At 73.3% G+C, this 56646-nt stretch carries 54 protein-coding genes and 1 pseudogene (2 of these 55 running past the window's edge); 30 read left to right on the plus strand and 25 right to left on the minus strand.

Annotation, left to right across the window (positions count from 1 at the left end):
• Together L1857_RS26355 and L1857_RS26360 are read right to left on the minus strand one after the other, a co-directional pair.
• A protein-coding gene (locus tag L1857_RS26355) for an LLM class F420-dependent oxidoreductase (protein ID WP_116111088.1) crosses the window boundary here: on the minus strand, positions 1 to 846 show its 5' portion. 105 nt of this gene lie to the left of the window's left edge; the window shows 846 of its 951 coding nt (coding positions 1-846); it begins with the start codon at positions 844 to 846; its stop codon lies beyond the left edge, outside the window.
• A complete protein-coding gene (locus tag L1857_RS26360) occupies positions 843 to 2927 on the minus strand; it encodes a S9 family peptidase (protein ID WP_249466580.1) in 2085 nt (694 codons plus the stop codon). Before L1857_RS26360 ends, L1857_RS26355 begins: the two co-directional genes overlap by 4 nt.
• A 153-nt stretch (positions 2928 to 3080) precedes the next feature.
• On the opposite strand from L1857_RS26360, the gene rocD reads away from it, so the two are divergent.
• From rocD to L1857_RS26375, 3 genes are all read left to right on the plus strand, one after another.
• The gene (rocD, locus tag L1857_RS26365; protein ID WP_116111086.1) at positions 3081 to 4286 is read left to right on the plus strand and encodes an ornithine--oxo-acid transaminase; all 1206 of its coding nucleotides are present in this window, start codon (positions 3081 to 3083) and stop codon (positions 4284 to 4286) included.
• A 380-nt stretch (positions 4287 to 4666) separates the two neighbouring features.
• A complete protein-coding gene (locus L1857_RS26370; RefSeq protein ID WP_249466583.1) occupies positions 4667 to 6040 on the plus strand; it encodes a DUF2252 domain-containing protein in 1374 nt (457 codons plus the stop codon).
• Between the two features lie 3 nt (positions 6041 to 6043).
• Entirely contained in the window at positions 6044 to 6679 is a 636-nt protein-coding gene (locus L1857_RS26375) for a phosphatase PAP2 family protein (RefSeq protein ID WP_116111084.1), read from the plus strand.
• Here the strand turns inward: L1857_RS26375 and zapE are convergent.
• Positions 6582 to 7610: a cell division protein ZapE gene (gene zapE, locus L1857_RS26380; RefSeq protein WP_116111083.1), complete on the minus strand. Its 1029-nt coding sequence runs from the start codon at positions 7608 to 7610 to the stop codon at positions 6582 to 6584. The genes L1857_RS26375 and zapE overlap by 98 nt on opposite strands.
• Positions 7611 to 7665: 55 nt before the next feature.
• Here zapE and L1857_RS26385 point away from each other — a divergent pair, with 55 nt between their 5' ends.
• The 5 genes from L1857_RS26385 (at position 7666) to L1857_RS26405 (ending at position 13020) form a co-directional block, all read left to right on the plus strand.
• Positions 7666 to 8421 (plus strand): pyrimidine reductase family protein, encoded by a 756-nt coding sequence (locus L1857_RS26385; protein WP_205413279.1) that lies wholly within the window; start codon positions 7666 to 7668, stop codon positions 8419 to 8421.
• 9 nt (positions 8422 to 8430) lie between these two features.
• A complete protein-coding gene (locus L1857_RS26390; protein ID WP_094007233.1) occupies positions 8431 to 9504 on the plus strand; it encodes an ATP-dependent DNA ligase in 1074 nt (357 codons plus the stop codon).
• Positions 9504 to 10064, plus strand: a complete 561-nt coding sequence (locus tag L1857_RS26395) for a hypothetical protein (RefSeq protein ID WP_094007232.1) — start codon at positions 9504 to 9506, stop codon at positions 10062 to 10064. Before L1857_RS26390 ends, L1857_RS26395 begins: the two co-directional genes overlap by 1 nt.
• A gap of 83 nt (positions 10065 to 10147) precedes the next feature.
• The gene (locus L1857_RS26400; RefSeq protein WP_249466589.1) at positions 10148 to 11665 is read left to right on the plus strand and encodes an alpha/beta hydrolase; all 1518 of its coding nucleotides are present in this window, start codon (positions 10148 to 10150) and stop codon (positions 11663 to 11665) included.
• Between the two features lie 149 nt (positions 11666 to 11814).
• The gene (locus tag L1857_RS26405; RefSeq protein ID WP_233157394.1) at positions 11815 to 13020 is read left to right on the plus strand and encodes a glycosyltransferase 87 family protein; all 1206 of its coding nucleotides are present in this window, start codon (positions 11815 to 11817) and stop codon (positions 13018 to 13020) included.
• Here L1857_RS26405 and L1857_RS26410 read toward each other — a convergent pair.
• Together L1857_RS26410 and ligD are read right to left on the minus strand one after the other, a co-directional pair.
• Positions 12957 to 13970 (minus strand): LLM class flavin-dependent oxidoreductase, encoded by a 1014-nt coding sequence (locus L1857_RS26410; protein ID WP_116111081.1) that lies wholly within the window; start codon positions 13968 to 13970, stop codon positions 12957 to 12959. The two genes, L1857_RS26405 and L1857_RS26410, sit on opposite strands and share 64 nt — an antisense overlap.
• Before the next feature lie 143 nt (positions 13971 to 14113).
• On the minus strand, positions 14114 to 15133 hold the full coding sequence (gene ligD / locus L1857_RS26415) for a non-homologous end-joining DNA ligase (protein ID WP_116111080.1): 1020 nt from the start codon (positions 15131 to 15133) through the stop codon (positions 14114 to 14116).
• 54 nt (positions 15134 to 15187) lie between these two features.
• On the opposite strand from ligD, the gene L1857_RS26420 reads away from it, so the two are divergent.
• From L1857_RS26420 to L1857_RS26455, 9 genes and pseudogenes are all read left to right on the plus strand, one after another.
• Positions 15188 to 15916, plus strand: a complete 729-nt coding sequence (locus L1857_RS26420) for a TVP38/TMEM64 family protein (protein WP_233157393.1) — start codon at positions 15188 to 15190, stop codon at positions 15914 to 15916.
• Positions 15917 to 15983: 67 nt separating this feature from the next.
• A complete protein-coding gene (locus L1857_RS26425) occupies positions 15984 to 16979 on the plus strand; it encodes a serine/threonine-protein kinase (protein WP_346731881.1) in 996 nt (331 codons plus the stop codon).
• Between the two features lie 11 nt (positions 16980 to 16990).
• The gene (locus tag L1857_RS35625; protein WP_346731882.1) at positions 16991 to 17488 is read left to right on the plus strand and encodes a hypothetical protein; all 498 of its coding nucleotides are present in this window, start codon (positions 16991 to 16993) and stop codon (positions 17486 to 17488) included.
• Between the two features lie 15 nt (positions 17489 to 17503).
• The gene (locus L1857_RS26430) at positions 17504 to 17794 is read left to right on the plus strand and encodes a hypothetical protein (protein ID WP_094007224.1); all 291 of its coding nucleotides are present in this window, start codon (positions 17504 to 17506) and stop codon (positions 17792 to 17794) included.
• Between the two features lie 22 nt (positions 17795 to 17816).
• Positions 17817 to 18238, plus strand: a pseudogene (gene msrB / locus L1857_RS26435) (peptide-methionine (R)-S-oxide reductase MsrB).
• A gap of 18 nt (positions 18239 to 18256) precedes the next feature.
• Positions 18257 to 18970 (plus strand): TIGR04222 domain-containing membrane protein, encoded by a 714-nt coding sequence (locus L1857_RS26440; protein WP_116115527.1) that lies wholly within the window; start codon positions 18257 to 18259, stop codon positions 18968 to 18970.
• Entirely contained in the window at positions 18948 to 19850 is a 903-nt protein-coding gene (locus tag L1857_RS26445; RefSeq protein ID WP_249466593.1) for a TIGR04222 domain-containing membrane protein, read from the plus strand. The genes L1857_RS26440 and L1857_RS26445 overlap by 23 nt, the downstream gene beginning before the upstream one ends.
• Before the next feature lie 231 nt (positions 19851 to 20081).
• Positions 20082 to 21026 (plus strand): MbnB/TglH/ChrH family RiPP precursor modification enzyme, encoded by a 945-nt coding sequence (locus L1857_RS26450; protein WP_429727843.1) that lies wholly within the window; start codon positions 20082 to 20084, stop codon positions 21024 to 21026.
• Positions 21023 to 21352, plus strand: coding sequence for an SCO6045 C-terminal-like domain-containing protein (locus L1857_RS26455; RefSeq protein WP_094007219.1), 330 nt, complete (start codon positions 21023 to 21025; stop codon positions 21350 to 21352). Before L1857_RS26450 ends, L1857_RS26455 begins: the two co-directional genes overlap by 4 nt.
• Before the next feature lie 102 nt (positions 21353 to 21454).
• On the opposite strand, the gene L1857_RS26460 is transcribed toward L1857_RS26455, so the two are convergent.
• From L1857_RS26460 to hemE, 4 genes are read right to left on the minus strand one after another with little or no spacing between them, the layout of a single operon-like run.
• On the minus strand, positions 21455 to 21655 hold the full coding sequence (locus tag L1857_RS26460; RefSeq protein ID WP_094007218.1) for a hypothetical protein: 201 nt from the start codon (positions 21653 to 21655) through the stop codon (positions 21455 to 21457).
• The gene (gene hemQ, locus L1857_RS26465; RefSeq protein WP_094007216.1) at positions 21656 to 22348 is read right to left on the minus strand and encodes a hydrogen peroxide-dependent heme synthase; all 693 of its coding nucleotides are present in this window, start codon (positions 22346 to 22348) and stop codon (positions 21656 to 21658) included.
• Between the two features lie 33 nt (positions 22349 to 22381).
• Positions 22382 to 23749 (minus strand): protoporphyrinogen oxidase, encoded by a 1368-nt coding sequence (gene hemG, locus L1857_RS26470; protein WP_116109852.1) that lies wholly within the window; start codon positions 23747 to 23749, stop codon positions 22382 to 22384.
• Positions 23749 to 24828: a uroporphyrinogen decarboxylase gene (gene hemE, locus L1857_RS26475; RefSeq protein WP_249466597.1), complete on the minus strand. Its 1080-nt coding sequence runs from the start codon at positions 24826 to 24828 to the stop codon at positions 23749 to 23751. The genes hemG and hemE overlap by 1 nt, the downstream gene beginning before the upstream one ends.
• A gap of 87 nt (positions 24829 to 24915) precedes the next feature.
• Between hemE and L1857_RS26480 the strand changes: the two genes are divergently transcribed.
• The 5 genes from L1857_RS26480 to L1857_RS26500 all read left to right on the plus strand — a co-directional run bounded on the left by L1857_RS26480 (position 24916) and on the right by L1857_RS26500 (position 32157).
• A complete protein-coding gene (locus tag L1857_RS26480; protein WP_162830694.1) occupies positions 24916 to 25479 on the plus strand; it encodes a DUF3000 domain-containing protein in 564 nt (187 codons plus the stop codon).
• A 513-nt stretch (positions 25480 to 25992) separates the two neighbouring features.
• On the plus strand, positions 25993 to 26709 hold the full coding sequence (locus tag L1857_RS26485; protein WP_038532327.1) for a response regulator: 717 nt from the start codon (positions 25993 to 25995) through the stop codon (positions 26707 to 26709).
• 91 nt (positions 26710 to 26800) lie between these two features.
• Positions 26801 to 28024, plus strand: a complete 1224-nt coding sequence (locus L1857_RS26490) for a ribonuclease D (protein WP_116109854.1) — start codon at positions 26801 to 26803, stop codon at positions 28022 to 28024.
• A gap of 837 nt (positions 28025 to 28861) precedes the next feature.
• On the plus strand, positions 28862 to 30052 hold the full coding sequence (locus L1857_RS26495) for a thiolase family protein (protein WP_094007211.1): 1191 nt from the start codon (positions 28862 to 28864) through the stop codon (positions 30050 to 30052).
• Entirely contained in the window at positions 30049 to 32157 is a 2109-nt protein-coding gene (locus L1857_RS26500) for a 3-hydroxyacyl-CoA dehydrogenase NAD-binding domain-containing protein (RefSeq protein ID WP_249466600.1), read from the plus strand. Before L1857_RS26495 ends, L1857_RS26500 begins: the two co-directional genes overlap by 4 nt.
• 66 nt (positions 32158 to 32223) lie before the next feature.
• Here L1857_RS26500 and L1857_RS26505 read toward each other — a convergent pair whose 3' ends face one another.
• From L1857_RS26505 to L1857_RS26530, 6 genes are all read right to left on the minus strand, one after another.
• Positions 32224 to 33135: an LLM class flavin-dependent oxidoreductase gene (locus L1857_RS26505; protein WP_094007209.1), complete on the minus strand. Its 912-nt coding sequence runs from the start codon at positions 33133 to 33135 to the stop codon at positions 32224 to 32226.
• Between the two features lie 63 nt (positions 33136 to 33198).
• Positions 33199 to 33627, minus strand: coding sequence for a MarR family winged helix-turn-helix transcriptional regulator (locus L1857_RS26510; protein ID WP_249467480.1), 429 nt, complete (start codon positions 33625 to 33627; stop codon positions 33199 to 33201).
• A gap of 58 nt (positions 33628 to 33685) precedes the next feature.
• Positions 33686 to 34498, minus strand: a complete 813-nt coding sequence (locus L1857_RS26515; RefSeq protein WP_198958308.1) for an aldo/keto reductase — start codon at positions 34496 to 34498, stop codon at positions 33686 to 33688.
• Positions 34499 to 34513: 15 nt separating this feature from the next.
• Positions 34514 to 35653, minus strand: a complete 1140-nt coding sequence (locus L1857_RS26520; RefSeq protein WP_249466603.1) for a sensor histidine kinase — start codon at positions 35651 to 35653, stop codon at positions 34514 to 34516.
• Positions 35650 to 36327, minus strand: coding sequence for a response regulator transcription factor (locus L1857_RS26525; RefSeq protein ID WP_162830693.1), 678 nt, complete (start codon positions 36325 to 36327; stop codon positions 35650 to 35652). The genes L1857_RS26520 and L1857_RS26525 overlap by 4 nt, the downstream gene beginning before the upstream one ends.
• Before the next feature lie 73 nt (positions 36328 to 36400).
• Entirely contained in the window at positions 36401 to 37210 is an 810-nt protein-coding gene (locus tag L1857_RS26530) for a LysR family transcriptional regulator (protein WP_116109859.1), read from the minus strand.
• A 69-nt stretch (positions 37211 to 37279) separates the two neighbouring features.
• Here L1857_RS26530 and L1857_RS26535 point away from each other — a divergent pair, with 69 nt between their 5' ends.
• Positions 37280 to 38149, plus strand: a complete 870-nt coding sequence (locus L1857_RS26535; protein WP_094007203.1) for an NmrA family NAD(P)-binding protein — start codon at positions 37280 to 37282, stop codon at positions 38147 to 38149.
• Positions 38150 to 38265: 116 nt separating this feature from the next.
• On the opposite strand, the gene dxs is transcribed toward L1857_RS26535, so the two are convergent.
• Positions 38266 to 40182, minus strand: coding sequence for a 1-deoxy-D-xylulose-5-phosphate synthase (gene dxs, locus L1857_RS26540; protein ID WP_094007201.1), 1917 nt, complete (start codon positions 40180 to 40182; stop codon positions 38266 to 38268).
• Between the two features lie 500 nt (positions 40183 to 40682).
• Positions 40683 to 41603, minus strand: a complete 921-nt coding sequence (locus L1857_RS26545; protein ID WP_249466605.1) for a LysR family transcriptional regulator — start codon at positions 41601 to 41603, stop codon at positions 40683 to 40685.
• Positions 41604 to 41674: 71 nt separating this feature from the next.
• On the opposite strand from L1857_RS26545, the gene L1857_RS26550 reads away from it, so the two are divergent.
• From L1857_RS26550 to L1857_RS26560, 3 genes are read left to right on the plus strand one after another with little or no spacing between them, the layout of a single operon-like run.
• Positions 41675 to 42373 (plus strand): succinate dehydrogenase cytochrome b subunit, encoded by a 699-nt coding sequence (locus L1857_RS26550; protein ID WP_249466608.1) that lies wholly within the window; start codon positions 41675 to 41677, stop codon positions 42371 to 42373.
• Positions 42370 to 44298 (plus strand): fumarate reductase/succinate dehydrogenase flavoprotein subunit, encoded by a 1929-nt coding sequence (locus L1857_RS26555; protein ID WP_116109862.1) that lies wholly within the window; start codon positions 42370 to 42372, stop codon positions 44296 to 44298. Before L1857_RS26550 ends, L1857_RS26555 begins: the two co-directional genes overlap by 4 nt.
• A complete protein-coding gene (locus L1857_RS26560) occupies positions 44295 to 45041 on the plus strand; it encodes a succinate dehydrogenase/fumarate reductase iron-sulfur subunit (protein WP_116109863.1) in 747 nt (248 codons plus the stop codon). The genes L1857_RS26555 and L1857_RS26560 overlap by 4 nt, the downstream gene beginning before the upstream one ends.
• Before the next feature lie 616 nt (positions 45042 to 45657).
• On the opposite strand, the gene L1857_RS26565 is transcribed toward L1857_RS26560, so the two are convergent.
• The 3 genes from L1857_RS26565 to L1857_RS26575 form a co-directional block, all read right to left on the minus strand.
• Entirely contained in the window at positions 45658 to 46737 is a 1080-nt protein-coding gene (locus L1857_RS26565) for a DUF2786 domain-containing protein (protein ID WP_116109864.1), read from the minus strand.
• A gap of 132 nt (positions 46738 to 46869) precedes the next feature.
• Positions 46870 to 48066 carry a class I SAM-dependent RNA methyltransferase gene (locus tag L1857_RS26570; RefSeq protein ID WP_249466610.1) on the minus strand — a complete coding sequence of 399 codons (1197 nt, stop codon included), beginning with the start codon at positions 48064 to 48066 and terminating at the stop codon, positions 46870 to 46872.
• The gene (locus tag L1857_RS26575; RefSeq protein WP_116109866.1) at positions 48063 to 50096 is read right to left on the minus strand and encodes an APC family permease; all 2034 of its coding nucleotides are present in this window, start codon (positions 50094 to 50096) and stop codon (positions 48063 to 48065) included. Before L1857_RS26575 ends, L1857_RS26570 begins: the two co-directional genes overlap by 4 nt.
• A gap of 103 nt (positions 50097 to 50199) precedes the next feature.
• Here L1857_RS26575 and L1857_RS26580 point away from each other — a divergent pair, with 103 nt between their 5' ends.
• Positions 50200 to 50865: a potassium channel family protein gene (locus tag L1857_RS26580; RefSeq protein WP_116109867.1), complete on the plus strand. Its 666-nt coding sequence runs from the start codon at positions 50200 to 50202 to the stop codon at positions 50863 to 50865.
• Positions 50865 to 51521 carry a potassium channel family protein gene (locus L1857_RS26585; protein ID WP_094007187.1) on the plus strand — a complete coding sequence of 219 codons (657 nt, stop codon included), beginning with the start codon at positions 50865 to 50867 and terminating at the stop codon, positions 51519 to 51521. The genes L1857_RS26580 and L1857_RS26585 overlap by 1 nt, the downstream gene beginning before the upstream one ends.
• A 9-nt stretch (positions 51522 to 51530) precedes the next feature.
• Here L1857_RS26585 and L1857_RS26590 read toward each other — a convergent pair whose 3' ends face one another.
• On the minus strand, positions 51531 to 52409 hold the full coding sequence (locus tag L1857_RS26590; protein WP_094007185.1) for an alpha/beta fold hydrolase: 879 nt from the start codon (positions 52407 to 52409) through the stop codon (positions 51531 to 51533).
• Positions 52410 to 52468: 59 nt separating this feature from the next.
• On the opposite strand from L1857_RS26590, the gene L1857_RS26595 reads away from it, so the two are divergent.
• Positions 52469 to 53056 carry a TetR/AcrR family transcriptional regulator gene (locus L1857_RS26595; protein ID WP_162830979.1) on the plus strand — a complete coding sequence of 196 codons (588 nt, stop codon included), beginning with the start codon at positions 52469 to 52471 and terminating at the stop codon, positions 53054 to 53056.
• On the opposite strand, the gene L1857_RS26600 is transcribed toward L1857_RS26595, so the two are convergent.
• Together L1857_RS26600 and L1857_RS26605 are read right to left on the minus strand one after the other, a co-directional pair.
• Positions 53053 to 53817, minus strand: a complete 765-nt coding sequence (locus tag L1857_RS26600) for a DUF3159 domain-containing protein (RefSeq protein ID WP_240323098.1) — start codon at positions 53815 to 53817, stop codon at positions 53053 to 53055. The genes L1857_RS26595 and L1857_RS26600 overlap by 4 nt on opposite strands.
• 12 nt (positions 53818 to 53829) lie before the next feature.
• Positions 53830 to 54207: an OB-fold nucleic acid binding domain-containing protein gene (locus L1857_RS26605; RefSeq protein ID WP_026153310.1), complete on the minus strand. Its 378-nt coding sequence runs from the start codon at positions 54205 to 54207 to the stop codon at positions 53830 to 53832.
• 115 nt (positions 54208 to 54322) lie between these two features.
• Between L1857_RS26605 and L1857_RS26610 the strand changes: the two genes are divergently transcribed.
• Positions 54323 to 55018: an alpha/beta fold hydrolase gene (locus L1857_RS26610; protein WP_249467483.1), complete on the plus strand. Its 696-nt coding sequence runs from the start codon at positions 54323 to 54325 to the stop codon at positions 55016 to 55018.
• On the opposite strand, the gene L1857_RS35460 is transcribed toward L1857_RS26610, so the two are convergent.
• Both L1857_RS35460 and L1857_RS26620 read right to left on the minus strand, forming a co-directional pair.
• Positions 54971 to 55945 carry a hypothetical protein gene (locus L1857_RS35460; RefSeq protein ID WP_116109869.1) on the minus strand — a complete coding sequence of 325 codons (975 nt, stop codon included), beginning with the start codon at positions 55943 to 55945 and terminating at the stop codon, positions 54971 to 54973. The two genes, L1857_RS26610 and L1857_RS35460, sit on opposite strands and share 48 nt — an antisense overlap.
• Before the next feature lie 73 nt (positions 55946 to 56018).
• Positions 56019 to 56646, minus strand: the 3' portion of a protein-coding gene (locus L1857_RS26620; protein ID WP_094007179.1) for a DUF3710 domain-containing protein. The gene runs 23 nt beyond the window's last position; the window shows 628 of its 651 coding nt (coding positions 24-651); the start codon falls outside the window, past its right edge — the gene reads right to left on this strand; the stop codon is at positions 56019 to 56021.

Raw genomic sequence — 56646 nt, forward strand, 5'->3', positions numbered from 1 at the left:
CGCACGGCACTCCTCCGGGCTGCCGTGCACGATCAGGTCGTCGACCACCTCGTCCGGAATCACCTCGTTCGCCCGTTTGCGATCGCCGGCCCGCCATGCCTCGTGCATCGGCGCGAGCGCCTCGCCGCGGCCGAGCCAGTCGTGGAACGCCGCGTACACCGGCACCGTGAGGTAGCTGCTGATCATCATCCGGCCCAGGCCCCGCGCGGCGTCGCGGTCGGTGGTCGGGCAGACGAAGATCCGGGCCGCCAGCTCGGTGTCCGGCCCGACCTCGGCGCGCACCTGCCGGACGTCGGCGGGCGAGAGCCAGTTCGTGATCGCGCCGTCGGCTTCCTTGGCGGCCAGTTTGAGCATGCCGGGCCGCAGGGCGGCGAGCATGATCGGCGGAGCCGGTTCCGGCGCGCGTTCCAGCCGGAACTTGCTGACCGAGAACGTCTCGTACTCCGCCGTCACCTTCTCCCCCGCCAGGGCCGCACGCAGGAACCGCAGGGTGTCGCGGGTGCGGGCGAACGGCTTGTCGAACGCGGCGGCGTTCCAGCCCTGCACGATCACCGGTGAGGACGCGCCGATGCCGAGCACGAACCGGCCGGGCGCGGCCTCGGCCAGGGTCGCCGCGGACATCGCCAGCAGGCCGGGACCGCGCGTGTAGACCGGCACGATCGCGGTGCCCAGCCGCAGCTCCGGCGCCCACTGCGAAGCCAGCAGCAGCGGCGAGAACGCGTCCGTCCCGGCGGTCTCGGCCGACCACGCGTCGGTGTAGCCGAGCGCGGGCAGCCGCTCGATCAGCTCACGGTGCGCGATCAGCGGCACCCCGGTCAGCGGAATCGTGATTCCCCAGCGCTTCATCGCGCAGCAGCCTCCAGCTCTCGGTTGATCCAGTCCACCTGGACCTTCATCAGGTTCTCCGCGACCTCTTCGGCCTGCGGCGTCATGTGGGTCGCGCCGACCAGCGGCAGGAACACGTGCGGGCGGCCCGCGGCCAGCAGCGCCGAGGACAGCCGCAGCGCGTGCGCGACGAACACGTTGTCGTCGGCCAGGCCGTGCACGATCAGCAGCGCGCGCCGCAGCTCCGGCGCACTGGCGATCAGCGAGTTGCGCTCGTAGGACTCCGGCTCCTCGTCCGGCACGCCGAGGTAGCGCTCGGTGTAGTGGGTGTCGTAGAGGGACCAGTCGGTGACCGGGGCCCCCGCGACCGCCGCGTGGAAGACGTCCGGGCGGCGCAGCACGGCCAGCGCGGACAGGTAGCCGCCGTAGGACCAGCCGCGGATCGCCACCCGGGACAGGTCCAGCTCGGGGTGATCGGCGGCGACCGCGTGCAGCGCGTCCACCTGGTCGGTGAGCGTCACCTCGGCCAGCTCGCGCACGATCTCCTTCTCCCACGCCGGACCGCGGCCCGGGGTGCCGCGGCCGTCCGCGACCAGGACCGCGAAGCCCTGGTCGGCCAGCCACTGCGAGGTGAGGAAGGCGTTGCGGCTCTGCAGGACGCGCTGCGCGTGCGGGCCGCCGTAGGGGTCGAGCAGGACGGGCAGCTTCCCGTCCTCGGGCCGGTAGCCGGTGGGCAGGAGCAGCGCGGCACGCAGGCCGCGCTCGCCGACGGTGAGCCACTCCGGGTCGGGTTCGAGGCCCGGGTCGACCGGGTAGGACTCGACGTTGGCCAGCGGGCGGCCGTCGCGCAGCACGCTGACCTCGGGGCCGCTGCGGCGCAGGCTCCACGACGACAAGACGGTGATCTCCGCGGTGCCGGCGCCGACGTGCACGCCGTCGGTGCCGGACAGCCGGGTCACGCCGTCCGGGCCGGTGCGGTAGACGTGGATCTGCGTGGGGTCCTCGGCCGAAGCGCTGAACAGGACCTCCGCGCCGACGTGCAGCACGGAGCGGACCTGCAGGCCGGGCCCGGTGACCGGGTCGCCGTCGATCACCAGCCGGTAGCTGCCGTCGGCGGCGCTGACGTGCACCAGCCGCCCGTCGGCGGTCCAGGCCGGCACGCCCGGCACGATCTCGACCCAGTGCGGATCGGTCTCGGTGTGCAGCAGCTTGGTGGAGCCGTCGGCCGGGTCCACCGCGTAGATCGCGAGTTCCCGCTGGTCGCGGGGCTGCACGGCGAGCAGCGGCGGGCCAGCGGCCGTCCAGTGCACCGCGACGAGGTACTCCCAGTCGCCGCGCTCGACGTCGACCCGGGTGCCGTCGAGACCGAAGAAGGACAGCGAGACGTCGACGTTCGTGGTGCCGGCGGCCGGATAGGCGACGGTGTTCGCGCCGGACTCGGGGTGGGCCGGGTCGGAGATGGTCCAGCGGGGCACGCCGGTGCGGTCGGTGCGCTCGACGAGCAGGCTCTGCCCGTCGGGCGACCACCAGTAGCCGCGGGCGCGGCCCAGTTCCTCGGCGGCGATGAACTCGGCCAGCCCCCACGCGATGTCCTCGCCGTCCTCACCGGCGAGCACCGTGTCCTCGCGTGTGGCGAGGTCGATGACGCGCAGCGCGCGGTCCCGGACGTAGGCGATGTGCGTGCCGGGCGGGTTCGGCCGCGGGTCGACGACCGAGGTGTCGACCAGCTCGGACACCTCACGGCTGGCCAGGTCGACGGTGTAGAGCTTGCCGGACAGGGAGAACGCGGCCAGGCGGAACTCGTCGTCGACGGCGTAGCCGACCACGCCGCCCGCGCTCTCCCGCATGCGCTCGCGGCGGGCCCGCTCCTCCGGTGGCAGCTCCTCCTCGCCGGGCAGCAGCTCCGCGGCGTCCACGACCTTGGTTTCGGTCCCGGTGGCGAGGTCGAATTCCCACAGGCTGTTGCGCCGGTCGGTGCCGGACTCCGAACGCAGGAACAGCAGCCGGGCCCCATCGGGCGCGACGCGGAACTCGCGTGGGGTGCCGAGGGTGAAGCGCTGCGTGCGGGCCTGCTGGCGAAGGAAGGAGAGCTCGTCGGTCACGCCTCGCACTCTGTCAAACCAGCACCGCTCTTGGCGACCCGTGCACGGGGGAACAACGAATTGCCACCTGGCGGCGGAACTGCGCAACGATCAGTCCGCCGAAACAACGATCGACGGATGATTCCCAGCCTGAACTGCCCTTAGCCTGATGTCATGACGACCTCCGCGGCCGAGTTCATCGCGCTCGACGAGCGCTGGAGCACGCACAACTACCACCCGCTGCCCGTCGTGATCGCCGAGGCCGAGGGCGCCTGGGTGACCGACGTCGAGGGCCGCCGGTACCTCGACTTCCTGTCCGCCTACTCGGCGCTGAACTTCGGGCACCGGCACCCCGCGCTGATCGCCGCCGCGCAGGAGCAGCTGGCACGGGTCACGCTGACCTCGCGCGCGTTCCACCACGACCAGCTGGGCGCGTTCTGCCGCGAGCTGGCCGAGCTGACCGGCACCGAGATGGTGCTGCCGATGAACTCCGGCGCCGAAGCGGTGGAATCCGCGCTGAAGGTCGCCCGGAAGTGGGCCTACGAGGTGAAGGGCGTGCCGGACGGGCGGGCCGAGATCGTGGTCGCCGGGTCGAACTTCCACGGCCGCACCACCACGATCATCTCGTTCTCCACCGACGAGTCCGCGCGCGCCGGGTTCGGCCCGTACACGCCGGGGTTCACGGTGGTGAAGTACGGCGACGCGGCGGCGCTGCGCGACGCGATCACCGAGCGCACCGCGGCGGTCCTGCTGGAGCCGATCCAGGGCGAGGCCGGGGTGCTGGTGCCGCCGGAGGGGTACCTGGCCGAGGCGCGCCGGCTGTGCGACGAGGCCGGGGCGCTGCTGATCGCCGACGAGATCCAGTCCGGACTGGCCCGCACCGGGACGCTGCTGGCGCTGGAGCACACCGGGGTGCGCGCCGACCTGTACACGCTGGGCAAGGCGCTGGGCGGCGGGATCCTGCCGCTGTCCGCGGTGGTCGGCCGGGCCGACGTGCTGGGCGTCCTCAAGCCGGGCGAGCACGGTTCGACGTTCGGCGGCAACCCGCTGGCGTGCGCGGTCGGCCGGGCGGTGATCGGGCTGCTGTCCGCCGGCGAGTTCCAGCGGCGGTCCACGGAGCTGGGGGCGCGCATGCACACGCGCCTCGGTGAGCTGGTCGGGCACGGGCTGGCGGAGGTGCGCGGACGCGGCCTGTGGGCGGGCATCGACATCACGCCGGGCGGGTTGTCGGGCCGCGAGGCGTCTGAGGCCCTGGCTACAAAGGGCCTGCTGGCGAAGGAGACCCACGGCGCGACGCTGCGGCTGGCCCCACCGCTGACGATCACGGAGGCCGATTTGGATCGGGGGCTGGACATCCTGGCGGAGGTCCTGGGCCGCTGACCGCCGCCGTGGACCCCGCCGCCGCGAAGTGGCACTCGGCGCAGCGGGCGCGGAACTCACGTGCGGGAGCGCGGGACTCGCGGGGCGGAGCGCGGGACTCGCGCGCGGGAGCGTGGGACTCGCGCGCGGGAGCGCGGGACTCGCGCGCGGGAGCGTGGGACTCGCCGAACGCGGACGTGGGACTCGCCGGACAGGAGCGCGAACTCGCCACCGCAAGCGCGAACGTGGCACTCGCCGTCGCGAGCACGCCACCACGGGCGCGAACGTGGAACTCGCGCGCCGCAACGTGGGACTCGCGCGCGGGAGCGTGGGACTCGCGTGCCGCGGTTGAAACCCTCCGTCCCTCCCGTACGTTGGGCAGGCAACGGAGGGAGCAGGGGATGGAACGGGCACTGGTGCCGGGCGAGGCGAGCGATCCGGAGGAGCTGCACGCGCGGGGCCGGGAGCTGGGTGAGCGCACCCCGCCGACCGCGCACGACCACGCCGCCGCGGGGGAGCACCGGCCGGGCGTCGCCGAGTTCGTCGAGCGCAGCAACGAAGGGCGGCTCGGCGAGCTGATCCCCCTGCGGATCGGGCGCATGATCGCCTCCCCGTTCGCGTTCTTCCGGGGCGCGGCCGGGCTGATGGCCGCCGACCTGGCCGGCACCCCGCACAGCGGCCTGTCCGCCCAGATCTGCGGTGACGCGCACGCCGCGAACTTCGGCCTGTACGGCACACCGGACGGGCAGATCGTCATGGACATCAACGACTTCGACGAGACCATCCGCGGCCCGTGGGAGTGGGACCTCAAACGCCTCGCCGCGAGCCTGGTCCTCGCCGGGCGCGAGGGTGGCGTGTCCGAAGAGGACTGCCGGGACGCGGCCGAGGACGCGGTCAAGTCCTACCGGCGCGTGGTGCGCCAGCTCGGCGAGGCGTCGTTCCTGCGGTCGTGGAACGCGCTCGGCGACGCGGACGCACTGTCCAAAGTGAAGGCCCACGACCTCGCCGACGAGTTCAGCGAGGCCACCGAAAAGGCCCGCCGCAACACCAGCGCCCGCGTCTCCGCCAAGTGGACCGAGCGCATCGACGACCACACCACCGGCCTGAGCCGCCACCGGTTCGTCGAGGACCCGCCCGTGCTGCGGCACGTCGACGAGGCCACCGCGGACGCCGTCGCGGACGGGCTGGTGTCCTATGTGCACACGCTGCGGGAGTCGCGGCGCAACCTGATCGCCCGCTACCGCATCGCCGACGTCGCCTTCCGCGTGGTCGGCACCGGCAGCGTCGGGCTGCGCAGCTACCTCGTGCTGCTGCACGGCAACACCGACGAGGACCTGGTGCTGCAGGTCAAGGAGGCCCGGCCGTCCGCGCTCACGCCGTACCTGCCGGAGCACCGCACCGAGCACGAGGGACAGCGGATCGTGCACGGCGCCCGCCTGGTGCAGGCCGAGACCGACATCCTGCTCGGCTGGACCACCGTCGCGGGCAGGCCGTTCATCGTGCGCCAGTTCCGCAACTACAAGGGCGAGATCGAACCCACCGAGCTGGGCGGCAAGGACCTCGACGACTACGGCCGCCTCGCCGGCGCGCTGCTCGCCCGCGCCCACATCCGCTCGGTCCACCCGCGGCTGCTGGCGGGATACTTCGACGGTGACGACCAGCTCGACGAGGCGATCGGCCGCTACGCCGTCCGGTACGCCGACCAGACCGAGGCCGACCACGCCGAACTGGTCACGGCGGTCAAGAACGGCCGGTTCCCGGCGATCACGGACTGACGCGTGAGGTGGGGCCTCGCGGCGGTCTGCCTGCTGGCCGCGGTGGCGATCGGCGTCCCGTTCGCCGGGGACACCACGGCGAGCGGGCCCGACGCGACGATCACCGCGTGGATCGGCGACGCGGTCGGCGGGCAGCCCGCGCTGCTGCGGTTGTTCGTGCTGCCCACCGAACCGGTCGTGCTGCTGCCGCTGCTGGCGATCGTGGTGCTCGCCTGCGCGCTGGGCCGCCGCTGGGACGGCGTGGCATTGGCGGTGCTCGGGGTCGCGGTGCCGGTCGCGCTCAACACCTGGGTGCTCAAGCCGCTGTTCGACCGGATGAAGACCGACTACCTCGCCTACCCGAGCGGGCACACGGTCAGCATGGTCGCCACGCTCACCGTGCTGGTGCTGCTCGCCCGGCCGGGCCCGGCCACCGCGGTCACCGCGACGCTGAGCGGGTTCGTCACGATCATCGCCGGCATCGGGCTCGTCGGCCTGGGCTACCACTACCCCACCGACGTGCTGGGCGGCGCGTGCTTCGCCGTCGCCGTGGTGCTCGCGCTCAGCTCACCGACGCGGCGTCTCGCGCCAGCGCGGTCAGCCGGCTCACCGCCCGCAGGTACTTCTTCCGGTAGCCCCCCTGCAGCATCTCCTCGGTGAACAGCGCCGCCAGCGACTCACCGGAGACGACCACCGGGACGGCCCGGTCGTAGAGCCGGTCGGCGAAGGCGACCAGCCGCAGCGCGACGTTCTGGTCCGGCGCCGGCCGCACCCCGCGGATGTGCACCACCGACACGCCGTCGACGAGACGGCCGTAGCGGGACGGGTGCAGCTTCGCCAGGTGCGCGCACAACGCGTCGAAGTCGTCGAGCGTCGAGCCCTCCCGGCTGTCCGCCGACGCGAGCAGGGTCTCCTCGGACACCGGCGGCGGCGCCTCGGGCAGGCCGCGGTGCCGGTAGTCCGGCCCGTCCACCCGCACCACCGAGAACCGCGACGACAGCGACTGGATCTCGCGCAGGAAGTCCTCGGCCGCGAACCGGCCCTCGCCGAGCTTGTCCGGCAGCGTGTTCGAGGTCGCCGCGACGTACACGCCGGCGTCGGTCAGTTCCCGCAGCAGGCGGGTGACCAGCATCGTGTCGCCCGGGTCGTCCAGCTCGAACTCGTCGATCGCGAGCAGCCGGTGCTCGGACAGCCGCCGCACCGCCTCGCCGAAGCCGAGCGCGCCGACCAGGTGGGTCAGTTCGACGAACGTGCCGTAGGCCTTGGGCGAGGGCGCGTCGTGCCAGGTCGAGGCGAGCAGGTGGGTCTTGCCGACGCCGAACCCGCCGTCCAGGTAGAGGCCCTGCGTGCCGGGCGCGGGCGCGGAACCGCCGCCGAACAGCGACCGCAGCTTCGACTTCCTGGGCGCCGCCTTCTCGATGCGCGCCGCGAACGCCGAGCACGACTCGACCGCCTGGGCCTGGCTCGGCTCGTCCGGGTTCGGCACGTACGTGGCGAACCGCACGGCGTCGAAGCGCGGCGGCGGCACCAGGGCGGCGATCAGCTCGTCCGCTCCCAGCTCGGGCTGCCGGTCGGTGAGGTGCGCGGGCATTGACCCAGGCTATCCGGACCCGGTCGCCCGGCCCCGGTGACGGCGGCGTGATGTGATGGAGATCGTGCGCAGCCTGTGGCCCGACCCCCTCGACGACGTGACCGACGACGACCTGGACCGGATCTACGGCTACCCGGCGGCCCTGGACCGGCCGTTCGTGCAGGCCAACTTCACCGCCTCCGCCGACGGCGCCTCGACCCTGGAGGGCCGGTCCGAGGGCCTGTCCGGCCCGGCGGACAAGCGGATCTTCTTCCACGGCCGCCTGCTGGCCGACGTCGTGCTGGCCGGCGCCGGCACCGTCCGCGCGGAGAACTACCGCGGCGCCCGCACCAGCCCGGAACGCCGCGAGCGCCGGGCCCGGCTCGGGCTGGCCGAGGTCCCGCCGATCGCGGTGGTCACCGGCAGCGCCCGGCTCGACCCGTCGGCGCCGCTGTTCACCGACACCACGGTGCCGCCGATCATCATCACCACCGAGCACGCCCCCGCGGACCGGCGGCGCGCCCTCGCGGACGCGGGCGCGGACCTCCTCATCGCCGGCGTGGAGACCATCGACCTGCGGAGCGCGCTCGACCAGCTCGCCGAGCGTGGGCTGATGCGCATCAACTGCGAGGGCGGGCCGCACCTGTTCGGCGAGCTGGTCGCCGAGGACCTGGTCGACCAGCTGTGCCTGACGGTCGCGCCGCTGCTGGCCGGCGGCGGCGCGGACCGCATCGCGATCGGCCGGATGGCGTCCGAGGCCCGCGACATGGACCTGGCATCGATCCTGGTCGAAGACGGTTTCACGATGCTGCGGTACCGCCGCCGCCCGTAAGGTGGGCAGATGCTGCCGCTGACCCCGCCGATCCAGCCGATGCTGGCGAAACCGGCGAAGTCGATCCCGGACTCCGACGAGCTGCTGTTCGAGCCCAAGTGGGACGGCTTCCGCTGCCTCGTCTTCCGCGACGGCGACGAGCTGACGCTGCAGTCGCGGGCCGGGAAGCCGCTGAACCGGTACTTCCCGGAGGTCCTGGCGCAGCTGCCGCCGCTGCTGCCCGACCGGGTGGTGCTGGACGGTGAACTGGTCGTCGGCCGCGAGGGGCACCTCGACTTCGACGCGCTCACCGAGCGGATCCACCCGGCCGAGTCGCGCATCCGGCTGCTCGCCGAGCAGACCCCGGCCACGTTCGTCGCGTTCGACCTGCTCGCCCTGGGGGACGAGGCGTTCCTCGGCGAGCCGACCAGCACGCGGCGGGATCGCCTGGCGGAACTCGCCGGGCAGGACCTGAACATCACCCCGGCGACCACCGACCCGGCCACCGCGCGGCACTGGTTCGAGCTGTTCGAGGGCGCCGGGCTGGACGGGGTGATCGGCAAACCGCTGGACGCCGGGTACGAGCCGGGCAAGCGGATCATGATCAAGTACAAGCATTCGCGCACCGCCGACTGCGTGGTGGCCGGGCTGCGCTGGCACAAGGATTCCACGCCCGGCGAGGCCGTCGGATCGCTGCTGCTCGGGCTCTACGACGACAACGGCGTGCTGCACCACCCGGGTGTGGTGGGGTCGTTCCCGGTGAAGCGGCGCAGGGAGCTGGCGGAGGAGTTCGCCGGCCTGATCACCGACGGCGCCGGGCACCCGTGGCTGGACGGCACGGTCGAGGGGCAGCGCCTGCCCGGCGGCGTCACGCGGTGGCGCTCGACCGAGCAGCCGTGGGTGCCGCTGCGGCCGGAGCGGGTCGTCGAGGTCGCCTACGAGCACACCGAGGGCGGGCACCCGTCCCGGTTCCGGCACACCGCGCAGTTCATCCGCTGGCGCCCCGACCGCGAGCCGGACTCGTGCACCTACGCCCAGCTCGAGGAGGTCGCCCGCTACGACCTGGACGCGGTCTTCCACGGCGAGGTCAAGCGGACCCGCTGATGACCGGCCGGATCGAACGACACGCGCTGCGGAGCCCGGGACGGCTGGCCGTCCTCGCGACGGCCCACCTGTGCCGCCGCCACCGCCGCTCGCCGGAGACGCTCGTCCGGGTGATGTGCCAGGCCCGGAACGACGAGGCGGCCGACCGGGCGCGCACCACGCTGGAGCGCGCGTGGCACACCAGCCCGCTGTGGCGGGAGAAGATCTGGCACGCCATGCGGGCGGTCCTGGCGGCCGAAGCGGACCGCAACGCCCGGGACGGCCGGGATCTGCCGTGGGTGGTCATCCTGGCGCTGGTGGACGTCCGGCCCGGGCTCATCGCCCGCTACGACCAGCGCCAGCTGCGCGAGATGCTGCTGAGCGCGGTGGGCGAGCCCGACGTCCCGTACGTGGTCGCCGCCGCCCGCCGGGCGCTGGACCGGCTGCCCGGCGGGCCCACGCAGCCGGCCCGGCCGGCTCCCCGGCGGTCGTCCGCGCCCGGCCACTACCGGCCCGGCGGAACCGGGACCGCGGGCTCCGGCGGGTTCAGCACGGGCGGGTTCACCGTCCACGGCGTCTGAGCGCACCGACCCCGCTCACCCCCGGCACACCGGCGTCGTGCGAACCTCGGGGGCGAACACGCACCCAGGGAAAGAGGAACGTCGTGCCGCGCCGTGGTCTCGTGCTCGCTGTGCTGCTGTCGGCCCTCCTCGCCGGCTGCACGGCGGGGCCGTCGAAACGGCCGCCGGTCGTGGAGAACGACGAGCCGGTGTCCTCCGCGCCGGCCAGCTCCGCCACGGACGTGCCGCTGCCGCCGCTGACCGAACCGCGCTCGCCCGCACTGGACTGGGCCGACTGCGACGCCCAGACCCGCAGCCGGCTCGGCACCGAAGCGCCCGGCTACCTGCGGTTCAGCTGCGGCACCGTGATGTCCACACTGGACGACCCCGCCCTGCCGGGCCGCGTGCAGACCCGCGTGTCCGTCCTCAAGGCGGGCAACGGCGCGATTCCGCTGGTCGTGGTCAACGACGTCGCGGGCGAGCCCGGCACCCTCCACGCCGCGCGGCTCGCCTCGGCGCTGCCGCCCGCGCTGTTACAGCGGTTCTCGCTGATCGGCGTCGACCGGCGCGGCACCGGCGAGTCGGACCCGCTGTCGTGCGTGCCCGAGGACACCCGCAGCCAGCTGCTCAACCAGGACCCGGCCGACGACGACCTGGAACCGCTGCTGGACGCCGCCCGCAAGGCCGGGCAGCAGTGCGCGATCGACCTCGGTGGCGCGCAGCAGGCGTTCGACAGCTGGCGCACCGCGGGCGATCTCGAGGAGATCCGCGACGAGCTGGGCGTGCCGAAACTGCACGCGCTCGCGCACGGCGAGGGTTCGCACGTGCTGATCTCCTACGCGGCCCGGTTCCCGGAGCGGGTCGGGCGGTTCGTGATGGACGGCATCCCGGACCCCTCCAGCGACACGGTCACCGTGCTCGGCGACCTGGCCGCCGCGCAGCAGGCCACCCTCGACGCCTACGGCCGGGCGGTCGGCCAGGACGCGGCGGCGACGGTGAACGCCGTGATGGACCGGTTGCGCGCGGCGCCGCAGGTCCTGCCCGGCGGCGCGGTGTTCGGCGCGGGCACGGCGCTGCGGGCGGTGGTCACCGGGCTCGCCGACCGCGCCCGCTGGACCGAGCTGGCCCGGGCGCTGGACGCCGGCCGGGCGGGCGACGTCCGCGGGCTCGCCGGGTTCGTCGCACCGATGCTCAACGGCTCGGACGTCTCGCCGTCCCACCTGGACGGCACGCTCGCCACCGAGTGCAACGACACGGTCGAGCGGATGCCCGCCGACCGGATCTCCGGGCTGACCACCGAGCTGCGCGGCCGCTACCCCGTCTTCGGCGGGCTGGTGACGCAGCGGCTCGTGTGGTGCCTGCCGTGGCCGGCGCGCACCGAGCCGCTGCCCACGCTGGGCACCTCCGGGCTGCCGCCGATCCTGGTCACCAGCACCCTGACCGACCCGGTCACCCCGGAGACCGGCACGGTGCGCGCGGCGCAGCAGATCCCGAGCGCGGTGCGGGTCGCGTGGCAGGGCGCCGGGCACGGGGCGCTCGGCTCGCCGTGCGCGGCCGAAGCGGTGCGCGCGTTCCTCGTCGACGGCAAGGTCCCGGCCGACGGCACCCTCTGCCCCGCTTAGGGGACCCGGCGCGGCCCCCGTTTAGGCTTGTCCTCCATCCGCCGGACCACTGAGTACTGGGAGTGACTGTGCCGTCTTCCGCGGTCGAGACGCCGGCTGTGACGCCGGCGCCCCGGGACAGCGCGCGACGACCGATTCCCTGGATCGCCGTGTGGCCCGTCCTCGTGCTGGGCGCGGTCGCCGGGTTCTGGTACGTCAGAGAGGTCCTGACCCACCTGCCCGCGCTGCTGCACCTGCTCGACCTGGGCGTCTACCGGATCGCGGGCGAGCGCGTGCTCGGCGGCGTGTCCGTCTACGACACGCCGCTGCTGGGCAACATCCGCGGGCACTGGGAGTTCGTCTACACCCCGTTCGCCGCGCTGTTGTTCACGCCGCTGGCGCCACTGAAGGGTGAACTCTTCACGTGGGTGGGCGCGCTCGGTGACTACGCGATGCTGGCCGTCGGCGTGTGGGCGGCGCTGTCGCTGCTGCGGTTCCGGCGGGATCTGCGCTTGGTGCTGGTCAGCCTGGCGGTCGCGGCGCTGCTGATGTGGTGCGAGCCGGTGCGCGAGACGATGGCGTTCGGGCAGATCAACATCCTGCTCATGACGCTGGTGCTGCTCGACCTGGCGCTGCCGGACTCGTCGAAGGTCAAGGGCGCGCTGATCGGCATCGCCGCCGGGATCAAGCTGACACCCGCGTTCTTCGTGCTGTACCTGCTGGTGACACGCCGCTACCGGGCGGCGATCGTCGCCGCGGGCACGTTCGTGGTGACCGTGGCGGCCGGGTTCGCGTTCCTGTGGCGCGACTCGGTGACGTTCTGGTCCGGTGCGTTCATGGACCCGACACGCGTGGGCGTGCCGGAGAACCCGGCGAACGAGTCGCTGCGCGGGTTCTTCGCGCGGGCGACCGGGGTGACCGGCGGGATGCAACTCGTGTGGCTGCTGGCCGCGGCCGCGACCGCCGTGGTGTGCCTGCTGCTGGCGCGCCGCCTGGCCGCCCGCGGTGAGGAGCTGGTGGCGGCGACGCTGTGCGGCCTGGCGACGACGGCCGTGTCGCCCTACAGCTGGGTGCACCACTGGGTGTGGCTGGCGATGCTGCTGATCTGCCTGGCGAACGTCGCGCTGCGCGGGTCGGTGCTGGGGTGGATCGGGCTGGCCGGGGCCGCGCTCATCACCTCCGGCGGGGTGCTGCCGCTGATCGGCTTCGAGGCCGACACGGTGCTGGGCTTCCAGCCGGCCGGGCTGACGTGGCTGTTCCAGAACGCCTACCTGTGGCTGACGTTCGCGGTGTTCGTGGCGGTCGCGCTGTACTACCGGACGCCGAAGGACCCGGCGGCGCTGCCCACGGCGACCGCCTCCGCCAGCAGCCGGTAGGAGTCCAGCATCTCGGCGCGGTCGTAGGTGCTGGTGGTCACCAGGACCTCGTCGGCGCCGGTGCGGTCCACCAGGCCGGCCAGGGCCGCGGCCGCCTCGTCCGGGGTGCCGGCGATCTGCCCCTGCCGGGCGTCGTCGAAGTAGCGTCGTTCGCGGTCGGTCATCGGGGTCGCCAGGATCTCCCCCGCCGGGCGCAGCGGCGGGAACACGCCGTGCGTGCGCGACCAGGCCGACGACCACGCCTCCGGCACCAGCAGCCGCTCGGCGGCCGCGCGCGTCCCGGCCACGGCGATCGTCGCCGAGACGATCACGTACGGCATCGGGCAGCGGGACGACGGGACGAAGCCGTCGCGGTAGCGGGTGATCGCCTCGATCATGGGTGCCTCGCCGCGCACCGAGCCGATGACCAGCGGCAGCCCCAGCTCGGCGGCCAGGTCCGCGCCCGCCCCGGTGGCCAGCAGGAACGCCGGGACCGGCTGCCCCTCGGCCGGGAAGGCGTGCACCCCGGGGAACGCGCGCTGGGTGCCGTCGAGGTAGCCGAGCAGCAGCCGGACCTGCTCGCCGAAGCGGTCGGCGTCGTCCTTGTCGTGGCCGAGCGCGCGCCGCACGCCGCCGGTGAACCCGACCGAGCGGCCCAGCCCCATGTCGATCCGGCCGGGGTGCAGAGCCTCCAGCACACCGAACTGCTCCGCCACGACGAGCGGCTGGTGGTTGGGCAGCATCACGCCACCGGTGCCGACGCGGATGCGCGAGGTGGCATCAGCGACGGCGGCGGCGAGCACGGTGGGCGCGGACCCGGCCACCCCGGGCACGCTGTGGTGCTCGGACACCCAGAACCGGTGGTAGCCGAGCGCCTCGGCCTCCCGCGCGAACGCCACGGTCTCGCGCAGGGCCTGGGCGTGGGTGCCACCTTCGCGGGTACGGGACCGATCGAGCACGGACAGCTTCACGCCTTGGTCAACACGCCGGCCCCGCCACGTGTTCCGGTCCCGGCGCGAGCAGCGTCACTCGGAGCGGACCGGACCGGCACGAAGATCGCCCGGGCGAGGCCGGTGAGCACCGATCCGCTGCACACCTGCCACCCGCGGCCACCTCACGTGCCCGGCCGCGCCTTGCTCGGCTGCACGCGCTTCGGCTCGCCGGGCATCTTCGGATAATCCGGCGGGTACGGCATCTCGCCCAGGCCGTGGTCGCGCTCGTCGCGGGCGTACCACTCCAGCGCCGCCTCCAGGCCGAACGCCCGGTCGTCGATGGCGGCGTGCGGGTCGCCGTGCTCGGCCAGCCAGTCCGGCACCGTGAGCACGTCGAAGTCGTCCGGGTCGGCCTCGGGCAGCTGCTCCCACGTCAGCGGCGTGGACACCGTGGCCCGGGGCGTGCCGCGCACCGACCACGACGACGCCACCGTCCGGTCCCGCGCCGCCTGGTTGTAGTCGAGGAACACGCGGCCGCCGCGCTCCTCCTTCCACCACGCGATCGTGGCGAGATCGGGCACGCGCCGCTCCACCTCGCGACCCAGCGCGATCACCGCGTGCCGCACGTCGACGAAGTCCCACTCCGGCCGGATCCGCACCAGCACGTGCACGCCGCGCCCGCCGGAGGTCTTCGGGTACCCGGTCAGCCCGGCGTCCGCCAGCACCTCCCGCACCACCAGCGCCACGCGGACCGCGTCGCCGAACCCGGATCCGTCCGGGGGATCCACGTCGATGCGCAGTTCGTCCGGATGGTCCACATCGGCCCGCCGGACCGGCCACGGGTGGAAGTCGAGCGTGCCGAGGTTGGCCGCCCACGCGAACACCGCCGCCTCGGTGGGACAGACCTCGTCCGCGGTCCGCCCGGACGGGAAGGTGATCCGCGCGGTCTGCACCCATTCGGGCGCTCCACGAGGTACCCGTTTGGCGTAGAACGGCTCACCGGAAACGCCGTCCGGGAACCGTTTCAGCGTCGTCGGCCGCTCCCCCACCGCCCGCAGCAAGGGCTCCGCGACGGCGAGGTAGTACTCCACGACCTGCCGCTTGGTGATCCCGCGCTCCGGGAAGTACACCTTGTCCGGATTGGACACCCGCACCGTGCGCGCGCCCACCTGGTATTCGACCGCCTCACCGCGTGCTGCCACCGGATCACCGTAGCCCCGCCGGGCCGGTTCCGCGCGTGCCTTACCGTGGACGTCGTGCCCCGCCGCCTGAAGATGATCGTCGCGCTCGTCCTGCTCGCCGGGGCGGTGGTGGCGGCGTTCACACTTCCGGTGCCCAGCCCGGCGGAACTGCGCAACTGGGCCGCCGGCGCGGGCGCGGTGACCGCACTGGTGTTCCTGGCCGCCTACGCGGTGCTCACCGTCGCCCCCATCCCCCGCACCGTCTTCAACCTCGCGGCGGGACTGCTGCTCGGCGACGCGCTCGGCATCGTGGTGGCCATCACGGCGACCGCGGTCTCCGGCGCGCTCGGGTTCGGCCTGGCCCGCCTGGTCGGGCGCGACCTCGTGTCCCGCCACCTGGAACGGAAAGTGGTGCGCGCGGTCGACGAACGACTCGCCGACGGCGGTGTCGTCGCGATCGCGTCGCTGCGGCTGATCCCGGTGGTTCCCTTCGCGCCACTGGGATATTGCTGCGGCATCCTCTCGGTGCGGTTCCGCCCTTACCTGATCGGGACCGTGCTGGGCAGCCTGCCGGGCACGATCGCGGTGGTGGTGCTGGGCGACGCGCTCACCGGCAGCACCCCGCCGGCGCTGCTGGCCTGCTACGGTGCCTTCGCGCTCGCGGGTGCCGTTGGCCTGGCGCGAATCGCCCGCGGGACTGCTTACGCCGGGCGTATCAGGCAGCCCGCTACACTCGACCCGGTGCGCGAGGAGATCGTTCGCGCTGAGCCAAGCCAGCACATGCGGAGAGTTTCCGAGGAGTAGTCCCATCGACACCGGTCAGCTGATCGCAGGGCACTATCGCCTCGTTGAGCACATCGGCAGCGGCGCCATGGGCGTCGTGTGGCGCGCGGTCGACGAGCGCCTCGAGCGTTCGGTTGCGGTGAAGCAGATCCTCGCCCAGCCGGGCATGTCCGAGGCCGAGCGCAACAGCATGCGCCAGCGAGCGATGCGCGAGGCGAAGAACGCGGCACGGTTCCAGCACCCGAACGCCATCGTGGTGTTCGACATCGCCGAGCACGGCGGCGACCCGTGCCTGGTCATGGAGTACCTGCCCTCGCGCAGCCTCTCCGCGGTGATCGCCGAGCAGGGCACGCTGCCGCTGGCCGAGGTCGCCCGCATCGGGCACCAGGTCGCCTCGGCGCTGGTCGTGGCGCACCGCGCGGGGATCGTGCACCGGGACATCAAGCCGGCGAACATCCTGATCGACGAGAACGGCACCGCGAAGATCACCGACTTCGGCATCTCGCGGGCGGCGGGCGACCTCACGCTCACCCAGACCGGCCTGATCGGCGGCACCCCGGCCTACCTCGCGCCCGAGCTGGCGCGCGGCTCGGACCCGGCGCCGGCCTCCGACGTCTTCTCCCTCGGCGCGACGCTCTACCACGCGCTGGAGGGCCAGCCGCCCTACGGCAACAGCTCCAACCAGCTCGCCCTGCTCTACACGGCGGCGAACGGGCAGGTCATCCCGCCGCGCAGCGCCGGCAAGGCGACCGCGCTGCTGATGAGCCTGCTGCGGGTCGAGCCGGAGGAGCGGCCGACCATGCTGGAGGCCCGCGACCGGCTGGCCGCGCTCGCCAACGGCGAGAAGGACACCAAGGGCACGCTGGTGTCGCCGCCGCTGTTCAACGGCGGCCGGCGGCCCGCGGCCGTGCCCGCCGAAGCCCCGGCGCCTGCCGAGCGGCCGCCGTGGCAGCGCACCGGCGCCGCCACCGCGGCGCCGCCCGCCCCGCCCCCGCCCTGTCGCAGCAGCGCAGCCCGCGCAACCCGACGGCGGCGTTCATCCCGCCACCGAAGCCGCCCCAGCAGGCCAAGCCGTCACCGCTGAAGCGCAAGGGCGTGCTGGCCGGGTCCGCGGTGGCCGTGGTCGCGGTGCTCGTCCTGGTGCTGGTGGTCGTGCTCAACGGCGGTGACCAGCCGAACGCCGGCACCTCGCAGGCCAACGTCGGCGGCACCACGTCCACCACGTCGGCGCCGTCCAGCACCTCCAGCAGCGCCGCCCCGGCGGACCTGGGCAAGACGGCCAACACCGGTTCGGTGAACTTCGGGCAGGCCGGGCAGGTCGTGAAGGGGTATCTCGACGGCAAGGGGTCGGCCGCCGCGTGGGCGCTGCTCACGCCGTCCGCGCAGGCGGTGTTCGGCAGCCAGCAGGCGTTCCAGCAGTACTGGTCCGAGCACGAGATCCAGGGCTACAACTCGATCCTCGCGGACAAGGGCCTCAACTCCGACGGTTCGGCGGACATGTACGTGACCATCGCGGGGGTCGGCCGCATCTCGTGGCGGGTCGTCAACACCGATCAGGGCATGCGCATCGACGCCGACACCCGCATCGGCTGACCTACCCTGGTCGGTATGACCGAAAGCGGCCACAACCCGCGCTTCGACGACGACCTGGCCGGGCTCGACCCCGACGATCCGGAGGCCCAGGCGTTCGCGCGGCACCTGGACCGGATGCAGCGCTGCGAGCCGGGGTTCACCGTCGAGGGCACCCTGCACAACGTGGCCGAGTTCGCCGAGTCCAGCACCCGGGCCGGCGGCCTGCGCTGGTGGATCGCGGCGACCATCGTGGTGCTGCTGGTCCTGGGCGTGATCGTCGCCTCCTGGGACATCGTGGTACGGGCCGTGCAGTGGCTCGCCGAGTAGCCTGACGCATATGAAACCTCGCATGGAACCCGTCGTGGGAGCCACCCCGAAGGTGGTCAAATCCGACCAGGAGTGGCGCGAGCAGCTCTCCCCGAGGAGTACGCCGTGCTGCGCCAGGCGGGCACCGAGCGGCCGTTCACCGGCGAGTACACCGACACCAGGACCGCCGGTGTCTACGAGTGCCGTGCCTGCGGTGCGGAGCTGTTCCGCAGCGACACCAAGTTCGAAAGCCACTGCGGCTGGCCGTCGTTCTTCGACCCGGCCGCCTCCGACGCCGTGCTGCTGCGCGAGGACCGGTCGCTGGGCATGGTGCGCACCGAGGTGTTGTGCGCGACCTGCCACAGCCACCTGGGCCACCTCTTCGAGGGCGAGGGCTACCCCACCCCCACCGACCAGCGGTACTGCATCAACTCGATCTCCCTGCGGCTGGTGCCCGCCGAGTAGCGGTTACGCTCGGGGCGCATGGGGGCGTTCTGGGGACTGTCCGCCAGGGAACTGGTGGTGCTCTACACGGCGCTGATCCTGGTGCCGCCGGTGGTGCGCCTGCTCGGCCCGGTGCTGCTGCGGTGCCGCCGGATCCGGATCGGCACCGAACCGGTCACCGCGGTGGAGCTGGCCGTGCTGTCCGGCGGGCCGGAACGCGCCGTCGACGTGGTGCTCGCGGGCCTGGTCGCCCGCCGGTGGATCCGCGTGGACGGCGCCGGACGGCTGACCACGACGACCCAGCAGGCCCCGGCCGATCCGCTGGCCGTCGCCGTGATGCTGGCGGTGTCGTTCTGGCGCGGCCTGGCGACCGCGCAGACCCTGCGCGTCCACTTGGTGGCGGGCACCCCGTTCGAGCAGGTCGTCGACGGCCTCGTGGCCCGCGGTCTGGTGGTGGCGCCCGGTGACGCCGCCGGTATCCGGATCGCGTCCCGGGTCCTGCTGATCGGGGTCGTGGCCAGCACGTTCGCCGGCGGCTACGCGATGGCGGCCATCCCGGTGATGCTGGCCGGCGTGCTCGTCCTCGGGCTGGCCGAACTCGTGCCGCCGCCCCGGCGCACGGTCGCGGGGGCGCGCCTGCTGCGCCGGGTTGCGCGGCAGCCGGGAACCGCGGCCGCGTACCGGTCGTCGAACCGCCAACGTGCCCGTGGGGGACTCGGAGGTGGCTGGGGTGGCGATCCTTTCAGTCGGTGACGGGCCCGCGTTCTGGGGTCTGCCGGCGTCCACGTTCCTCCCGGTCTTCGCCGTGCTGGCGGTGCTTCCCGTCGTGGTGCGCACGCTCGGCCCGTGGCTGCTGAAGCGGCGCGGCGGCGGACCGCACCAGCCGCCGGGGCCGGTCGAGCTGGGCTTCCTGACCGGCGGTCCGGCGCGGGCGACCGACACCGCGCTGGCCGAGCTGATCGCGAACGGCCGGATCCGGGTGAACAGCACCGGACTGCTGTCCACCACCGGTGACCGGCCCCCGGCCGGCGGCCTGGCCGCGGCGATCTGGGCCAGCGTGTACGGCGGCCGCGGCACCTGGACCGTGCACGACGTGCGTGCCGCGATGCGCGGCCACGCCGAGTCCGGCCGGCTGCGCGACCGGCTCGCCGGCGACGGGCTCCTGGTCCAGCCGGGCCCGGTGCGCGCCCTCCGGCGGCTGGCCATGCTCCTGCTCGTCGCGGTCCTGGTCATCGCGTTCGTGACCTTCCCGGACGGCACGTTCGTGCTCGCCGTGCTGCCGGCCGGGCTCCTCTGGGCGCTCACCGACCGCCCGGCGCGCGGACCTGCCCGGACGACGGCGGGTGAGGCGGCGCTGCGCGCCGCGAGCGTGACCCCGGGCTGGTCCGCGAAGGAGGTGGCGCTGGGCGGTCTGAGCCGGTACCCGGACCCGGCCATCGCGACGGCCCTGCTGTCGCCGCCCCCGCCACGGAAACCGCGCCGCCGCTGGGGGTCCGGCTCGGCGACGAGCGGCTCGTACGGCTACGGCTGCGGATCGAGCAGCTCGTGCGGGAGCAGTTCGTGTGGGGGCGGCAGCTCGTGCGGCGGCGGAGGCGGTGGCGGTGGTTGCGGCGGGGGCGGCGGTGGTAGCTGAGCGGCTGGGCCCGGTCGGCGTGACCGACTTCGCGGGCCTGGGGGGTGCCGGTCTTCCTGCTGGTCTACGCCGGACTGGTGCTGATCCCGGTCGTCATCCGGCTCGTGGTGCCGCACCTGCCGCGGCTGCGCCGGGGCGCTGGCCGTTCCCGCCGTTGCCATTGCCCCGGTGGTGCTGCCGGGCTCGCGGACATCCAGTGGGCGGACGGTTCCGGGTGCGGCGGCTGCGGAGGTGGTTGCGGTGGGGGTTGAGCGGCTGGGCGTGGGGATCGGGTGGCGGCCCGAGATCGACCTGTCGATCGCCCGGTTGCCGGGTGTGGAGTGGGTCGAGGTGATCGCGGAGAACCTGCACCCGGGGAATCTGCCCGCGTCGCTGGTGGAGCTGCGCGAGCGTGGCCTGCCGGTGTTGCCGCACGCGGTGTCGCTGTCACTGGGCGGCGCGGAGCCGCTGGACACGCGGCGGGTGGAGCACCTGGCCGCGGTCGCCGACGAGCTGGACGCGCCGCTGGCCAGTGATCACGTGTGCTTCGTGCGCGCGGGCGGGCTGGACGCGGGGCACCTGGTGCCGCTGCCCCGCACGCGGGAGGCGCTCGACGTGCTGGTGGACAACGTGCGGCTGGCGCAGTCGATCGTGGGCCGGCCGTTCGCGCTGGAGAACATCGCCGCGCTGCTGGAGTGGCCGGACGTGGAGTTGAGCGAGGGCGCGTTCCTGGCCGAGCTGGTGTCGCGGACCGGGTGCTGGTTGATCGTCGACGTGGCGAACCTGTACGCGAACGCGCGGAACCTGGGCGCGGACCCGGTGGGGTTCCTGGCGGAGGTGCCGCTGGAGCGGGTGGCGTACGTGCACGTGGCGGGCGGCATCGAGGTAGGTGGTCTCTACCACGACACGCACACGCACCCCGTGCTGCCCGAGGTGCTGGACCTGCTGGGCGAACTGCGCCGCCGGAGTGAGCCCCCGGGAGCCCTCCTGGAGCGCGACGGAGCGTATCCCCCGGACGACGAGCTGGCCGGGGAACTGGAGTCGATCCGGCAGCGGCTGGGTGGTGCAGGGCCGGCGCGCCAGGCCGGACTGCCGGCGGTCCGGGAGCAGCCGGCACGCCAGGCTGCACCGCGGGCGATCCGGGCGCAGGTGGGCGGTGCGCTGCCGGCGCGCCCGACGCACGGGGAGCGGCGGTGAGCCGGGAGGAGCTGGCCGCCCGGCAGGCCGAGTTGCTGCGCGCCCTGCTGGCCGGCGCCGAGCCCCCGCAAGGTTTCGACGCGGGGCGGGTGGCCGCCGAAGTGATCGCCCTGCGGGCCAAGCGCCGCTCCATCGTCGCCAACCTGCGGCCCGACCTGTGCCACACCCTCGGCGACCGGTTCCGCCCCCTGTTCGACGCCTACGCCGAGGCCACCCCGCGCACCGACGGCACCGGCTACCGCCAGGACGCCGCGAACTTCGCCGCCTGGCTCACCGACCGCGGCGCGCTGCGACGCCCCCGCCGGAAGCTCTTCCGGCGCGGCTAAACCATTCCGCGCACGAGCCACCCCCGCAGCTCACCCACCGCGGGAACTCCCCCGCACCACGTCCGCCGAACGCCAGCACGCGGCCCGCGACCGGCCCCGCGATCACGTGCGTCGGATCGAGCACCGGCACCACACCCAGCGGCCGCACACCCGCCACACCACGGCGGCCAGGGTCGCCGCGGCGACGCTCATCGACGCGGCCGCCGCCACCCGGTACGGCCCGGGCCGCACGCCCTCCGCGCCGGTGAACTCGACCGGGCCGGGCGCGTCACCGGTCAGGTCGCGCCACAGCGCGTCGAACACCTACGGCAGGTTCAGGATCAGCTCGGCGGGCACGACCCTGGTGCCGGTGTAGAACGGGATCTCCTCCCGCACGTGGCGCCGCGCCTCGGTGCCGCGCAGGTGACGCATCAGGTCGACGATGCGGTGCAGCTCGTCGGCCTCGAAGGCGAGGATCCACTCGTAGTCGCCCAGCGCGAAGGACGCGACGGTGTTGGCGCGGACGTCCGGGTAGTCCCGGGCCTCCTTGCCGTGGTCGGCGAGCATCTTGCGGCGCTCGGCGTCCGGCAGCAGGTACCACTCGTAGGAGCGCACGAACGGGTACACGCAGACGTACTTCCGCGCCTCCTCCCCGGCCAGGAACGCGGGGATGTGGCTGCGGTTGAACTCGGCGGGGCGGTGCAGCGCGAACTGGCTCCACACCGGCGTCGACACCCGGCCCAGCGGCGTGCGGCGGAACCCGGTGTAGGCGGCCTGCACCTGCTCGGGGGTCTCGGCGTGCCACCAGATCATGTAGTCGGCGTCGGCGCGCAGCCCGGCGACGTCGTAGACGCCGCGCACCACGACCCCCTTGCCCTCCAGGGCATCGAGGTACTCGGTGGTCTCCGTCGCGGCCTGGCCGCGGTCCTCGGGCAGCCGCCCGGGCTCGACCCGGAACACCGACCAGGCGGTGTAGCGGATGGTGTCGTTGAGCTCCTGATAGTTCAGCCGCGCCATGCCCCCATCTTGGCACCGCGGCGAAACCGGCTGCTAGCGCACCAGGTGTGAGGTGACGCGGGTCGCGGCCGCGGTGGCCGTCGCGATGCACGCCGGCACGCCGACGCCGTGCAGGGCGGCCCCGGCCAGCGCCAGCCCCGGCACCTCGGCGACGGCCCGCTCGGCGCGCTCCACCAGGTCGAGGTGCCCCGGCCCGTACTGTGGCAGCCCGCCGCCCCAGCGCTGGACCGCGACGTCGATCGGCGTCGCGGTGATCCCGGTCAGCTCGGCCAGGTCGTCGCGCACCAGGCGGACCAGCTCGTCGTCGTCGCGCTGCAGCGCGCCGGGCTCGCCGAACCGGCCGACCGAACCACGCAACAGCACCGGCCCGGTGTCCAGGTGCGACCACTTGCGGGAGGAGAAGGTGAAGGCCTTCGCCGCGAACGGCCGGCCGTCGGCGCGGCGTTCGCGCGCGCCGATCAGCACCCCGGAGGCGGCCGGCAGCTCGGTGCCGGGCGGCAGGGCCATCGCGACGACCGCCATCGAGGCCAGCTCGACCTCGCCGAGCGCCGACGACGCGGCCGGCGCGACGTCGGCCAGGAGCCGGCGGGCCGCCGGGGCGGGCACCGCGAGCAGGACGGCGTCGGCGTCGATCGCCTCGTCGCCGATCTCCAGCCGCCAGCCGTTCGCCCGCCGCCGCAGCCCGGTGACCGGCTGTCCGAACCGGATGTCCGGCTTGGCCAGTTCGACGAGCCGGTCGATCAGGGTGCCGAGACCGCCGGGCAGGGTGCCGAACACCGGCGCGCCGCTGGGCTTGGCGGGGATCAGGCCGGCCGCCGCCGCGGTCAGCGAGGGCGCGCCGCGGTCGATCGCGGCGGCGAGGGCGGGGACGGTGGCACGCAGGCCGAGACCGTCGGCGCCGCCCGCGTAGACGCCGCCGAGCAGTGGGTCGACCAGGCGGTCCACCAGTTCGTCGCCGAAGCGCTCGCGCAGCAGGACGCCCAGCGCGGTGTCGGACTCCAGCGTCACCGGGGGCAGGTCCGGCTCGGCCGCGACCCGCGCGCGCCCGGCGCCGGAGAGCACGTCGGCGACCGCGTCCGGTGAACCCGGGATGCCCATCAGCGTCCGGCCGGGCAGGGGCGCCACCCGCCCGCCGGCCCGCACCGTGGAGCGGGCCTTCGTCGGGTGGACCAGCTCCAGGCCCAGCTCCGCCGCCAGCCCGGCGCCTTCCGGGCGGCGGGCGAGGAAGGCTTCGGCGCCCACGTCGTAGCGCACGCCCGCGACCTCCGCGGTGCGCAGCTTGCCGCCGAGTGTGCCGGTGGCCTCGACGACGGTGATCGCCGCGCCGTCGCCCAGCGCGGCGCGCAGCCGGTACGCCGCGACCGCGCCCGAGACGCCTCCGCCGACGACCGCGACGTGCATCAGCCCTCCAGGCTGTGGACGAGCTCGACGACGCGGGTCAGCACCTCGGGGCCGGTGCCGGGCGGCACGCCGTGGCCGAGGTTGAAGATGTGTCCGGCGGCGGCGCGGCCCTCCGCGGCGATGCGCCGCACCTCGGCCTCGATCACCGGCCAGGACGCCTGCAGCAGCGCCGGGTCCAGGTTGCCCTGCACCACGGGCGCGGGCTCCCCGTGCGCGGTCAGCCGCCGCACGGCCTCGTCCAGCGGGACGCGCCAGTCGACGCCGACCACGTCGGCCCCGGCCTCGCGCATGGCGGGCAGGATCTCGCCGGTGCCGACGCCGAAGTGGATCCGCGGCACGTCCAGGTCCGCGACCGCGCCGAGGACGCGCGCCGAGTGCGGCAGCACGAACTCGCGGTACTCGCGCAGGGTCAGCGCGCCGGCCCAGGAGTCGAACAGCTGCACCGCGTCGGCCCCGGCCTCGACCTGGCCGCGCAGGAAGGTCACCGCGATCCCGGCGAGCCGCCCGGCGAGGTCGTGCCACACCTCCGGCTCGGAGTGCATGAGGGCCTTGGTGCGCTCGAAGGTGCGGCTGGGGCCGCCTTCGATGAGGTAGGAGGCGAGCGTGAACGGCGCGCCGGCGAACCCGATCAGCGGGGTCTGGCCCAGCCGCTCGACCAGCAGCCGGGTGCCGTCGAGCACCGGCTCGAGCCGCCGCGGGTCGAGCTCGGGGAGGCGGCGGGCCGCCGCGGCGTCGCGCACCGGCTCGGCGACCACGGGGCCGGTGCCGGGCACGATGTCGACGTCGATGCCGGCGGCCACCAGCGGGACCACGATGTCGCTGAAGAAGATGGCGGCGTCCACGCCGTGGCGGCGGACCGGCTGGATCGTGATCTCGGCGATCATCTCCGGGTCGAAGCACGCCTGGAGCATCGGCACGCCCTCGCGCAGCGCGCGGTACTCGGGCAGCGAGCGGCCGGCCTGGCGCATGAACCAGACGGGCAGCCGCGCGGGACGGCGGCCGCGGGCGGCCGCGAGGAAGGGAGACCCGGCGAGGTCCCGGTGGGCCGTGCGTGGCCGCGACTGCGCAGGAGTGGACATCGTCAACCATGGTGCCACGCGGCCCGGCGGCGCCTTCCCTCGGCGCGTCTGCCGCCCGGCGCCCGTTCCCCGTCCTACAGTCGGGCTGTGACCGCGATGACGCATGCGCCCGAGATGTTCCGTGAAGCTGTCGCGGCGTTGCAAGCGATCCGGCCGCGGCCGGAGATGACCCTCGAACCCGTGCGCGCGCCGCAGCGCCTGGCCCCCTGGTCCTACGCGCTCAGCTGCGACGCGACGGGTCCCGCGGACGTGACGGCCACCGGCCGCCTGGTGCTGCTGCACGACCCGGAGGGCCAGGAGGCCTGGAACGGGGTGCTGCGGATGGTCGTCTACGTGCGCGCGGAGATCGACCGGGAGCTGGCCAGCGACCCGTTCCTGCCCGCGGTCGGGTGGTCGTGGCTCACCGACGCGCTGGAGAACTCCGGGGCGGCGTGGACGGCGCTGGGCGGGACGGTCACCGAGACCTCGTCGGCCCGCTTCGGCGACATCAGCGGCCCCGCCCGCACCGACGACCTGGAGCTGCGGGCGTCCTGGACGCCGGCCGACCAGCACCTGCGCCCGCACGGCGAGGCGTTCTGCCAGCTGATGTCGAGCGTGGCGGGCCTGCCACCGGTCGGGGTCTCGCTGTTCGGCCACCGCCAGAGCGGCTGAACCGGCCCTCCGGCGCGCCGGGTGTGACGCAGACCTCAATCCGGGGCCGGGGACAGCACGGATAGAGTTCGCTCGCGCGGTTCCCGGTCACCCCGATTTCCCCCGTACGGGGCGCTCCGGGGCCGCCCGCGGGCCGCCTACGCTGCGCGAAGTGATCGCGTACGTCGATCCGATGACACCCTCACCCCGTCCGGGGAACACCGGGCGGCACCGCGCGTGAGCAGATGCACGGTCCGTATGCACGCGCAGCGCTCTGTCCCCAAAAAGGGTTTATCGCTGGCGCTCCGCGACGCGTTAGCCACGCGCGGTGTATTACTCCGAACGTGCTACACCGATGCCAGCTAGTAACTACCCGATCGAGATAGATACCCGTTCGATCCCCCCGCGGAGGGCGATCGGCGGCTAGAGTGCCTCTTCGACGACACCACTTTCGGTCTAGAGCTGGCGCGGCTGATCGGCCGAAAGTACCCGGTGCCGGTCGGGGGGCACGACCGACTCCAGGGAGGTAGTGACGTGGCTGCCGTCGGCTTGTCGCAGGCCGTCAGATCCACGCCAGCCGGTGCTTTGCCGGCGAGCATGGTCCCGCACCCGCGGGAAGAGCTGTTTTCGGTGCTGGTGGTCGACGACCACCCGCTCCTGAGGGAGGCGATTGCCGCACGACTCGCACAGATGGGTGCGGGCACCGTACACGAAGCTGCCTCGGTGGCCGAGGCGAGGGCGCGGGCGACCGCGACGGGTCCGTGCGACCTGGCCATCCTCGACCTCGGGCTGCCGGACGGGAGCGGGATCGACCTGGTCACGGAGCTCCGTAGCCAGGGCTGGCCCCGGATCGTGGTGCTCGCCTCCTCCGACGACCCGTATGCCGTGCGCTCGGCCTTCCAGGCCGGTGCCCAGGCGTACCTGCTGAAGTCGGCCTCGCCCATGGTGGTGACCGACGGGGTGCGCCGGGTGCTGGACGGCGGGGTGTACGCGGACCCGAGCGTGGCCCCGGTCCTGGCGACCGGCACGCGGGTGCCGGGCACCGACAACACGCCGCGGGAGCTGTCCGCGCGCGAGGTCGAGGTGCTGCAGCTGGTCGCCGACGGCCAGTCCAACAAGGAGATCGGCGAGGAGCTCAGCCTCTCGGCGCTCACCGTCAAGTCGCACCTGTCCCGGATCGGGCGCAAGCTCGGCACCGGCGACCGGGCGCAGATGGTGGCGCTCGCGATGCGAGCCGGCGTCATCCGCTGATCCCAGCCGATTGCACGACCCCAACGGACGGGCGTACCGGTGACGGTGCGCCCGTCCCGTAGGGTTGACCGACGTGGAAACCGCAGATCAAGTGCCTGATACCAGCGAACCGGACGTCCCGGTCACGCTCAAGGAGCCGGCCGACGGGACGCCGGACGTGGTGGCGGACGAGCCGGCGCTGGCGCGTGCCTGCGCACGGCTGGCGGCGGGCACGGGTGCGATCGCGGTGGACACCGAGCGCGCGTCCGGCTACCGCTACTGGCCCAAGGCCTACCTGGTGCAGCTGCGCCGCGAGGGCTCCGGGACGGTCCTGGTGGACCCGATCGCCCTCGCGGGCAGGCTGGGGCCGTTGCGGGACGTGCTGAACGGCCAGGAGTGGGTGCTGCACGCCGCCTCGCAGGACCTGCCGTGCCTGGCCGAGCTGGACCTGGTGCCGGGGAGCCTGTTCGACACCGAGCTGGCCGGACGGCTGGCCGGGTACGAGCGCGTGGCGCTGGGCACGCTGGTGGAGCGGTTGCTGGGCTACCACCTCGAGAAGGGCCACAGCGCGGCGGACTGGTCGAAGCGGCCGCTGCCGGTGGACTGGCTCAACTACGCGGCGCTGGACGTCGAGCTGCTCATCCCGCTGCGGGAGAAGCTCGAGGCCGAGCTGGCTGCCCAGGGCAAGCTGGACTGGGCGCGCCAGGAGTTCGAGGCCGTCCGGACCGCCCCGCAGCCCCCTCCGCGCAGCGAGCCGTGGCGGCGCACGAGCGGGATCCACAAGGTGCGCACCGCGCGCGGCCTGGCGGCGGTCCGGGCGCTGTGGGAGGCCCGCGACGAGCTGGCCCGCAAGCGCGACCGCGCGCCGAGCCGGGTGCTGCCCGACAGCGCGATCGTGAACGCGGTGCTGGCCGACCCGAAGTCCGTGGCCGAGTTGCAGGCGCTGCCGGTGTTCGGTGGTCGCGTGCAGCGGCGGTACACCGGGAACTGGTTCCGGCACCTGCAGGCCGCCCGTCAGCTGCCGCGGGACCAGCTGCCGAACCCGGCGCAGCCCAACGACGGCCCACCCCCGGCGAACCGCTGGGCGGACAAGGACCCCGACGCGGCGGCGAGGCTGACCGCGGCACGGGCGGGGCTGGCGAAGATCGCCGAGCACCACCAGCTGCCGGTGGAGAACCTGCTGCTGCCGGACCTGTTGCGCCGCACCTGCTGGCGGCCGCCGGAGGACCGCAGTGTGGCGGGCGTGTCGGCGGCACTGGCCGCGGGAGGCGCCCGGCCGTGGCAGGTGGAGCTGACGGCACCAGTGATGGCGAAGGCCCTCCAGGCGACTGCCTGAGCGCTGGGGTTGGTGCTTGAGGTGGGCGGTGCCGTGTCTTGGGCGGAGGCCGCCGCGGGCAAGGCCGCCGGGGTTACCGCTGGATGGTGAGATCGGCGCCGCTCACGGGGGTGGGTCGCCGCTCCGACGGCGAGTGGCCCCTGCAGGCGCGAAGTCAAACCACGAAACGCCGCCCGGCAACGCAACAGCACCGACTACCCCAACCAGACCTCCCCCGCCCCCGATCCACAGCCGGTCTTTGGTCGCCGACCAGGCGTGTCAAGGTACTCTTTCCCGCCTTGACACGCCTGCTCGGCGACCGAAACACAATCAGGCATCGGGGGCGGGGGTGGTCGGAAGGTGACCTTCCGGCGCCGTGAGGCGCTTTCCGCCCGAAGGGCGTTGCCCGCCCGTAGGGCGGACTCCCCGCCTGCCCAACGTCACCTCTAAAGATCAAAAGATGTCCTCGCCGGACGGGCAGGCTCCGGGATGACGGGGGACCGTTGTCGGCTCACCTCGAGCAGGTGGTCGCTGGGTGGTCATCCCGTCGCCTTCCGGTTTGTGCATATCACCTTGAGCCAGGCCCGCAAGGTTGGCATGGTCGGCCGCCGGTTGGCGGCCTGGGTTGCGGCCCTGGCTCAAGGTGATCGTCCAGTGTCAGGCGACGGGATGACCACCCAGCTACCTTGGGTTTGCCGCCCCGGGTGCCGCTCGAAAAGGTGGTCTCACCCACCACCCTGGTTACCCACCGGTAACCGGGGTTAGAGTGGCGTCATTACCGCCGGGTAACCGGCGTCCCAGTACTGACAGAGGGAGCACATCGTGGCCGCAACCCCCCTTGCGCCGACCGCGCGGGCGGTGCGCACCGTGGCCTTCGTCGAGGGGGTCCGCACCCCGTTCGGCAAGGCGGGTGACAAGGGCATCTACGCCAACACCAGGGCCGACGACCTCGTCGTCAAGGTCATCCGCGAACTCCTGCGCCGCCATCCGGAGCTGCCGCCGGAGCGGGTGGACGACGTCGCCATCGCCGCCACGACCCAGACCGGCGACCAGGGCCTCACGATCGGCCGCACGGCCGCCCTCCTGGCCGGCCTGCCGCGCTCGGTCCCGGGCTACGCCATCGACCGCATGTGCGCCGGCGCCATGACCGCCGTCACCACCGTCGCCGGCGGGATCGGCTTCGGCGCCTACGACATCGCCATCGCGGGCGGCGTCGAGCACATGGGCCGCCACCCGATGGGCGAAGGGGTCGACCCCAACCCGCGCATCGTCGCCGACCGGCTGGTCGACCCGTCCGCGCTGGTCATGGGCCAGACCGCGGAGAACCTGCACGACCGCTTCCCGGCGATCACCAAGCGCCGCGCCGACGAGTACGCCGCGCAGAGCCAGGAGCGCTACGCCGACGCGGTCAAGGCCGGCAAGATCGGCCCGGAGCTGGTCCCGGTCGCGATCCGCTCCGAGCTGGGCTGGGGCCTGGCCACCGAGGACGAGCCGCCCCGCCCCGGCACCACCGTCGAGACCCTGGCGAACCTCAAGACCCCGTTCCGCCCGCACGGCCGGGTCACCGCGGGCAACGCCGCGGGCCTCAACGACGGTGCGACCGGTGCGATCCTCGCCGACGAGGAGACCGCCCGCGAGCTGGGCCTGCCGGTCGCGATGCGGATGGTCGGCTACTCCTTCGCCGGCGTCGACCCCGAGGTCATGGGCGTCGGCCCGGTGCCGGCCACCGAGAAACTCCTCAAGCGCACCGGACTGTCCATCGACGACATCGGGCTGTTCGAGATCAACGAGGCGTTCGCCGTGCAGGTGCTGGCCTTCCTCGACCACTTCGGCATCGACCAGACCGACCCGCGCGTCAACCCGTGGGGTGGCGCGATCGCCTGCGGCCACCCGCTGGCCTCCTCCGGCGTGCGGCTGATGACCCAGCTGTCCCGCCAGTTCGCCGAGCACCCCGAGGTCCGCTACGGCATCACCACGATGTGCATCGGCCTCGGCATGGGCGGCACCGTGATCTGGGAGAACCCTGCCTACGACGGGAGTGACAAGTGACGTTCACGGTTGAGCAGGCCAAGGCCGCCTTCCCGGACGAGGTCGTCACCCGGGCGACCACGCGCCTGATCAAGGTTCCCGGCCTGGACCAGCAGGTCGCACTGATCACCTTGGACAACGGGCACGACCACACCCGCCCGTCCACGTTCGGCCCGCAGGGCCTGGTGAGCCTGAACGCCGCGCTGGACGAGGCGTTCGCCGCGGAACCGGCCGCCATCGCGGTCACCGGCAAGCCGTTCATCTTCGCCGTCGGCGCCGACCTGTCCGGCGTCGAGGCGATCAGCGACCCGAACCTGGCGCACGAGATCGCCGAGACCGGCCACGCGGTGTTCCGCCGCCTGACCGACTCGAAGATCCCGACCTTCGCGTTCGTCAACGGCGCGGTCATGGGCGGCGGGCTCGAACTGGCCCTGTCCTGCCACTACCGCACGCTGTCGGAGTCGGCGGCCGCGATCTCGTTCCCCGAGGTGTTCCTCGGCCTGTTCCCGGGCTGGGGCGGCACCCAGCTGCTGCCGAACCTGATCGGGCCGGACGCCGCGGTCACCGTGATCATCGAGAACGCGTTGAACCAGAACAAGATGCTCAAGCCCGCGCAGGCCGCGCAGCTGGGCATCGTGGACGAGCTGCTGGGCAGCGCGGACTTCCTCGAGCAGTCGCTGCTGTGGCTGTCCAAGGTGGTCAACGGCCAGGTGACCCCGCAGCGCAAGGAGATCGACCGCGGCGCCGGGTGGGACGCGGCGATCGCCCGCGCGAAGGCCATTGTGGACGGCAAGACCAAGGGTGCCTCGCCGGGCGCGACCAAGGCCGTCGAGCTGCTCGAACTGGCCCGCGCGAACGACCTGGACGCCGGGTACGCGGCCGAAACCCAGGCGCTGGCGCAGCTGCTGATGGACGACACGCTGCGCGCCGGGCTGTACTCGTTCAACCTGGTCAACAAGCGGGCCAAGCGGCCGGCCGGCGCGCCGGACAAGTCGCTGGCGCGCAAGGTGACCAAGGTCGGCGTCGTCGGCGCGGGCCTGATGGCCAGCCAGCTGGCGCTGCTGTTCGTGCGGCGGCTGAAGGTCCCGGTCGTGCTGACCGATGTGGACCAGGCGCGCATCGACAAGGGCGTGTCCTATGTGCACGGTGAGATCGACAAGCTGCTCGGCAAGCAGCGGATCTCGCCGGACGAGGCGAACCGGCTCAAGGCGCTGGTGAGCGGCTCGCTGGACAAGGCCGCCTTCGCGGACGCGGACTTCGTGATCGAGGCCGTGTTCGAGGAGATGGGCGTCAAGCAGCAGGTCTTCGGCGACCTGGAGAACTACGTCAAGCCCGAGGCGATCCTGGCGACGAACACCTCCTCGCTGTCGGTGTCTGAGATGGCCTCGAAGCTGCGGCACCCGGAGCGGGTCGTCGGGTTCCACTTCTTCAACCCGGTGGCCGTGCTGCCGCTGCTGGAGATCGTGCGCGGCGAGCAGACCGACGACGCGGCGCTGGCGACGGCGTTCGCGGTCGGCAAGCAGCTGAAGAAGTCCAGCGTGCTGGTGAAGGACGCCCCGGCGTTCGTGGTGAACCGGCTGCTGCTGCGGTTCCTCGGCGAGGTGCTGACCGCGGTCGACGAGGGCACCCCGTTCGACGTGGCCGACCGCGCGCTGGAGCCGCTCGGCCTGCCGATGTCGCCGCTGACGCTGATGCAGCTGGTCGGCCCCGCGATCGCGTTGCACGTCGGCGAGACGCTGCACGACGCGTTCCCGGACCGCTTCGCGGTGAGCGAGAACCTGAAGAAGTTCGTCGCGTCGGGCAAGACCGCGGTGTGGCAGTGGGACGAGCAGGGCAACCCGAGCGTCGACCCGGAGGTCGCGGCGCTGTGGCAGCAGGGCGACCGGCCCTCGACCGCCGAAGAGCTGCGCGAGCGGGCGCTGGCCGCGATCGCCGAGGAGATCCGGATCATGCTCGACGAGGGCGTGGTCGCGGAGGCGCAGGACATCGACCTGTGCCTGATCCTCGGCGCGGGCTGGCCGTTCTGGCTCGGCGGCATCACGCCGTACCTGGACCGGACCGGCGTGTCGGCCAAGGTGACCGGCAAGCCGTTCCTGGCGCCCGGCGTCGCCTCGGTGCCGGCGTAGTCACCCGACCTGACGGCCCCCTCGCCCACGGGCAAGGGGGCCGTCGGCGTCCGGCGGGTTCCCGACCTAGGACTCCTTGGCGACCCTCTCGCGGACGGCCGGCACGATCTCCCGCGCCCAGCGTCCGAGGGAGACGTCGTCGTGGGCGGCGTGGCCCGGTGGGAACAGGATGAAGCCGCTCATGCCGTGCTCCAGGACGCCCGTGGTCAGCTCCTCGACCCACTGGTCCACGGACCCGCCGATCCAGCGGCCCTCCGCGTCCCGCGTCTTCGCCAGCGGCGCTTCGGTGATCGTGCCGGGGAAGTTCAGGATCGTGCGGACCTCGCGCGGGTCGCGGCCCGCCGCGGCCGCCGCGTCGTCGATCACCGGCCGCGACGTGCGGTACCGCTCGCTCAGCCAGTCCGCCGCGTGGCCGGGGAGCCAGCCGTCGGCCACGCGGCCGGTCGCGGCGAGCGACTTCCGCCCGACCGACCCGGTCCACACCGGCGGCGCGGGCACCGGCGCGGGCTCGATCCCGCGCACCCGGTAGTGCCGCCCCTCGTGGGTCACCGGCTCGTCACCCCCGGCCAGGCTCTTGACCAGCAGGATCGCCTCCTCGAAGGCCTCCACCGCCTCGGCCGGGGTGAACCGCGGGCCGCCCATGTCGGCGATCCGGTCCGGCAGCCCGCCCGCGCCCATCCCGAGCACGACCCGGCCGCCGGACAGCGCCGACAGGGTCGTCACCGTCCGGGCCAGCATGGCCGGGGGCCGCAGCGGCAGGTTGGTGACGTTGGCGAAACCGGCGATGCGCTCGGTGTGGCCCAGCAGGAACCCGACGGTCGCGTAGGCGTCCAGCCTGCCGCCGAAGTAGGGGTGGTCGGACAGCGAGACCAGGTCGAGCCCGTCGGCGTCCGCGCGCCGGACCAGGCGCAGCAGGTCCGGCACCTCGTCGACGCCGGTGTGCGCGCCGAACCCGAAAACCACGTCAGATGCGGTCATGATGCCCTCCTTGAAGTTCGTACTGCGAACAATAATGGTTCGCAGTACGAACTGCAAGCGCGGTCAGCGGTCGAGGAAGACCGGGGGCACCTCGTTGTCCGTCACGACCCGGCCGAGCAGGCCGGCCAGCCGGTCCCGCTCCGCGGCGTCGAGCCCCGCGGGCAGTTCCTCGATCCGGCGGCACGTCTCGGCGTAGAACTCCCCCGCCAGCCGCTGCCCCTCCGGGGTGAGCGCGACCCGGACCGCCCTGGTGTCCCGGGGATCCGGCTCGCGGCGCACCAGGCCGTTGCGTTCGGTGCGGTCGACCAGCCCGGTCAGGCTCGACTTCGCCAGCCGCAGCACCGCGCCCAGCTCGGTCATGCCGTAGGGCCGCGCCATCAGCACGCACAACAGCTGCCCCTGCGGCATCGTGATGCCGTACTCCCGGGCCGATTCCGAATACACCGCGTTCACCAGGAACGTGGACCGCACCAGAGCGGTCACGATCCCCATCCGGCCGTCATCCTGTGCGGGCATTCCGCCAGACTAACAGTTCGTGGTGCGAATTACCTCACGCGTCGGGGTGGGGACCGTGCCGGTCGCCGGACTCCAGGGTCGCCAGGCCGGCGATGTCGTGGGAGTCCAGCTCGAAGTCGAAGATGCCGATGTTCTCCCGGATGCGGCTCGGGGTCGCCGACTTCGGGATGATCATGTGCCCCATCTCGATGTGCCAGCGCAGCACCACCTGCGCCGGGGTCTTGCCGTGCTTGCGGGCGATCGTCGTGATCACCTCGCTGTCCAGCTGCCTGCCGCGGGCGAGCGGGCTCCACGCCTCGGTCACGATGCCGTGCTTCTCGTGGAACCCGCGCAGCGCGGCCTGCTGCAGGCCGGGGTGCAGCTCGATCTGGTTGACCGCGGGCACCACCTCGGTCTCGGCCATCAGCCGCTCCAGGTGCGGGATCTGGAAGTTCGACACGCCGATCGCACGCGCCTTCCCGTCGGCCAGGATCTTCTCCAGCGCGCGCCACGTCTCCACGTACTTGTTCTGCCGCGGCACCGGCCAGTGGATCAGGTACAGGTCGACGTAGTCCAGCCCGAGCAGCTCCAGGCTGCCGTCGAACGCCTTCAGCGCCGAGTCGTAGCCGTGCTCGGTGTTCCACAGCTTGGTGGTGACGAACAGCTCCTCGCGCGGCAGGCCGGACGAGCGCACCGCCGCGCCGACGCCCCGCTCGTTGCCGTACAGCGTGGCGGTGTCGAAGCTGCGGTAGCCGGCCTCCATCGCCACGTGCATCACCGCCTCGACCTCGTCATCGGGCAGCTTGTAGACCCCGAACCCGAGGGCGGGCAGCTCGACGTCGTTGTTCAACCGGATCGAAGGGACCATGCCCAGCACCGTAACTCAGCGGGTCGCGGGCAGCCGGACGGTGACCGCGAGGCCGCCCCCGACCACCGGTTCCGCGCTCACCAGCCCGTCGTGCGCCTCCACCGCCGCCCGCACGATCGACAACCCGAGACCGGCGCCGTGCCGGGCGGTGCGCGCCACCCCCGCGCGGCGGAACGGCTCGAACAGCTCGTCCACCGCCTGCGGGTCGACCAGCCCGCCGGAGGATCGCACCCGCAGCGCCGACCACTGCTCCCCGGCCTGGGTGGTGACCTCGATCCAGCCGGCGTCGACGTTGTGCCGCACCGCGTTCTCCAGCAGGTTGCCCGCGATGCGCTCCAGCAGCGCCGGATCGCCCGTGGTCCAGGCCGGCTCGACGTGGAAGGTGGTCTTCAGGCCGCGCTGGTCGGCCTCCCCGGACACCGCCCGCCACGCGCTGGCGACCAGCCCCGCGAGGTCGACCGGCTCGGTCACCACCAGCCCGGCGCCGTCGGTGCGGGCGAGCAGCAGCAGCGACCCGACGAGCTGGTTGGCCCGCTCGGTCGCGTCCCGCACCACGCCCGCCATGCGGCGCAGCTCGGCGGTGTCGGCCTGGTCGTCGGCGAGCGTGACGTCCAGCTCGGTGCGGATCACCGACAGCGGGGTGCGCAGCTCGTGGCTGGCGTTGGCGACGAAGTGCCGCTGCGCCTCGAACGCCGACTGCAGCCGGTCGAGCATCGCGTCGAACGTCTGGGCCAGCTCGGCCAGCTCACCGCGCGCGTCGACGTCGCCGATGCGCTCGCCCAGCGATTCCACCGACAGCCGCCGCGCGGTGCCGGTGATGTCCCGCAGCGGGCGCAGCACGCGCGAGGTGAACGTCCAGGCCAGGACCGCGGTGGCCAGCACCACGCAGCAGAACGCGATGGTGCCGGCCAGCAGCATCTTGTCGCGCGCGTGGTCGCGCAGGTGCGCGGCCAGCGCGGCGGCGTCGACGTCCACGCCGTCGACGCGCACGACCGTGCCCGGCGGCATCTGCGGCACCGCGGACACGGCGTCGCCGACCAGCGTCCAGGCCAGCCAGAGCAGCACGAGGCTGACGCCGGCCGCCAGCCCGGTCGCGAGCAGCGTGATGCGCGCCCGCAGGCTGCGTACCGGCGTGCGTGTCGAGCGCGAGCTCACCCCTTCGCGGGGCCGGTGTCGCGTGCCCGGTACCCGGATCCCACCACGGTCTCGATGATCCCAGGTTCGCCCAGCTTCTTGCGCAGGGTCATCACCGTGACCCGGACGGTCGTGGTGAACGGGTCGGCGTTCTCGTCCCACACGCGTTCGAGCAGCTCCTCGCTGCTGACCACCGCGCCCTTGGCGGCCATCAGGACCTCCAGGACGCCGAACTCCTTGCGGGTCAGGTCGACGGGGCCGCTCGCGCGGCGGACGGTGCGCTTGGCCGGGTCCAGCTGCACGTCGCCGACGGTGAGCAGCGGCGGCGCGGCCGGGGTGGCGCGGCGGCCGAGCGCGCGCACGCGGGCGACCAGCTCGGGGAAGGCGAACGGCTTGGCCAGGTAGTCGTCGGCGCCCAGGGACAGGCCCTCGACGCGGTCGGAGACCGTGCCGCTGGCGGTCAGCATGAGGACGCGGGTCAGCTCGTCGGAGGAGACGATCTGACGGCACAGCTCGTCGCCGGACATGCCGGGCAGGTCGCGGTCCAGCAGCACCACGTCGTAGCGGGTGATGCTGGCCTTCTCGTGCCCCTCGTCACCGGTGAGGGCGACGTCGACCGCCATGCCTTCCCGGCGCAGCCCGCGCGCGATCGCGTCCGCCAGCGGCGCCTCGTCCTCGACTACCAGAATTCGCACGCGAACCACCGTGCCACAGTTTCCTGAGAGTTACCTCAACGGCGGTGTCCCGGGCGTTCCGGGACGGCGCCGGTCACTTGCCGGACAGGGTCCGCGCCGCGATCGTCACCAAGTCCTTCAGGTGCGGGCGCCGGTGCCCGTCGGCGACGGCGAGGCAGATCTCGAACTCCTCGGCGTCGCCGATGCGGCGGTGGATCACGTCGGGCCGGGAGTAGTAACGCGCCACGCTGCGGGGGATCATCGCGACGCCGCGGCCGGCCGCGACCAGCTCCAGCTTTTCCTCGATCGTGCTGACCCGCCTGTCCTGCCCGTCGATGAGGTGTTCGCCCTCGAGGTCGGCGTACCGCACCCGCCGCCGCTTCGCCAGCGGGTGCGCCGCGGGCAGGCACACCACCTTCGGCTCGCTGCCCACCCGCAGCGTCCGCAGGCCCGTGGCGTCGAACGGCTGCCGCAAGTAGCCGACGTCGGCGCGGCCGTCGCGCATCGCCTCGGCCTGTTCGAACCAGTGGAGGTGCAGCAATTCGACCTCGACGTCCGGGTGCGCCTGCGCGAACACCCGCACCGCCGGGGAGACGGTCAGCCCCGGCGCGAACCCCAGGACCAGGCGGCGCGTACCCCGCGCGGCGCCGTAGGCCCGGCGCGTCGCCGCCACAGCGGTCGCCAGCACGCCCGGCGCGTCCGCGTACAGCTGCTCACCGGCCGCCGTCAGCCGCACCGACCGCGTCGTGCGCTCCAGCAGCTCGCAGCCCAGTTCCCGTTCCAGCGCGCGGATCTGCCTGCTCAGCACCGGCTGCGCGATGTGCAGCCGCTCCGCCGCGCGGCCGAAGTGCCCGTGCTCGGCGACGGCGGTGAAGTACCGCAGCTTGCGCAGGTCCAGATCCATACCCGAAGGGTATCAATGCCGGCGAAGAGGTATTGGACGATCGGCGCCGCCCGGGCGGAGGCTGGTCGCATGATCGTCATCACCGCACCGGCCGGCCGGATCGGCCGTCAGCTCACCGAATCCCTGCTCACCGCCGGGGCGCCGGTCCGCGTCATCGTGCGCGACCCGTCCCGGCTCGCCCCCGCGGTCCGGGAGAAGGCCGAGGTCGTCATCGGCTCCCACGGCGACCCCGAGGTCGTCGGCAAGGCGTTCGCCGGCGCGGACGCCGTCTTCTGGCTGGTCCCGCCGAACCCCGCCGCGGACAGCCTGGACCGGGCGTTCCTGGACTTCACCCGGCCCGCGTGCGAGCTGTTCCGCACCCAGGACCTGCGGGTGGTCGGGGTGTCGGCCCTGGGACGCGGCGTCGCGGTCAACGCCGGGCTCGTGTCGGCGTCGCTGGCGATGGACGACCTGATCGCCAGCACCGGGGTGCCCTACCGCGCGCTGACGATGCCGACCTTCATGGACAACGTGCTGTGGCAGGCGGCGTCGATCACGCGCGACGGCGTGTGGTCCGAGATGGCCGTCCCCGGTCACAAACGACCGCTGTGCGCGACGAAGGACATCGCCGGCGCCGCCGCCCGGCTTCTGCTCGACGAGACGTGGACTGGGCGGGGCGAGGTTCCGGTGCTCGGCCCGGAGGACCTGTCCCACCTGGAGATGGCCGGAATCATGTCCGACGTGCTGGGCCGGCCGGTGCGGTTCGAGCAGGTCACGGCCGAGGCGCTGAAGGCCGGCCTGCGGCAGCGGGGCTGGACCGAGGCGATGGCGCAGGGCATGGCCGACATGATGGCGGCCAAGAACGCGGGCCTGGACAACGCCGAGCCGCGCACCCCGGAATCGACGACGCCGACGACGTTCCGCCAGTGGTGCGAGGAGAACCTGCGGCCCGCCGCGTAGCAACCGCCCGCGGTCCGTCCACGATGGACTGTCCACGTGTACTCGTACGCCGCGCGGCGACGACGTGGTCCGGGCGGTCGCATCCCGCGCGCGGGATGCGACCGTCCGGCACGGACCTAGTCGGTCGGCGCGTCCGCCGTCGCCGGCTGGGCCTCGCCGATCAGGTTCGACGCCCACTCCGTCACGCGCCGCGCCACGTCCTGCGCGGTCAGGCCGACGCTCGCCAGCACCTCCTCGCGCGAGCCGTGCGGCAGGAACTGCTGCGGCACGGCCAGGTCACGCAGCGGCACGTCGCACTCGGCGTCCCGCAGCACGGCCGACAGCGCGCTGCCGAAGCCGCCGTGGCGGCCGCTGTCCTCGACCGTCACGACGAGCCGGTGCTCGCGCGCCAGGCCGACCAGCTCGTGCGGCACCGGCAGCACCCACCGCGGGTCGACGACCGTCACACCGATGCCCTGGTCGGCCAGCCGCTCGGCGGCGGCCAGCCCGAGCGGCGCGAACGCGCCCACGGCGACCAGCAGCACGTCCGCGCCCGCGCCTTCCCGCGGCCGCCGCAGCACGTCGACCACGCCGATCCGCTCGGCGGCGGGCACCGACTCGGTGACGCTGCCCTTCGAGAACCGCAGCGCGGTCGGCCCGTCCGACACCGCCACCGCCTCCCGCAGCTCCTCGCGCAGCGTCTGCGCGTCCCGCGGCGCGGCGACCCGCATGCCGGGCACCATGCCCAGCAGCGACAGGTCCCACATGCCGTGGTGGCTCGGGCCGTCCGGCCCGGTGATGCCGGCGCGGTCGAGGATCAGCGTGACCGGCTGGCGGTGCAGCGCCACGTCCATCAGCAGCTGGTCGAAGGCGCGGTTGAGGAACGTCGAGTACACCGCGACCACCGGGTGCAGCCCGCCCATCGCGAGGCCGGCGGCCGAGGTCACCGCGTGCTGCTCGGCGATGCCGACGTCGAACCAGCGGTCCGGGTGCCGATCGGCGAACTCGTGCAGCCCGGTGGAGCGCAGCATCGCGGCGGTGATCGCCACGACGTCCTCGCGCTCCTCGCCGATGCGCGCCAGCTCGTCGCCGAACACCGACGTCCAGCTCAGGCCCTTCGGCTTGGGCAGGCCGGTCTCCGGGTCGATCGGGTCGGTCTGGTGCATCTGGTCGGCCTCGTGGTTCACCGCGGGCGGGTAACCGTGGCCCTTCTCGGTGACCGCGTGCACGACGACCGGGCCGCCGAACGCCTTGGCCGCCTGGAACGCCTTCTCCAGCGCGGCGATGTCGTGGCCGTCGACCGGGCCGAGGTACTTGAGCTTGAGGTCGGAGAACATCTCCTGCGGGCTCAGCGCGTCCTTGATGCCCGCCTTCGCCGCGTGCAGCGCCGCGTAGATCGGCTTGCCCACGACCGGCGTGGACAGCAGCAGCTCGCGGCCGCCGTCGAGCATGCGCTCGTAGCCGGGCTGCAGCCGCAGCGACGCCAGGTGCTCGGCGAAGCCGCCGATCGTCGGCGAATAGGACCGGCCGTTGTCGTTGACCACGATCACCACGGGACGGCCCGGCTCGGCGGCGATGTTGTTCAGCGCCTCCCAGCACATGCCGCCGGTCAGCGCGCCGTCCCCGACGACCGCGACGGCGTGCCGCCCGCCACCGGCCAGCTCGAACGCCTTCGACAGGCCGTCCACATAGGACAACGCGGTGGAGGCGTGGCTGTTCTCCACCAGGTCGTGCTCGCTCTCCTCCCGGGACGGGTAGCCCGACGGCCCGCCCTGCTGGCGCAGCAGGTCGAACTCGGGGTGCCGGCCGGTCACGATCTTGTGCACGTAGCACTGGTGACCGACGTCCCAGACGATCGCGTCCTTCGGCGAGTCGAAGACCCGGTGCAGCGCCAGGGTCAGCTCGACCACGCCGAGGTTCGGGCCGAGGTGGCCGCCGGAGCGGCGGACCTTGTCGACCAGGAAGTCGCGGATCTCCCCCGCCAGGTGCTCGAGCTGGCCGTGTCCCATGCGCTTCAGGTCGGCCGGTCCGTGCACGGACTCCAGCAGCGTCACTTTCCACCTCACCCGCATAGATCCCTCGCCCTGCCCGCCAGGGCGCGTCCAGTCAGTCTACGGAGAACCGTAGTCCCCCGGCCGCCCCGCGGGTCCCGGGTCACTGATCAGGTCGTGAGAACGTGCCTGCCGGTGCCGCAACCGTGTGAACGCGGTCTCACTGATCTGACGCACCGGGGTGCGCGAGTGGTGACATCCCGTGAGATCGGGTCCGGCCAGGCGTGGCGTTACTCAGTCCACGGGATTGGTGAACCGATCAAGACCCCGTACGGGTGGCGGCGCGCCTCAGGCGGGGTGCCCGAGGTGAGGCAAGGCACCCCGCCTCGACCGGCGAGGCACCGCACGGGCGGGGAACCCCTCGGGCGGCGTGCCGGTGGGGGGGCACCGCCCCAGCGGAGCACCGCCCCAGGTGGCCGCGCCGGCAGGCTCCCGCCCCACCACACCGCACCCGGTGACTCACCCCCACCAGCCCAACCCGCGGCGGCCTCCCCCGCCGACACTCACCGCCCGGCCAGCTCCACCCCGGCCGGCAGCGCGCCGTCCCGGTGCAGGTCGTCCAGGTGGGCGCGCAGCGTCTCCCGGAACGCGCGGGCGGCGTTGGTCGGCGCCACGTCGGTCCGCTGGGCCAGCGCGATGGTCCGCGTCATCTCCGGCGCGGTCAGCGGCGTCCCGCGCAGGGCGGGCCGCCCGGTCAGCACCAGGCTCGGCACGACCGCCACCCCCAGTCCCACCTCGACGAACCGGAGCACGGCGTCCATCTCCCCGCCCTGCGCCGCGAACTCCGGCGTGAACCCGGCGGCGCGGCAGGCCTGCAGGGTGGTGTCGCGCAGGTCGTAGCCCTCCCGGAACATCACCATCGGCCGGCCGCGCAGCTCCTCGAGCCGGACCGCCGCGCCCAGGTCCACCCCGGCGGGCGCGGCCACCACCAGCCGTTCCCGCAGCAGCGGCACCGTCGTCAGCGCCGCCTCGTCCCCGGCCGCGATCAGCACCGCGAGGTCCAGCTCGCCGTGCGTCAGCGCCCGCACCAGGTCCTTCGACCCGCTCTCCTCCACCACCAGCTCGATGCCCGGGTACTCGCGGTGGAAGCGGTGCAGCACGTCGGCGAACACGGTGACGCACAGGCTCGGCGTCGCGCCCACCCGGACCCGGCCGCGACGCAGCCCGACCAGCTCGGCGACCTCCAGGCGGGCGGTGTCCACGTCGGCGACGATGCGCCGCGCGATCGGCAGCAGCGCCTCGCCGGCCGGGGTGAGCGTGACGTTGCCCCGCGCCCGGCTGAACAGCGGCGCGCCCAGCTCGTCCTCCAGCGCCCGCACCTGCTTGCTCAGTGAGGGCTGCGCCACATACGTGCGCTCGGCGGCGCGCGTGAAGTGCCGCGTCTCGGCCACGGCCAGGAAGTACAGAAGCTGTTGCAGCGTCATAGCCTCAGGCTATCGTCTTCAGCTCTTCGATATATTGGACGACTCGATCTCCCCGGCCGCACGCTGCCGGAGTGGCCCTTCTCGAACGCTCCTCACCACCACGACCGCGCGGCCTGTGGTCCTCGACCGTCGGGCAGAAGGCGATCATGGCCGTGACCGGCCTGTTCCTGCTGCTCTTCGTCATCGCGCACATGCTGGGCAACCTCAAGTTCTTCGTCTCCGCGGCGAGCTTCGACCACTACGCGGCCTGGCTGCGGACGATCCTGGACAGCGTCCTCGGTCACTCCGGGTTCCTGTGGGTGCTGCGCACCGGCCTGGTCGTCTGCGTCGTGCTGCACGCCGTCACCGCGGCCCGCCTGGCACGCCGCGCCCGCGCCGCCCGGCCGGTCCGCTACGCCCACCGCGGGCGCGTCCAGGGCGGCTACGCGGCGCGGACCATGCGCTGGGGCGGGGTGATCCTCGCGCTGTTCGTCGTCTACCACGTGCTCGACCTGACCACCGGTCACCTCAACCCGAACGGCGTGCCGGGCGCCGTGCACGACAACGTCACCGCCGACTTCCGGCTCTGGTACGTGACGCTGGTCTACACGCTGGCGGTGGTCGCCCTCGGATGCCACATCCGGCACGGGCTGTGGAGCGCGCTGCAGAGCCTCGGCTCCTCCGGCGCCGCGCGGCGCACCGCGCAGGGCGTCGCGCTCGGCGTGGCGGTCGTCGTCATCGCCGGGTACCTGTCCGTCCCGTTCGCCGTCGTCACCGGATTGGCCGGGTGAGCACCGTGTTCGTCGAAGGAACCCCGATCTCCGACACCCGCGCGCCGGACGTCCCGCTCGCGCAGCGCTGGGAGCGGCGGCGGTTCACCGCCCGCCTGGTCAACCCCGCCAACCGGCGGCGGCTCTCGGTCATCGTGGTCGGCACCGGGCTGGCCGGCGCGTCGGCCGCCGCGACCCTGGCCGAACTGGGCTACCGGGTTCGCTCGTTCTGCTACCAGGACAGCCCGCGCCGCGCGCACAGCATCGCCGCGCAGGGCGGGATCAACGCGGCCAAGAACTACCGCGGCGACGGCGACAGCATCCACCGGCTGTTCTACGACACGGTGAAGGGCGGCGACTTCCGGGCCCGGGAGTCCAATGTGCACCGCCTCGCCGAACTGAGCGTGCGGATCATCGACCAGGCCGTGGCGCAGGGCGTGCCGTTCGCGCGCGAGTACGGCGGCTTGCTGGACACGCGGTCGTTCGGCGGCGCGCAGGTGTCCCGGACGTTCTACGCCCGCGGGCAGACCGGGCAGCAGCTGCTGCTCGGCGCGTACCAGGCGATGGCGCGGCAGATCCACCTCGGGCGAATCGCGATGCACCCGCGCACCGAGATGCTCGACCTGGTCGTGGTGGACGGCCGGGCGCGCGGGGTCGTGGTGCGGGACCTGGTCACCGGCGAGATCTCCACGCACGTCGCGGACGCGGTGGTGCTGGCCACCGGCGGTTACGGCAACGCTTTCCACCTGTCCACCAACGCCAAGGGCTGCAACGCGACCGCGATCTGGCGCGCGCACCGGCGGGGCGCGTTGTTCGCCAACCCGTGCTTCACGCAGATCCACCCGACGTGCATCCCGGTCAGCGGCGGGCACCAGTCGAAGCTCACGCTGATGAGCGAGTCGCTGCGCAACGACGGGCGGGTGTGGGTGCCCGTCACCCCCGGCGACGCGCGGCCGCCGTCGGAGATCCCCGAGGCCGAGCGGGACTACTTCCTGGAGCGACGGTATCCGGCGTTCGGGAACCTCGTGCCGCGCGACATCGCCTCCCGCGCGGTGAAGAGCGTGTGCGACGCGGGCCGTGGCGTCGGACCCGGCGGGCGCGGGGTGTACCTGGACTTCGCGGACGCGCTTTCCCGGCTCGGGCGGGACGGCGTGGAATCCCGCTACGGCAACCTGTTCGCGATGTACGAGCGGATCACCGGGGACGATCCGTACCGGGTGCCGATGCGCATCTACCCGGCGGTGCACTACACGATGGGCGGGCTGTGGGTCGACTACGACCTGCGCAGCACGATCCCCGGGCTGTTCGTGATCGGCGAGGCGAACTTCTCCGACCACGGCGCCAACCGGCTCGGGGCGAGCGCCCTGATGCAGGGCCTCGCGGACGGGTACTTCATCCTGCCCACGACGATCGGCGACTACCTGGCCGACGGGCCGTTCCCTGCCGTGGGGGACGTGTCCGGGCCGCAGGCGGAGGTCGAGGACCGGATCGCGCGGCTGCTGGCTGTGGACGGGGACCGGTCCGCCGAGGACTTCCACCGCGAGCTGGGTGCGGTGCTGTGGGAGCACTGCGGGATGAGCCGCACCGAGGCGGGGCTGCGGAAGGCGCTGGAGCTGATCCCGGCGCTGCGGGAGGAGTTCTGGGCGCGGCTGCGGGTGCCGGGTTCGGGCGCTTCGCTGAACCAGTCGCTGGAGAAGGCCGGGCGGGTCGCGGACTTCCTGGAGCTGGCGGAGCTGATGTGCGTGGACGCGTTGCACCGCACCGAGTCCTGCGGCGGGCACTTCCGGGAGGAGAGCCGGACCGTCGACGGTGAGGCCCAGCGCGACGACGCCGCGTTTTCGTACGTGGCCGCGTGGGAGTTCACCGGGCCCGGGAAGCCGCCGGTGCTGCACCGCGAAGCCCTGACGTTCGACCATGTCACCCCCAGTCAGCGGAGCTACTCGTGAAACTCGTGTTGAAGATCTGGCGGCAGAAGGATGCGGCCGACCGTGGCCGGCTGGTGCGGTACGAGGTGGACGACCTGTCGCCGGACATGTCGTTCCTGGAGGTGCTCGACGTGCTGAACGAGCGCCTCACCGCGGCGGGCGACGAGCCGGTGGCGTTCGACCACGACTGCCGGGAGGGGATCTGCGGGGCGTGCGGGGTCGTGATCGACGGCACGGCGCACGGTCCGCAGCGGGCGACCACGACGTGCCAGCTGCACCTGCGGCACTTCGCGGACGGGCAGACGGTGACGGTCGAGCCGTGGCGGGCGCGGGCGTTCCCGGTGGTCAAGGACCTGGTGGTGGACCGCGGGGCGCTGGACCGGATCATCGAGGCGGGCGGGTACATCACCGCGCCGACCGGCAGCGCCCCCGACGCACACGCGACGCCGGTGCCGAAACCCGCCGCGGACCGCGCGTTCGAAGCCGCGGCCTGCATCGGCTGCGGCGCCTGCGTGGCCGCGTGCCCGAACGGCTCGGCGATGCTGTTCACCGCCGCCAAGACGACGCACCTGGGAACCCTGCCCCAGGGCGAGCCGGAACGGCTCCCACGGGCGGTGACGATGGTGGCCGCGCAGGACGCGGAGGGCTTCGGCGGATGCACCAACAGCGGCGAGTGCACGGCGGTCTGCCCGAAGGGGATCCCGCTGGAGACGATCGGCCGCTTGAACCGGGACGTGCTGGGGGCGGCGCTGCGGCCAGGGTGAGGTGAGGTGGGGTGGGGTGGGGTGGAGCCGCGGTAGCGCGAAGCGCGGCGGTAGCGCGAAGCGCGGCGGTAGCGCGAAGCGCGGCGGTAGCGCGAAGCGCGGCGGTAGCGCGAAGCGCGGCGGTAGCGCGAAGCGCGGCGGTAGCGCGAAGCGCGGCGGTAGCGCGAAGCGCGGCGGTAGCGCGAAGCGCGGCGGTAGCGCGAAGCGCGGCGGTAGCGCGAAGCGCGGCGGTAGCGCGAAGCGCGGCGGTAGCGCGAAGCGCGGCGGTAGCGCGAAGCGCGGCGGTAGCGCGGCGAGGCGGGGCGCGGCGGGGCGCGGCGCGGGGCGCAGCGGGGAGCGCCGCCGCACGCGGGCGGTGCCCTTGACGGCCCCGCGGAGCAACGGCGCCCCTGGGCAGCACCTCAACGCGGACCGCGCCTGGGCGACGCTCAAGATGAAACTCCGCCTGGGCAGCGCCTCGAGACGAACCAGCCACTGGCGGTGCCTCAGGGCCAACCGGTGCATCGGCAGCGCCCCGCGGCGAACCGTGCGCCAGGCCCGGCGTGTCTCCGTGAAGAACCCATCGCCGGGTGGCCAGGAGCGCATCCGGCAATGCAGCCCCCACGAAAGACCCCTCCTAACCAGCCCCCAGTTCCGTGCGCTCCACCGTCAGCCGGGCGTGGTTGGCTGCTTCTCGGCCGGCTGTCCAGCCCTCGCCGTTGCTGATGGTTGTCCTGTGGCGCGTTGTGTGGGGGAACAGTTCCGCGAACAGCGTGTCCACCTCCTGCCGACGGCGAGTCAGGATCGGCAGCAAGCGCGAATCGGCGAACTGGGCGCCTGCCGTGCGGTCCGCCTCGGTCAGGCGCTCGCCGATTCGGGTGGCGTACGCGAGCAGGAACGCGTGCCGGAACGAGCGGGTTCTCGCTCCGCGGCCGGCGGCCAGCATCGCCTCGTTGGCTTGCACCAGCAGCGACGTCGACAGCAACTCCACCAGGTCCAGGTCCACCTCGTGACCCACCAGCGCCACGAAACCCAGCTTCGCGTAGAACGCCGCCCGGCACCGGTTCGCCGTCGCGACCGCGGTGACCAGCGACGACTTCGGGCCCAGGTACGGCTGCTCCAGCCAGAACCGCCGCGCCGAACCGGACCGCGCCGCGACCCCCTCCACCAGCGCACGCTCGAACGAGTACCGGCTCATCAGCTGCTGCGCCTTCGCCGACAGCGCCTCCGCCTCCTCCGGGAACGACGTCGACTCCGCCTTCGCCAGCAGCGCCCGGATCCGCGCCAGCATCTTCTCGTCCACCCCGGCCGCCCGCTCCTCCGGAACCGGCACGTCCGGCAACCGCGGCAGCGGCAACAGCACCTCCAGGACCGCCAGCACCACGAGCAGCGCCGTCACCCGCTCGACGCCGTGCCGCTCCGACCACCGCGCCAACAACGGCCGCCCGGCGCCGTCGCACCCGGCGAGCACATCCGAAGTCAGCGCCACGCCACGCCGGTCCAGCCGCCGCAGCGCGATCTGGTGCACGTCCCGCGGCTGCCACCCGGTCCGCCACAGCCGCGCCAGCACCTCGCGCAGCGCCAGCTCCGCCGCCCGGTCGATCAGCCCCGCGTCGTAACGCGGGCCGGCCAGCTCCCGCGCCGCCAGCTCACCCAGCCGCCGCCGCGCGGCATCGCACAGCAGGACGGCGAAAGTCTCCACAGTGGACTCCGCCACGAGGTCTCCCTTGCCGGTCAACGGTTTCGCGCACGCACCAGCAACGGAGCCGGCGGCCCCCGTCCGGCCCGCGAACCACGCAGCGATGTCATGCCCGCATCATGCCGGAGGGCACCGACAATTTCCGGAGCCTCAGCGCGCCAGCAGCGCCACGCACTCCACGTGATGGGTCATCGGGAACGCGTCGAACGCCCGCAACCGCTCCAGCCGGTACCCCGACTCGGCGAACGTGGCCACGTCCCGGGCCAGCGCCGCCGGATCACACGCCACGTACACGACCCGCTCCGGCCCGGCCGCGGCCACCGCCCGCACCACGTCCCGCCCGGCCCCGGACCGCGGCGGGTCCAGCACCACGACCTCCGGCCGCCCGGACAGCGACCGCAGCACGTGCTCGGTCCGGCCCGCCCGCCAGCTCACCTGCGGCAGGTCCGCCAGGTTCTGCTCACCGTCGCGCACCGCCCGGTGCCCCGACTCGACGGCCACCACGTGCCCGGTCACCCCGACCTGCGCGGCCAGCACCGAGGCGAACAACCCGACCCCCGAATAGAGGTCCCAGGCCAGCGCCCCCGGCGAGGCCCGCGCCCACTCCCGCACCACCGCGGCGAACGTCTCCGCCGCCGCCGGGTGCACCTGCCAGAACCCGTGGGCCTGCAACCGCCACTCCCGCCCGGCCGCGTGCTGCACCGCCACCCCGCCGGCCAGCTGCCGCGCCCGGCGCTTGCCCCGCACGGTCGCCAGCTCGCGGGCGTGCACCTGGCCGTCCCCGTCGCTGGTCACCTCGATCTCGGTGCCCGGCCGCCACCGCCGCGACAGCGCCCGGTCCAGCGCGCCCGGCACCGCGATCGGGCACTTCTCCAGCGCCACGACCCGGTGGCTGCGGTGCGCCCGCAACCCGGCTCGCCCGTCCTGGCCGGCGACCAGCCGGACCCGCGACCGCCAGCCCAGCACGTCCCCGGGCAGCGCCTCGACCTCGACCGGCCACTCCAGCCCGGCCAGCCGCTGCAGCTGCTCGGCCACCACGCGGCCCTTGAGCTCCCGCTGGAACTCCGGCGTCGCGTGCTGCCAGTCGCAGCCACCGCACTGCCCCGGCACCGCCAGCGGGCACGGCGGATCGACCCGCTCCGGCACCGCGCGGAGCACCTCCACCGCGTCCGCGCGGCAGAACGAGCCGCCCTTGTCCTCGGTGACCTCGGCCCGCACCAGCTCGCCGGGCAGCGCGTGCCGCACGAACACGACCCGGCCGTCCACCCGGGACACGCAGTGCCCGCCGTGGGCCACGGGTCCCACGTCGAGCTCCAGGATCCGGCCGGTCCAGTCCTGCCCGGTCACTTCCCGCCGTCCTTGCCGGCCCCGTTACCGGCAGCCCCGTCCTCGATGAAGCCGCGCCGCACGTCACCGGCCGCCGGACGGGTCCGCGCCGCGCGCCGCACCGCCTTCGCCGACGACGCCAGCTGCCACGGCACGCTGGTCACCATCACGCCCGGCTGGAACAGCAGCCGCCCCTTGAGCCGCAGGGCGCTCTGGTTGTGCAGCAGCTGCTCCCACCAGCGCCCGACCACGTACTCCGGGATGAACACGGTCACCACGTCCCGCGGGTTGTCGCCGCGCACGCGCTTGACGTAGTCCAGCACCGGCCGGGTGATCTCGCGGTAGGGCGACTCGACGACCTTCAGCGGCACCTTGAAGCCCTTGGCCTCCCAGTCGGCGGCCAGCTGGCGCGTCTCGGCGTCGTCCACGTTGACCGTCACCGCCTCCAGCACGTCCGGCCGCATCGCCTTGGCGTAGGCCAGGGCGCGCATGGTCGGCAGGTGCAGTTTGGACACCAGCACGATCGCGTGGTTGCGCGAGGGCAGCACGGTCGGGCTGCCGTCCAGCGCGGCCAGCTCCTCGGCGACCCGGTCGTAGTGCTTGCGGATCGCGGTCATCAGCAGGTAGATCACCACCATCGCGGCGATCGCGATCCACGCGCCGAGCAGGAACTTGGTGATCAGCACGATGATCAGCACTGCGGCCGTCATGAACAGGCCGAACGAGTTGATCGCCTGCGACCGGCGCATCCGGCGCCGCGCGAGCGGGTCGGTCTCCGTCCGGAGCAGCCGGTTCCAGTGCCGGATCATGCCGCTCTGGCTCAGCACGAACGAGACGAACACGCCGACGATGTAGAGCTGGATCAGCCGCGTGACCTCGGCGTCGAACGCGATCACCAGGATCGTCGCGAACCCGGCGAGGAAGATGATGCCGTTGGAGAAGGTCAGCCGGTCGCCGCGGGTGAGCAGCTGGCGCGGCAGGAACCGGTCCTTGGCCAGGATCGAGCCGAGCACCGGGAAGCCGTTGAAGGCCGTGTTGGCCGCCAGCACCAGGATCAGGCCGGTGAAGAACACGATGTACCACACCGCGGGCGGGAACCCGGCGAACACCGCGGCGGCCAGCTGGGCGACCAGGGTCTTCTGCTCATAGCCGGCCGGGGCGCCGACCAGGTGCGCCGTGTCCTCGACGATCACCGCGCCGCTCACGTGCGCGAGCACCAGCAGCCCCATGAACATCGTGACCGCGATCACACCCATCAGCAGCAGGGTGGTCGCGGCGTTCTTCGACTTCGGCTTGCGGAACGCCGGCACCCCGTTGCTGATCGCCTCGACGCCGGTCAGCGCCGCGCTCCCGGAGGAGAACGCGCGCAGCACGAGGAAGGCGAAGCCGATGCCCGCGAGGTGCTCGCTGTTCTCGGCGATCTCGAAATGAGCGCTCTCCGCGCGCACGTCCTGTCCCAGCACGATGACCCGGACCAGGCCGTAGATGATCATCGACAGGATGCCGAAGACGAACGCGTAGGTCGGGATCGCGAAGGCGCTGCCGGACTCCCGGATGCCACGCAGGTTGACAGCGGCGAGCACGACGATCGCGGCGACGGCGAACAGCACCTTGTGCTCGTTCACGAACGACACGACCGCGCCGATGTTCGCCGCGGCCGACGAGATCGACACCGCGACCGTGAGGATGTAGTCGACCAGCAGCGCACTCGCGACCACCAGGCCCCACCTGCGCCCGTGGTTGACGGTGGCGACCTCGTAGTCGCCGCCGCCGGAGGGGTAGGCGCGGACGTTCTGCCGGTAGGAGGCGACCACGGCGAGCATGACCACCACGACGACGACGCCGATCCACAGGCTGAACGCGTAGGCGGACAACCCGGCCACCGACAGGGTGAGCAGGATTTCTTCCGGCGCGTAGGCGACGCTCGACATGGGGTCGGAGGCGAACACCGGCAGCGCGATCCGCTTCGGCAGCAGGGTGTGGGACAGCCGGTCGCTGCGGAACGGACGGCCGACGAGCAGCCGTTTGGTGGCGGTCGCAATCTTCGACACGTCAGAAGGGTACGGGCGGGTCCGCGAAGGGGCCGGACAAGGTAGGTTCTGCGTCGGCATCTACCGGGTAACCGCCGTTCGGGTGACACACAGGAGGCAGGACGTGCACGTGGTGATCATGGGGTGCGGCCGGGTGGGCGCGTCCCTGGCCGCGGCCCTCGAGCGCCTCGGTCACGAGGTCGCGGTGATCGACAAGACGCAGGAGGCGTTCCGGCGGCTCGGCAGCGACTTCCACGGCCAGCAGGTGCTCGGCATGGGCTTCGACCGGCAGGTGCTGATCGACGCCGGCATCGAGAAGGCGGGCGCCTTCGCGGCGGTGTCCAGCGGCGACAACTCCAACATCATCTCCGCGCGGGTGGCCCGCGAGAACTTCGGCGTCGAGCACGTCGTGGCCCGCATCTACGACCCCAAGCGCGCGGCGGTCTACGAGCGGCTGGGCATCCCGACGGTGGCGACCGTGCCGTGGACGACCGACCGGTTCCTGCGCACGCTGCTGCCCGACGGGGTGGCTTCGGCGTGGCGGGACCCCAGCGGCAACGTCGCGGTGCTGCAGCTGCCGCTGCACGAGGGCTGGGTCGGCCGCAGCGTCACCGAGCTGCAGGAGACGACCGGCGCGCGGGTCGCGTTCATCATGCGGTTCGGCACGCCCGTTCTGCCCGATTCCAAGACGGTGTTGCAGGCGGACGATCTGGTCTACGTGGCCGCGAAGTCCGGGACCGTCGGCGACGTGACGAGCATTGCGGCGCGTGCGCCGGAGGAGGAAGCCTGATGCGGGTCGCGATCGCGGGGGCCGGCGCGGTGGGCCGGTCGATCGCCAAGGAGCTGATCGACGGCGGCCACCAGGTCATGCTGATCGAGCGGCAGGACGGGCAGTTCGAACCGGACGCCGTCGAGCAGGCCGACTGGGTGCTCGGCGACGCGTGCGAGGTCTCGACGCTGGAGGAGTCCGGCATCGAGCGCTGCGACGTGGTGATCGCCGCGACCGGTGACGACAAGGTGAACCTGGTCGTGTCGCTGCTGGCGAAGACCGAGTTCGCGGTGCGGCGCGTGGTGGCGCGGGTGAACAACCCGGCCAACGAGTGGCTCTACACCGACGCGTGGGGCGTGGACGTCGCCGTGTCGACGCCGCGGATCCTGGCCGCGATGGTCGAGGAGGCGGTCAGCGTCGGCGACCTGGTGCGGCTGCTGACGTTCCGGCAGGGGCAGGCCAACCTGGTCGAGCTGACCCTGCCGGACCAGACCCCGCTGGCCGGGCGCCCGGTGAGCGACCTGGCGCTGCCGCGGGACGCCGCGCTGGTGACGATCCTGCGCGGCGACCGGGTGATCGTGCCGCAGCCGGAGGACCCGCTGGAGCCCGGCGACGAGCTGCTGTTCGTGGCCAGCGCCGAGGTGGAGAACGACATCCGCAAGGCGCTCGGTTACTAGCGCACTGGGCTACTGGCGGCCGAGGAGGTCCCGGATCGCGGCGGTGACCTCGCCGGGGCGTTCCTCCGGCAGGAAGTGGCCGCAGGGCAGGACCCGCGTGCGCAGGTCCGGCGCCCAGCTCGCCCACAGCTGCCGCGGGTCGAACGGCAGGACCACCTCGCCGGGGTCCTGCCACATCGCCAGGACCGGCATCGTCAGCGTGCGGCCGGCGTCGCGGTCGGCCTGGTCGTGCCCGGCGTCGACGAACGCGCTGGCGCGGTAGTCCTGGCAGATCGCGTGGATCGCGGCCGGAGTGCCCGCCGCGGCCAGGTAGGCGGCCCGGACGTCGGCCGGGATCGCGCCCGGCTCGGCCGTCCAGGTGTCCAGGAAGTGACCGAAGAACACGTCCGGGGCTGCCCCGATCATCCGCTCCGGCAGGCCGGAACCCTGCGCGAGCAGGTACAGGTGGAACGCGAACACCCCGCCGGCGCCGTGCAGCGCGGCCCAGTTGTCCACGGTCGGGATCACGTCGAGCACGGCGAGGTGCTCGATGACACCGGGGTGGTCGAGCGCGGCCCGGAAGGCGACCAGCGCTCCCCGGTCATGCCCGACGACGCTGAACCGCTCGTGACCGAGTTCGCGCATCAGCGCGACCATCGTGGCGGCCGTGACGCGTTTCGCGTACGCGGCGGGGTCGTCGCCCGGCGGCGGGGCGCTCGCGCCGTAACCGGGCAGGTCCGGGCACACCACGTGGAAGTCCGCGGCCAGCGAGGCGGCCACGTGCCGCCACGCCAGGTGGGTCTGGGGGAAACCGTGGAGGAGCAACACCGGGTGCCCGGCGCCGCCGTGTGCCACGTGCACGCTCGAGCCGTCCACCGCAACCGTGCGCTCGACCAGTCCAGGGATCACTTCCGCAGCCTCCAGCTGTACGGCGTCCAATTCATACTGGACACTGTACAGTAGGCGTCGTGGAACGTGCTCCTGGTCATCGCGCCGGACTGACCCGCGCGGCGGTGGTCGGCGCCGCGCGCGAATTGCTGTCCGAGCGGGGGCTGACCGGCTTGTCGATGCGGGCGCTGGCGGCGCGGCTCGACGTCGCGCCGAACGCCCTCTACAGCCACGTCGCGAGCAAGACGGCCCTGCTCGACGCGGTGCTGGACGACGTGCTCGCCGAGGTCGACACGCCGACGGAGGACGGCGACCCGGCCGAGGGCCTGCAGCGGCTGATGACCTCGACCTACACGGTGCTCCTGGACCACGCGGACCTCGTGCCGCTCTACCTGAGCCGGCAGGGCGCGCACGGCCCCAACGCGCAGCGCCTCGGGGAGATCACCGCCGCGCTCCTGCGCCGGGCGGAGGTCGCCGAACCGGCCGTGCCGGAGGCGTTGCGGGTGCTGATCGTCTATACGATCGGTTTCGCCGCGTTCACCCGCCACCTGCCCCCGGGAGCGGGCACCGAGCGGCAGCCGAGCGCGGCGGAGATGCGGGGCAACTTCGACCGGGGCCTGGGCTGGCTGCTCACCGGCATCCGCGTGCAGCCGGACCGGCGGCGCTAGGCCTCCTGCGGCGGCTGGCCGTACTTGAGCCGGAGGCGGGCCTCGACGTCGGCCTCCTCGGCGACGCGGGCCTCTTCGAGGGCCTTGAGGCGCTTGTCGGAGCGGCGCACGGCCCACACGACGACCAGCAGCGCCAGCCCGTACAGCGGCCAGCCCATCGCGATCTTGGCGAAGGCCAGCCAGCCGGTGTAGTCGGCGTCGTAGAGCCACCGCTGCACCACGAACCGCGCGCCGAAGACGGCGGCGAGCGCGAGGGTGGCGATGTCGTAGCCGAGGCGCGACGGCTTGTCCCGGCGCCACGCGGTGCCGGTGCCGTTGAGGAAGTTCCAGATCACGCCAGCCAGCGGCCAGCGGACCAGCACGGACGCCACGAACACGCCGCAGTAGACGAGGCTCGCCCAGATCCCGAACAGGAAGAACCCCTTCGCCGACCCGGTGCGGTAGGCGATGAACGCGCCGATGCCCACGCCGAACAGGCCGGAGATCGCCGGCTGCAGCGACTCGCGGCGCACCAGGCGCACGATCGTGATCAGCGCGGCGCTGGCGACCGCGCTCCAGATGCCCACGGTGAGCCCGAAGAACGAGTTCGCGAGCACGAACACGACGATCGGCACGGAGGAGTAGACGAGCCCGGACACGCCGCCCATCTGCTCCAGCATCGTGGGCTCGGGCCGCTCACCCACCCGCCCAGGCTCGGCCCCGGACTCGGACTCGGCGGGGCGGTCGTCGGTCTTGTCGCCTGGACGGGCAGGTTCAGTCACGCGGTTACCAATTCAGGAGGTCGTCTGCAGCTCGTAGAACGGGTTGTACAGCACCTTCTGGCCGTCTCGCTCGGCCATGCGGCCACGGACCTTGATGGTCCGGCCCGGTTCGATGCCCGGGATGCGGCGCCGTCCCAGCCAGACTAGCGTCACGCCCTCCGTGCCGTCGAACAACTCGGCACGCAGTGTCGCCGCCTCTTTCGTGGGACACAGCTCCACGCTGCGTAACCGCCCCAGGACGGTCACCTCTTCGCCCGACCGGCAGTCGCAGGCTCGTCGCGCACCGCCGGCCTCGGATTTTTCGGACAGATCATCAGCGTCGAGTTCCTCGACGTCGCTGGTCAGCTTGCGTACCAGCCGGCTGAAATAGCCGCCGTCTTTGGCGGACATAGGCGTCTGCTCCTGTTCCAGGGCCCCCGACTCGAACGGCCCGTACGTCATCCAGCCTAACCTCGTGGGGGCCAGCACAACGGCTTTGCGGCAAGATCGCAACGTGACGTCCGCTATGCCGAAACCGGCCGCCGTTCTGCTACCCGGGACGGGCTCGGACGAGGTGTTCGTCCGGTCCGTTTTCGCAGGTCCGCTGGCCGCGTTCGGGATGCGCACGGTGGCCCCGCCGCCGCCGCGCGGGGCGGCGGTGACGGCGGGCCTGCTCACTTCGCTCGACGAGGCGGCCGCGGACGGCCCGGTGCTCGCCGGAGGCGTCTCCTTGGGGGCGCATCTGGCGGCCGAATGGGCGGTGCGCAATCCGGGCAAATGCGCCGGACTGCTGCTCGCGATGCCCGCGTGGTGCGGCCATCCGGGCGAGGCGCCGGCCTCGCTCGCCGCGCGCGCGTCGGCCGACCTGGTCGACGCGCACGGGCTGGACGAGGCGCTGCGGCTGGCGACGGCCGGGGTGGCGCCGTGGCTCGGCGCCGAGCTGACGCGGGCGTGGCGCCGGCACGGCGACGGCCTGGCGGCGAGCCTGCGCGTCGCGGCGGCCCACCCCGCGCCGACGCTGGAGGCGCTGGCGGAACTGGACATCCCGGTCGGAATCGCCGCGTGCACGGACGATCCGGTCCACCCGGCCGCGGTGGCGCACGCCTGGGCGAAAGCGCTTCCCCGGGCCGTGGTCCGGGAGACCACGCTGGCGGCGCTGGGCGCCGACCGCGAGTCACTGGGCCGGGCCGCACTGCTGGCCTGGCTCCAGGCGGGCGGGTGAGGTCCGCACCGCCGCCGCGGCGGCCGCCACGGCGGTGACCGCCAACGCGGCCGCGGCGAGCAGGGTCGCGCCGTCCGGTCGCAGCAGCGCCTGACCACGCAGCGCCTGCCAGGTCAGCAAGACGATCAGGCCGAGGTACTCCACCGCCGCGATCCGGATCAGCCGCCGCCGCACGACCGCGGCCCGCAGCACGGGCACCCGGCGGGCCAGCGCCTCCAGGCCGAACGCCAGCAGCGGGATCAGCTGCAGCGCGTGCAGGCCGGCGAAGTGCGCGATCCGCAGGTCGCCGCCGTCCACGCTCCAGCCGGTCAGCGGCAGGCCGGGCCCGTCCTCTGGCGCCCCGACGCTGTGCGACCCGACGACTGCGGGCTCACCGCCCGCGTCGATCACGGCCTGCTGTTCCGGGGTCGGGGTGAACATCAGCATGCCCAGCGCCATCCCGGTCAGCGCCAGGAAGAGCCCGGCGCGGATCGCCGAGGCCCGCGCGGGGTCGGCCAGGCGCTGCCACACCAGCAGCAGCGCGACGACCAGGGTCGCGGCCCAGAGCAGGTACACCGCGGTGGCCATCTGGTTGTGGATGAACCGGTCGGCCTCGGTCGCGAAGTTGAAGTGCAGGCGCCGCCCGCGGACGATCGTCTGCCCGATGATCAGCACCATCTCGACGGTCAGCCCGGCGGCCACGGCCGTGCCCATCCACCAGCCCCAGCGCCGCGCCCTGGGCAGCAGGGACAGCATCCCCGACAGAGTGGCCGTGTACAGCGCGATCGAGACGGCGAACTTGGCCGTCTTGCTCCAGACGGGAGCGCCGACGAGCTGCCGGGGATCAGCGAACAGGCCCACCACGGCGACCGCGGCCAGCACGGCCATCACGGCGGTGACGACTACCAGCGGGCGGTGCAGACCCGCCCGGCTCTCGATCAGCGACATGATCAAGAGCTTTCCGCCCGCCGGGAGCACGCACACTGGTGCGCGCTCCCGCGATCACGGTGGGGCGGGCCCCCTACTGCTGCGCCTGCTGCTGCGCGATGTGCTCCGCCACCGCGTCCGGCAGCGTGATCGGCAGCGGCGTGCGCACCGGCATCGGCGCGTCGCCCCGGTCGACGATCGTGCCGCGGACGATGTCGCGTAGCACCGCGGGCGCCTCGGCGGCCATCGACTGCGGTCCGGCGATCACGCCGCGCAGCATCCAGCGCGGGCCGTCCACCCCGACGAACCGCAGCGCGACGTCACCGATCAGCGCGGACAGCTCCGGCCCCCACTCGCCCTGGCCGGGGGCGACCTTGGCGCCGTCGGTGCGCAGCTGGTCGGTCAGCTCGGCGATCACCTCGCGCCACAGCCCGCCCGACCGCGGCGCGGCGTAGGCGCTCACGGTGACCTGCCCGTGGGCCGTCACCACGTGCACCGCCCGCACCCCACCGGCCTGCGGGTCCATCTCGACCTGCACCTGGGTGCCGTCGGGCACCGGGACCCGCACCGAGCCGAGGTCGATCCGCGGCCGGCCGTCCTCGGGCGCCTCGGTGACGTCGAACGGCCCCTCGGAGGCGTCCGGCTCCGGGTCCTCTTCCGGCTCCTCGGCGACGTCCTCTTCCCAGGACTCGTCGGGGTCGGCCATCGCGTGGCGGCCCCGC

Origin of the sequence: Amycolatopsis thermalba (assembly GCF_023376025.1) — a bacterium.
Lineage (GTDB): Bacteria > Actinomycetota > Actinomycetes > Mycobacteriales > Pseudonocardiaceae > Amycolatopsis_E > Amycolatopsis_E thermalba.

Excerpts from the sequence above, each read along its gene's own strand:
- rocD (WP_116111086.1), top strand. The coding sequence starts at position 3,081 with ATGACGACCTCCGCGGCCGAGTTCATCGCGCTCGACGAGCGCTGGAGC.
- L1857_RS26370 (WP_249466583.1), top strand. The coding sequence starts at position 4,667 with ATGGAACGGGCACTGGTGCCGGGCGAGGCGAGCGATCCGGAGGAGCTG.
- zapE (WP_116111083.1), bottom strand. The coding sequence starts at position 7,610 with ATGCCCGCGCACCTCACCGACCGGCAGCCCGAGCTGGGAGCGGACGAG.
- L1857_RS26385 (WP_205413279.1), top strand. The coding sequence starts at position 7,666 with ATGGAGATCGTGCGCAGCCTGTGGCCCGACCCCCTCGACGACGTGACC.
- L1857_RS26390 (WP_094007233.1), top strand. The coding sequence starts at position 8,431 with ATGCTGCCGCTGACCCCGCCGATCCAGCCGATGCTGGCGAAACCGGCG.
- L1857_RS26395 (WP_094007232.1), top strand. The coding sequence starts at position 9,504 with ATGACCGGCCGGATCGAACGACACGCGCTGCGGAGCCCGGGACGGCTG.
- L1857_RS26425 (WP_346731881.1), top strand. The coding sequence starts at position 15,984 with ATGGGCGTCGTGTGGCGCGCGGTCGACGAGCGCCTCGAGCGTTCGGTT.
- L1857_RS26430 (WP_094007224.1), top strand. The coding sequence starts at position 17,504 with ATGACCGAAAGCGGCCACAACCCGCGCTTCGACGACGACCTGGCCGGG.
- L1857_RS26440 (WP_116115527.1), top strand. The coding sequence starts at position 18,257 with ATGGGGGCGTTCTGGGGACTGTCCGCCAGGGAACTGGTGGTGCTCTAC.
- hemQ (WP_094007216.1), bottom strand. The coding sequence starts at position 22,348 with ATGGCGCGGCTGAACTATCAGGAGCTCAACGACACCATCCGCTACACC.
- hemG (WP_116109852.1), bottom strand. The coding sequence starts at position 23,749 with ATGCACGTCGCGGTCGTCGGCGGAGGCGTCTCGGGCGCGGTCGCGGCG.
- hemE (WP_249466597.1), bottom strand. The coding sequence starts at position 24,828 with ATGTCCACTCCTGCGCAGTCGCGGCCACGCACGGCCCACCGGGACCTC.
- L1857_RS26505 (WP_094007209.1), bottom strand. The coding sequence starts at position 33,135 with ATGACCGCATCTGACGTGGTTTTCGGGTTCGGCGCGCACACCGGCGTC.
- L1857_RS26510 (WP_249467480.1), bottom strand. The coding sequence starts at position 33,627 with ATGGGGATCGTGACCGCTCTGGTGCGGTCCACGTTCCTGGTGAACGCG.
- L1857_RS26515 (WP_198958308.1), bottom strand. The coding sequence starts at position 34,498 with ATGGTCCCTTCGATCCGGTTGAACAACGACGTCGAGCTGCCCGCCCTC.
- L1857_RS26530 (WP_116109859.1), bottom strand. The coding sequence starts at position 37,210 with ATGGATCTGGACCTGCGCAAGCTGCGGTACTTCACCGCCGTCGCCGAG.
- L1857_RS26535 (WP_094007203.1), top strand. The coding sequence starts at position 37,280 with ATGATCGTCATCACCGCACCGGCCGGCCGGATCGGCCGTCAGCTCACC.
- L1857_RS26545 (WP_249466605.1), bottom strand. The coding sequence starts at position 41,603 with ATGACGCTGCAACAGCTTCTGTACTTCCTGGCCGTGGCCGAGACGCGG.
- L1857_RS26585 (WP_094007187.1), top strand. The coding sequence starts at position 50,865 with ATGCGGGTCGCGATCGCGGGGGCCGGCGCGGTGGGCCGGTCGATCGCC.
- L1857_RS26605 (WP_026153310.1), bottom strand. The coding sequence starts at position 54,207 with ATGTCCGCCAAAGACGGCGGCTATTTCAGCCGGCTGGTACGCAAGCTG.
- L1857_RS26610 (WP_249467483.1), top strand. The coding sequence starts at position 54,323 with ATGCCGAAACCGGCCGCCGTTCTGCTACCCGGGACGGGCTCGGACGAG.
- L1857_RS35460 (WP_116109869.1), bottom strand. The coding sequence starts at position 55,945 with ATGTCGCTGATCGAGAGCCGGGCGGGTCTGCACCGCCCGCTGGTAGTC.